The 55,660-nt window shown below is 65.9% G+C and carries 53 protein-coding genes (1 of these 53 cut by a window edge); 32 read left to right on the top strand and 21 right to left on the bottom strand.

Annotated features, from left to right (window positions below):
- Both mprF and BAC01S_RS12135 read left to right on the top strand, forming a co-directional pair.
- Positions 1-465: the 3' end of a bifunctional lysylphosphatidylglycerol flippase/synthetase MprF gene (gene mprF, locus BAC01S_RS12140; RefSeq protein ID WP_027795004.1), read on the top strand. Its footprint begins 2,145 nt before the window's first position; the window shows 465 of its 2,610 coding nt (coding positions 2,146-2,610); its start codon lies off the left edge, out of view; its stop codon occupies positions 463-465.
- Positions 462-1,841, top strand: a complete 1,380-nt coding sequence (locus BAC01S_RS12135; RefSeq protein ID WP_027795003.1) for a virulence factor family protein — start codon at positions 462-464, stop codon at positions 1,839-1,841. Before mprF ends, BAC01S_RS12135 begins: the two co-directional genes overlap by 4 nt.
- 120 nt (positions 1,842-1,961) lie before the next feature.
- Here BAC01S_RS12135 and ahpF read toward each other — a convergent pair whose 3' ends face one another.
- Positions 1,962-3,563, bottom strand: a complete 1,602-nt coding sequence (ahpF, locus tag BAC01S_RS12130) for an alkyl hydroperoxide reductase subunit F (protein WP_027795002.1) — start codon at positions 3,561-3,563, stop codon at positions 1,962-1,964.
- On the opposite strand from ahpF, the gene BAC01S_RS35795 reads away from it, so the two are divergent.
- Positions 3,562-3,696, top strand: a complete 135-nt coding sequence (locus BAC01S_RS35795; protein ID WP_281175897.1) for a hypothetical protein — start codon at positions 3,562-3,564, stop codon at positions 3,694-3,696. The two genes, ahpF and BAC01S_RS35795, sit on opposite strands and share 2 nt — an antisense overlap.
- Positions 3,697-3,704: 8 nt before the next feature.
- Here BAC01S_RS35795 and ahpC read toward each other — a convergent pair whose 3' ends face one another.
- Positions 3,705-4,268 (bottom strand): alkyl hydroperoxide reductase subunit C, encoded by a 564-nt coding sequence (gene ahpC / locus BAC01S_RS12125; RefSeq protein WP_027795001.1) that lies wholly within the window; start codon positions 4,266-4,268, stop codon positions 3,705-3,707.
- A gap of 318 nt (positions 4,269-4,586) precedes the next feature.
- Entirely contained in the window at positions 4,587-5,495 is a 909-nt protein-coding gene (locus BAC01S_RS12120) for a LysR family transcriptional regulator (protein ID WP_027795000.1), read from the bottom strand.
- A 111-nt stretch (positions 5,496-5,606) separates the two neighbouring features.
- On the opposite strand from BAC01S_RS12120, the gene BAC01S_RS12115 reads away from it, so the two are divergent.
- From BAC01S_RS12115 to BAC01S_RS31130, 5 genes are all read left to right on the top strand, one after another.
- Positions 5,607-6,332 (top strand): pirin family protein, encoded by a 726-nt coding sequence (locus BAC01S_RS12115; protein ID WP_027794999.1) that lies wholly within the window; start codon positions 5,607-5,609, stop codon positions 6,330-6,332.
- Between the two features lie 118 nt (positions 6,333-6,450).
- Positions 6,451-6,864, top strand: a complete 414-nt coding sequence (locus BAC01S_RS12110) for a DoxX family protein (RefSeq protein WP_027794998.1) — start codon at positions 6,451-6,453, stop codon at positions 6,862-6,864.
- Positions 6,865-7,062: 198 nt separating this feature from the next.
- Positions 7,063-8,724, top strand: a complete 1,662-nt coding sequence (locus tag BAC01S_RS12100; RefSeq protein WP_043202032.1) for a SulP family inorganic anion transporter — start codon at positions 7,063-7,065, stop codon at positions 8,722-8,724.
- A gap of 130 nt (positions 8,725-8,854) precedes the next feature.
- Entirely contained in the window at positions 8,855-10,213 is a 1,359-nt protein-coding gene (locus tag BAC01S_RS12095) for an aspartate aminotransferase family protein (RefSeq protein WP_027794996.1), read from the top strand.
- A gap of 13 nt (positions 10,214-10,226) precedes the next feature.
- On the top strand, positions 10,227-10,940 hold the full coding sequence (locus BAC01S_RS31130) for a GntR family transcriptional regulator (RefSeq protein WP_084168560.1): 714 nt from the start codon (positions 10,227-10,229) through the stop codon (positions 10,938-10,940).
- 16 nt (positions 10,941-10,956) lie between these two features.
- On the opposite strand, the gene BAC01S_RS12085 is transcribed toward BAC01S_RS31130, so the two are convergent.
- Positions 10,957-11,346: a hypothetical protein gene (locus tag BAC01S_RS12085; protein ID WP_027794995.1), complete on the bottom strand. Its 390-nt coding sequence runs from the start codon at positions 11,344-11,346 to the stop codon at positions 10,957-10,959.
- 100 nt (positions 11,347-11,446) lie between these two features.
- On the opposite strand from BAC01S_RS12085, the gene BAC01S_RS12080 reads away from it, so the two are divergent.
- The 3 genes from BAC01S_RS12080 to BAC01S_RS33810 all read left to right on the top strand — a co-directional run bounded on the left by BAC01S_RS12080 (position 11,447) and on the right by BAC01S_RS33810 (position 12,887).
- Positions 11,447-12,004: an FUSC family protein gene (locus BAC01S_RS12080; RefSeq protein WP_052408745.1), complete on the top strand. Its 558-nt coding sequence runs from the start codon at positions 11,447-11,449 to the stop codon at positions 12,002-12,004.
- A gap of 273 nt (positions 12,005-12,277) precedes the next feature.
- Positions 12,278-12,415 carry a hypothetical protein gene (locus tag BAC01S_RS34605; RefSeq protein WP_156954398.1) on the top strand — a complete coding sequence of 46 codons (138 nt, stop codon included), beginning with the start codon at positions 12,278-12,280 and terminating at the stop codon, positions 12,413-12,415.
- Between the two features lie 49 nt (positions 12,416-12,464).
- On the top strand, positions 12,465-12,887 hold the full coding sequence (locus BAC01S_RS33810; protein WP_084168559.1) for a rubredoxin: 423 nt from the start codon (positions 12,465-12,467) through the stop codon (positions 12,885-12,887).
- A gap of 15 nt (positions 12,888-12,902) precedes the next feature.
- On the opposite strand, the gene BAC01S_RS12065 is transcribed toward BAC01S_RS33810, so the two are convergent.
- Positions 12,903-13,754, bottom strand: coding sequence for a LuxR C-terminal-related transcriptional regulator (locus BAC01S_RS12065; RefSeq protein ID WP_027794992.1), 852 nt, complete (start codon positions 13,752-13,754; stop codon positions 12,903-12,905).
- 135 nt (positions 13,755-13,889) lie between these two features.
- On the opposite strand from BAC01S_RS12065, the gene BAC01S_RS12060 reads away from it, so the two are divergent.
- From BAC01S_RS12060 to BAC01S_RS35565, 3 genes are all read left to right on the top strand, one after another.
- Complete coding sequence (locus BAC01S_RS12060; protein WP_027794991.1) at positions 13,890-14,714, top strand: carbon-nitrogen hydrolase family protein; 825 nt, start codon at positions 13,890-13,892, stop codon at positions 14,712-14,714.
- Between the two features lie 185 nt (positions 14,715-14,899).
- The gene (locus tag BAC01S_RS12055) at positions 14,900-16,255 is read left to right on the top strand and encodes an APC family permease (RefSeq protein ID WP_027794990.1); all 1,356 of its coding nucleotides are present in this window, start codon (positions 14,900-14,902) and stop codon (positions 16,253-16,255) included.
- Positions 16,256-16,470: 215 nt separating this feature from the next.
- On the top strand, positions 16,471-17,553 hold the full coding sequence (locus BAC01S_RS35565) for a DUF2242 domain-containing protein (protein ID WP_245616578.1): 1,083 nt from the start codon (positions 16,471-16,473) through the stop codon (positions 17,551-17,553).
- Positions 17,554-17,626: 73 nt separating this feature from the next.
- Here the strand turns inward: BAC01S_RS35565 and BAC01S_RS12045 are convergent, their stop codons facing one another.
- Positions 17,627-18,253, bottom strand: a complete 627-nt coding sequence (locus tag BAC01S_RS12045) for a LysE family translocator (protein WP_027794989.1) — start codon at positions 18,251-18,253, stop codon at positions 17,627-17,629.
- Between the two features lie 342 nt (positions 18,254-18,595).
- Between BAC01S_RS12045 and BAC01S_RS12040 the strand changes: the two genes are divergently transcribed.
- Positions 18,596-19,078 carry an Lrp/AsnC family transcriptional regulator gene (locus BAC01S_RS12040; RefSeq protein WP_027794988.1) on the top strand — a complete coding sequence of 161 codons (483 nt, stop codon included), beginning with the start codon at positions 18,596-18,598 and terminating at the stop codon, positions 19,076-19,078.
- Between the two features lie 36 nt (positions 19,079-19,114).
- Here BAC01S_RS12040 and BAC01S_RS12035 read toward each other — a convergent pair whose 3' ends face one another.
- Entirely contained in the window at positions 19,115-19,837 is a 723-nt protein-coding gene (locus BAC01S_RS12035; RefSeq protein WP_027794987.1) for a TetR/AcrR family transcriptional regulator, read from the bottom strand.
- 421 nt (positions 19,838-20,258) lie between these two features.
- On the opposite strand from BAC01S_RS12035, the gene BAC01S_RS12030 reads away from it, so the two are divergent.
- From BAC01S_RS12030 to hydA, 5 genes are all read left to right on the top strand, one after another.
- Positions 20,259-21,548, top strand: a complete 1,290-nt coding sequence (locus BAC01S_RS12030; RefSeq protein ID WP_027794986.1) for a Zn-dependent hydrolase — start codon at positions 20,259-20,261, stop codon at positions 21,546-21,548.
- Between the two features lie 102 nt (positions 21,549-21,650).
- Positions 21,651-23,036: an NAD(P)-dependent oxidoreductase gene (locus BAC01S_RS12025; protein WP_027794985.1), complete on the top strand. Its 1,386-nt coding sequence runs from the start codon at positions 21,651-21,653 to the stop codon at positions 23,034-23,036.
- A gap of 58 nt (positions 23,037-23,094) precedes the next feature.
- Positions 23,095-24,372, top strand: a complete 1,278-nt coding sequence (gene preA, locus BAC01S_RS12020; RefSeq protein WP_027794984.1) for an NAD-dependent dihydropyrimidine dehydrogenase subunit PreA — start codon at positions 23,095-23,097, stop codon at positions 24,370-24,372.
- A gap of 37 nt (positions 24,373-24,409) precedes the next feature.
- Entirely contained in the window at positions 24,410-25,915 is a 1,506-nt protein-coding gene (locus BAC01S_RS12015; RefSeq protein WP_027794983.1) for an NCS1 family nucleobase:cation symporter-1, read from the top strand.
- Positions 25,916-25,963: 48 nt separating this feature from the next.
- Complete coding sequence (hydA, locus tag BAC01S_RS12010) at positions 25,964-27,418, top strand: dihydropyrimidinase (protein WP_027794982.1); 1,455 nt, start codon at positions 25,964-25,966, stop codon at positions 27,416-27,418.
- 4 nt (positions 27,419-27,422) lie between these two features.
- Here the strand turns inward: hydA and BAC01S_RS12005 are convergent, their stop codons facing one another.
- From BAC01S_RS12005 to BAC01S_RS11980, 6 genes are all read right to left on the bottom strand, one after another.
- Entirely contained in the window at positions 27,423-28,085 is a 663-nt protein-coding gene (locus BAC01S_RS12005) for an OmpA/MotB family protein (protein ID WP_027794981.1), read from the bottom strand.
- A gap of 15 nt (positions 28,086-28,100) precedes the next feature.
- Complete coding sequence (locus tag BAC01S_RS12000; protein ID WP_027794980.1) at positions 28,101-28,874, bottom strand: flagellar motor protein; 774 nt, start codon at positions 28,872-28,874, stop codon at positions 28,101-28,103.
- A 37-nt stretch (positions 28,875-28,911) separates the two neighbouring features.
- Positions 28,912-30,129: a Crp/Fnr family transcriptional regulator gene (locus BAC01S_RS11995; RefSeq protein ID WP_027794979.1), complete on the bottom strand. Its 1,218-nt coding sequence runs from the start codon at positions 30,127-30,129 to the stop codon at positions 28,912-28,914.
- A 255-nt stretch (positions 30,130-30,384) separates the two neighbouring features.
- Entirely contained in the window at positions 30,385-30,615 is a 231-nt protein-coding gene (locus BAC01S_RS11990) for a DUF2783 domain-containing protein (protein WP_027794978.1), read from the bottom strand.
- Between the two features lie 57 nt (positions 30,616-30,672).
- The gene (locus BAC01S_RS11985) at positions 30,673-32,394 is read right to left on the bottom strand and encodes an FAD-dependent oxidoreductase (RefSeq protein ID WP_174442446.1); all 1,722 of its coding nucleotides are present in this window, start codon (positions 32,392-32,394) and stop codon (positions 30,673-30,675) included.
- A 29-nt stretch (positions 32,395-32,423) separates the two neighbouring features.
- The gene (locus BAC01S_RS11980) at positions 32,424-33,383 is read right to left on the bottom strand and encodes an MBL fold metallo-hydrolase (protein ID WP_027794976.1); all 960 of its coding nucleotides are present in this window, start codon (positions 33,381-33,383) and stop codon (positions 32,424-32,426) included.
- A 299-nt stretch (positions 33,384-33,682) separates the two neighbouring features.
- Here BAC01S_RS11980 and BAC01S_RS31115 point away from each other — a divergent pair, with 299 nt between their 5' ends.
- From BAC01S_RS31115 to BAC01S_RS11965, 3 genes are read left to right on the top strand one after another with little or no spacing between them, the layout of a single operon-like run.
- A complete protein-coding gene (locus BAC01S_RS31115) occupies positions 33,683-34,570 on the top strand; it encodes an IclR family transcriptional regulator (protein WP_156954397.1) in 888 nt (295 codons plus the stop codon).
- The gene (locus tag BAC01S_RS31110; RefSeq protein ID WP_043202029.1) at positions 34,558-35,388 is read left to right on the top strand and encodes an IclR family transcriptional regulator; all 831 of its coding nucleotides are present in this window, start codon (positions 34,558-34,560) and stop codon (positions 35,386-35,388) included. Before BAC01S_RS31115 ends, BAC01S_RS31110 begins: the two co-directional genes overlap by 13 nt.
- Before the next feature lie 51 nt (positions 35,389-35,439).
- Positions 35,440-36,900, top strand: coding sequence for a cytochrome P450 (locus BAC01S_RS11965; protein WP_027794975.1), 1,461 nt, complete (start codon positions 35,440-35,442; stop codon positions 36,898-36,900).
- Positions 36,901-36,918: 18 nt separating this feature from the next.
- On the opposite strand, the gene BAC01S_RS11960 is transcribed toward BAC01S_RS11965, so the two are convergent.
- The 3 genes from BAC01S_RS11960 to BAC01S_RS11950 form a co-directional block, all read right to left on the bottom strand.
- Entirely contained in the window at positions 36,919-37,794 is an 876-nt protein-coding gene (locus BAC01S_RS11960; protein WP_027794974.1) for a MurR/RpiR family transcriptional regulator, read from the bottom strand.
- A gap of 60 nt (positions 37,795-37,854) precedes the next feature.
- Positions 37,855-38,916, bottom strand: coding sequence for an ABC transporter ATP-binding protein (locus BAC01S_RS11955; protein ID WP_027794973.1), 1,062 nt, complete (start codon positions 38,914-38,916; stop codon positions 37,855-37,857).
- Positions 38,917-38,995: 79 nt separating this feature from the next.
- Positions 38,996-39,769 carry an SDR family oxidoreductase gene (locus BAC01S_RS11950; protein WP_027794972.1) on the bottom strand — a complete coding sequence of 258 codons (774 nt, stop codon included), beginning with the start codon at positions 39,767-39,769 and terminating at the stop codon, positions 38,996-38,998.
- A 347-nt stretch (positions 39,770-40,116) separates the two neighbouring features.
- On the opposite strand from BAC01S_RS11950, the gene BAC01S_RS11940 reads away from it, so the two are divergent.
- The 3 genes from BAC01S_RS11940 (at position 40,117) to BAC01S_RS11930 (ending at position 43,277) form a co-directional block, all read left to right on the top strand.
- On the top strand, positions 40,117-41,349 hold the full coding sequence (locus BAC01S_RS11940) for an ABC transporter substrate-binding protein (protein WP_027794970.1): 1,233 nt from the start codon (positions 40,117-40,119) through the stop codon (positions 41,347-41,349).
- Between the two features lie 177 nt (positions 41,350-41,526).
- Complete coding sequence (locus BAC01S_RS11935) at positions 41,527-42,435, top strand: carbohydrate ABC transporter permease (protein ID WP_027794969.1); 909 nt, start codon at positions 41,527-41,529, stop codon at positions 42,433-42,435.
- A complete protein-coding gene (locus BAC01S_RS11930) occupies positions 42,432-43,277 on the top strand; it encodes a carbohydrate ABC transporter permease (protein ID WP_027794968.1) in 846 nt (281 codons plus the stop codon). The genes BAC01S_RS11935 and BAC01S_RS11930 overlap by 4 nt, the downstream gene beginning before the upstream one ends.
- A 14-nt stretch (positions 43,278-43,291) precedes the next feature.
- On the opposite strand, the gene BAC01S_RS11925 is transcribed toward BAC01S_RS11930, so the two are convergent.
- Together BAC01S_RS11925 and BAC01S_RS11920 are read right to left on the bottom strand one after the other, a co-directional pair.
- A complete protein-coding gene (locus BAC01S_RS11925) occupies positions 43,292-44,251 on the bottom strand; it encodes an AEC family transporter (RefSeq protein ID WP_027794967.1) in 960 nt (319 codons plus the stop codon).
- Positions 44,252-44,323: 72 nt separating this feature from the next.
- On the bottom strand, positions 44,324-45,811 hold the full coding sequence (locus BAC01S_RS11920) for a DHA2 family efflux MFS transporter permease subunit (protein ID WP_407667925.1): 1,488 nt from the start codon (positions 45,809-45,811) through the stop codon (positions 44,324-44,326).
- 182 nt (positions 45,812-45,993) lie between these two features.
- Here BAC01S_RS11920 and BAC01S_RS11915 point away from each other — a divergent pair, with 182 nt between their 5' ends.
- Positions 45,994-46,437, top strand: coding sequence for a MarR family winged helix-turn-helix transcriptional regulator (locus BAC01S_RS11915; protein WP_027794965.1), 444 nt, complete (start codon positions 45,994-45,996; stop codon positions 46,435-46,437).
- Positions 46,438-46,458: 21 nt separating this feature from the next.
- On the opposite strand, the gene speB is transcribed toward BAC01S_RS11915, so the two are convergent.
- The 3 genes from speB to BAC01S_RS11900 form a co-directional block, all read right to left on the bottom strand.
- Positions 46,459-47,421 (bottom strand): agmatinase, encoded by a 963-nt coding sequence (speB, locus tag BAC01S_RS11910; protein ID WP_027794964.1) that lies wholly within the window; start codon positions 47,419-47,421, stop codon positions 46,459-46,461.
- A gap of 2 nt (positions 47,422-47,423) precedes the next feature.
- Positions 47,424-48,914 carry an aldehyde dehydrogenase gene (locus tag BAC01S_RS11905; protein ID WP_027794963.1) on the bottom strand — a complete coding sequence of 497 codons (1,491 nt, stop codon included), beginning with the start codon at positions 48,912-48,914 and terminating at the stop codon, positions 47,424-47,426.
- 96 nt (positions 48,915-49,010) lie between these two features.
- The gene (locus BAC01S_RS11900; RefSeq protein ID WP_027794962.1) at positions 49,011-49,562 is read right to left on the bottom strand and encodes a cupin domain-containing protein; all 552 of its coding nucleotides are present in this window, start codon (positions 49,560-49,562) and stop codon (positions 49,011-49,013) included.
- A gap of 421 nt (positions 49,563-49,983) precedes the next feature.
- Here BAC01S_RS11900 and BAC01S_RS35560 point away from each other — a divergent pair, with 421 nt between their 5' ends.
- From BAC01S_RS35560 to BAC01S_RS11880, 5 genes are all read left to right on the top strand, one after another.
- Positions 49,984-50,208 (top strand): hypothetical protein, encoded by a 225-nt coding sequence (locus BAC01S_RS35560; protein ID WP_084168570.1) that lies wholly within the window; start codon positions 49,984-49,986, stop codon positions 50,206-50,208.
- 311 nt (positions 50,209-50,519) lie between these two features.
- On the top strand, positions 50,520-51,329 hold the full coding sequence (locus BAC01S_RS31105) for a gamma-glutamyl-gamma-aminobutyrate hydrolase family protein (protein ID WP_043202028.1): 810 nt from the start codon (positions 50,520-50,522) through the stop codon (positions 51,327-51,329).
- 30 nt (positions 51,330-51,359) lie between these two features.
- On the top strand, positions 51,360-52,694 hold the full coding sequence (locus BAC01S_RS11890) for a glutamine synthetase family protein (RefSeq protein WP_027794961.1): 1,335 nt from the start codon (positions 51,360-51,362) through the stop codon (positions 52,692-52,694).
- A gap of 18 nt (positions 52,695-52,712) precedes the next feature.
- Positions 52,713-54,146 carry an aspartate aminotransferase family protein gene (locus BAC01S_RS11885; protein ID WP_027794960.1) on the top strand — a complete coding sequence of 478 codons (1,434 nt, stop codon included), beginning with the start codon at positions 52,713-52,715 and terminating at the stop codon, positions 54,144-54,146.
- Between the two features lie 77 nt (positions 54,147-54,223).
- The gene (locus BAC01S_RS11880; RefSeq protein WP_027794959.1) at positions 54,224-55,345 is read left to right on the top strand and encodes a polyamine ABC transporter substrate-binding protein; all 1,122 of its coding nucleotides are present in this window, start codon (positions 54,224-54,226) and stop codon (positions 55,343-55,345) included.
- Positions 55,346-55,660: the final 315 nt, after the last annotated feature.

Raw genomic sequence — 55,660 nt, 5'->3', positions numbered from 1 at the left:
TTCTCGGTCGCCGCGTTCGACGACGACTATCTGGCCGCGCAATCGGTGCTGCTGGTGCGCCAGCACGGCCAGCCCGTGGCGTTCGTCACGTTCATGACCACCGACCTCGCCACCGAAGCGACGGTGGGCGTGATGCGCCACCTGCCGGGCGCATCGCCGTATGCGATGGAGTATCTGTTCACGCAGCTCGCGCTGCAGTTGAAGGCCGCCGGCTATCACGCCCTCTCGCTCGGCATGGCGCCGCTTGCGGGCATGGGGCCAACGCCGCTCGCCTCGCCATGGCACCGCCTCGCCGGGCTGATCTGGCGTTTCGGCGGCAAGTTCTACAACTTCCGGGGGCTGCGCGGCTTCAAGAACAAATTCGCGCCGCACTGGGAACCGCGCTATCTGGCCGCTTCGGGCTCGATCAGCGTGTTCATCACCCTCGCCGATCTTTCCCTGCTGGCTGGAGGCTGGCGCTCATGACGAAACGCTTATTCGAACTGCCGCGCCTTGCCGCGGCGGCCACGGCTTTGTGCGCGACGCTCGCGTGCGGCGCAGCGCATGCCACGCTCAATGCGGCTCCCGCGGCCGTGACCCACGTGCAGGGCGGCCGCTACGGCGAAGTCGCGGTGACACGGCCTGTCGGTCCCATGCGCGGCTTCGCCGTGCTGTTTTCGGCGGGCGATCACTGGACCTCGAGCGACCAGACGCGCGCCGACGCGCTCGCGCAGCACGGCGCAATGGTGGTCGGCGTGGACACGGCGCACTACGCGCAGAATCTCGCGGCCATCAAGACAGAAATCTGCCACAAGCTCTACAGCGACGCGGAAGTGCTGAGTCACCAGCTCGAACGCCAGCAGGCGTCGGCCCAATTTTTTGCGCCCATCGCCATCGGCAGCGGCGAAGGCGCGCTGGTTGCGCAACGCATGCTCTCGCAGGCGCCGGCCAATACGATGGCGGGCGCCGTCTCGCTCGATCCCGCCGCGCAGCTCGACGCGCGCTTCGCCCCCTGCCCGGCCGATCCGACGCTTTCGCGCGGCAAGGGCTTGCCCGGCTTCTTCGAGCAAGGCGTGACGTCGGCGGCTGCGCGCACGATTCAGGTTGCGCACGCAACGAACGATGCGACAGCGCCGCGCACGTTCGCCGCGAATCTTCCCGACGCGGACAAGCTCGTCGCACTCGCCGCGCCGCATCTGCGCGTACAGGCCGAAAACGAAGAAGACGTCTCCGACCTGCCGCTCGTGGAACTGCCTGCCGCCCATACGACCGACATGCTCGCTATCGTGATCTCCGGCGACGGCGGCTGGCGCGATCTCGACAAGACGATCGCCGAAACGCTGCAGAAGGACGGCATCGACGTGATCGGCTGGGACGCGCTGCGCTATTTCTGGAGCGAGAAGTCGCCCGAGGAGACGAGCCACGACCTGGCGCGCGTGATCCGGACATACGAGGCGCGCTGGCATGCGAAGCATGTTGCGCTCGTGGGCTACTCGTTCGGCGCCGACGTCATGCCGTTCGCGTATAACCGGCTGCCCGACGCGCTGCGCGCGAAGGTTTCGTATATGTCGCTGCTCGGCTTCGCGCCGGACGCCGACTTCCAGATTCGCGTGACGGGCTGGCTCGGCATGCCCGCCAGCGACAAGGCGCTCGCCGTGCGGCCGGAACTCGCGAAGGTGCCGCCGGCCATCGTGCAGTGCGTCTACGGCGCCGACGAAAAAGACACGCTATGCCCGGCGCTCGCGAATACCGGCATCGACCTCGTGAAGACGGACGGCAGCCACCACTTCGACGGCAACTACGGCGCGCTCGCCGCGAAGATTATTGAAGGGTGGGAGAAGGAGATTGCTGCGCGGGGGTGAGGGGATGGCTGGATACCGCCCGCCCCGCGACCCGCCAACGATCCATCCACCAAGTCCAGACCAAAAAAAAGACGCCGGCAAAGCCGGCGCGTCAAAGAGAGACTATTTTCCCGCCGAGGCTCAAGCCTCCACGGCTGCAACCTTCGCATCCTCTTCCTGGTCCGCCGACGAGCGGATCAGGTATTCGAACGCACCGAGCGAAGCCTTCGCGCCTTCGCCCACGGCGATCACGATCTGCTTGAACGGCACCGTGGTCACGTCGCCGGCGGCGAACACACCCGGCACCGACGTCTGACCCTTCGCGTCCACTTCGATCTCGCCGTGCTTCGAGAGCGCCACCGTGCCCTTGAGGAATTCGGTGTTCGGCACGAGGCCGATCTGCACGAACACGCCTTCGAGTTCGAGATGACGCTTCTCGCCGCTCGTGCGTTCGAGATACGCAAGGCCCGTGACCTTCTGGCCGTCGCCCGAAATTTCCGTGGTCTGCGCGTTCACGTGCACCGCGACGTTCGGCAGGCTGCGCAGCTTGCGCTGCAGGACTTCGTCCGCACGCAGTTGCGCGCCGAATTCGAGCAGCGTCACATGGCTCACGATACCCGCGAGATCGATGGCCGCTTCCACACCCGAGTTGCCGCCGCCGATCACCGCCACGCGCTTGCCCTTGAAGAGCGGGCCGTCGCAGTGCGGGCAGTACGCCACGCCCCTGTTGCGGTATTCCTGCTCGCCCGGCACGTCCACGTTGCGCCAGCGCGCGCCCGTGGCAAGCACCACGCTCTTCGCGCGCAGCGTCGCGCCGCTCGCGGTGCGGATCTCGATCGACTTGTCGCCCGGCACGAGCGCTTCGGCGCGCTGCAGGTTCATGATGTCGACGTCGTAGGCGCGCACGTGCTGCTCCAGCGCCGCCGCGAACTTCGGCCCTTCCGTTTCCTTCACCGAAACGAAGTTCTCGATCGCCATCGTGTCGAGCACCTGGCCGCCGAAGCGTTCGGCGAGCACGCCGGTGCGAATGCCCTTGCGCGCCGCATAGATCGCAGCCGCCGCGCCGGCGGGGCCGCCGCCGACGATAAGCATGTCGAACATATCCTTCTGGCTCAGCTTTTCGGCGGCACGCGCCGAAGCGCCGGTGTCGAGCTTCGCGAGAATCTCCTCGACGCCCATGCGGCCCTGGCCGAACACTTCGCCGTTCAGGTAGATCGTCGGCACGGCCATGATCTGGCGTTTCTCGACTTCGTCCTGGAACAGCGCGCCGTCGATCGTGACGATCTTCACGTTCGGGTTCAGCGCGGCCATCGCGTTGATCGACTGCACGACTTCCGGGCAGTTCTGGCACGTGAGCGACATATAGACTTCGAACGAGAACACGCCGTCGAGCGCCTTCACCTGTTCGATCGTTTCGTTTTCGAGCTTGACCGGGTGGCCGCCCACCTGCAGCAGCGCGAGAACGAGCGACGTGAATTCGTGGCCCATCGGAATGCCCGCGAACGTGACCTTGATGTCCGAGTTCGCGCGCTTCAGTTCGAACGAAGGGGTACGCGCGTCGCCAATTGCGGCGCCACGGCGTTCTTCGTAGCGGATGCGATCCGAGAGCGAGGCGATGTCCTGCAGCAGTTGCTGCAGTTCCTGCGACTTTTCGCCGTCGTCCAGGTACGCAACGATCTCGATCGACTGCGTGACTTTTTCCAGGTAGCTTTTCAGTTGGGTCTTGAGATTGGCGTCGAGCATGGCGTGGTTTCCGGCTAAAAAAGAAGCGGAGCAAGGCGTGACTATCCATCCGGGCCGCCGCCGCAAGGGCGCGGCCCGGAATGACAGCCTTGATTTTTATGGCTGCGTCATGCGGCCTGACGGCCGCATTTGAAACGACGCTTAGATCTTGCCGACGAGGTCGAGCGACGGCTTCAGCGTTTCAGCGCCCGGCGTCCACTTGGCGGGGCAAACTTCGCCCGGGTGAGCAGCAACGTACTGAGCGGCTTGCACCTTGCGCAGCAGTTCCTTCGCGTCGCGGCCGATGCCGTTGTCGTGGATTTCGCACAGCTTGATTTCGCCTTGCGGGTTGATCACGAACGTGCCGCGCAGCGCGAGGCCTTCTTCTTCGATCATCACATCGAAGTTGCGCGTGATTGCGCCGGTCGGGTCGCCGACGAGCGGGTACTGGATCTTGGCGATCGTTTCCGACGTGTCGTGCCAGGCCTTGTGCGTGAAGTGCGTGTCGGTCGAGACGCCGTAGACTTCGACGCCGAGCTTCTGGAATTCTGCGTACTGGTCAGCCAGGTCGCCCAGCTCCGTCGGGCACACGAACGTGAAGTCAGCCGGGTAGAACACGACAACCGACCACTTGCCGAGGAAGTTCTCTTCCGAAACCGGAACGAACTTGCCGTTGTGGTAAGCGGTGGCCTTGAACGGCTTGACTTGCGTGTTGATGAGAGACATGCGTTGTTTCCTCGCTGGGTTGGAAAAGGTATGGACGAAATTTACGGGAATCGCGTCCGTTTGAAAAATTGGTTGCTTTGATCGCGGGTATTGTCTGTTCCTATCGGCCTCCATCGAGACCGCCCAAGGCCCTTCCCGCGCCGCTTTCACCCGATCGAGCGGATCCGGCGCAACCACCGGGGGCGTCGAGCATACAACGAAACTGCGACATTGCGCCTCAGCCCCACGCCGCATTGCGGTCGTCACGCATTGCGGGTCAATTAAACAGATGCGGACGCAACGGCCATTTGGCAAGCGTTGACGCACCCGGACGCCACCTCAAAGTGCTCCGCCGCGCGCGGTTGCCGCGCGGGCCGCCAGCCGCGTTCGCAGAAATTGCGTAAAAGCCCGGATCGTCACAGAACTTTCGCGATGTTGTGGATAAACCGCATGCAGCGCGCCCGGCGGCGGCATGAACGGCGCGAGCACTTCGACCAGAAGCCCCGCATCCACCGATCCCGCCACGATGAAATCGGGCAGATAAGCGATGCCGAGCCCTGCGATGGCCGCATCGCGGATCACCTCGCCGTTGTTCGCCCGCAGCGGGCCATGCACTTCGAACGGTGCGCGCGCGCCGTCCACGATGAAGCTCCACGCCGCCCGGCCTTCCTGCCCGTAGGGCAGGCATGCGTGGTGCGCGAGGTCGGCCGGCGTGGCCGGCTCGCGATGACGCCGCCGGTAGCCGGGGCTGCAGCACGCGATCATGCGCACGTCGATGAGCTTTTGCGCAACGAGCGTCGAGTCCTGCAACTGCCCGATGCGCAAGGCCATGTCGAAGCCCTCGCCCACCACGTCCACGGTGCGGTCGCTCAGGTCCATGTCGAAGCGCACGTCCGGATGCTCGCGCAGAAACTCGGCAACGAGCGGCGAAAGGTGCGCCATGCCGAACGACATCGGCGCGCTCACCCGCAACAGTCCGCGCGGCTCGGTGCGGCGCGCGGACATGGCCGTTTCCGCTTCGCCGACCTCCGCGAGAATGCGCTTCGCCCGCTCGTAGAAATCCTGCCCGAGATCCGTGACAGCCAGATTGCGCGTGTTGCGCACGAGAAGCCGCACGGAAAGGCTCGCCTCCAGCGCGGCCACGCGGCGGCTCACGAACTGCTTCGAAAGCCGCAGGCGGTTGGCCGCCGCCGTGAAATTGCCCGCCTCCACGGTTGCCACGAAGATCCGCATGTCGTCGAGTTGCATTGCTATTGTCCACTTAAAAGTGACAGTCATTCCATTTTTCAGGTGATTATAATCAAACGGATTGACCTAAACTGACGTTCATCCAATCGGACAACATCAATGGAGGTCGAAATGATTGAACTGCGCAATGCCGACCAACGCGGCCGCGGCGAACATGGTTGGCTCAGCTCGCGCCATACGTTTTCGTTTGCGAATTACTACGATCCGCAGCAGATCGGCTTCTCCGACCTGCTCGTGATCAACGACGACCGCGTTGCCCCGGCGCGCGGCTTCGGCAAGCACCCGCATCGCGACATGGAAATCTTCTCGTACGTGCTGGAAGGCGCTCTCGAGCACAAGGACTCGATGGGCACGGGCTCGGTAATCGTTCCCGGCGACGTGCAGTTGATGAGCGCCGGCACGGGCGTCGCGCACAGCGAGTTCAACCACTCGGCCAGCGACCCGGTGCACTTCCTGCAGATCTGGATTGCGCCGAACGTGAAGGGCGCACAGCCGCGTTATCAGCAGAAGAACATCGTCGATACGGAAAAGCGCGGCAAGCTGCGCCTCATCCTCTCGCCGGACGGCGCCGACGACTCGCTGCTGCTGCGCCAGGACGCCCGCGTCTACGCCGGCCGCTTCAACGGCGCGGAAACGGCGAAGCTCGAACTCGACGCCGACCGCTACGCCTATGTGCATGTCGCGCGCGGCGGCGTGAGCGTGAACGGCGTGGCGCTGGGCGAAGGCGACGGCGCGCGCATCCGCAACGAACGCGAGCTGACGTTCGGCGATGGGCAGGATGCCGAAGTGCTGGTCTTCGACCTGCGCAACAATGAAGTCTCCGAACTCTGGTCCTGATGTTGATCGTCACACACCAGATCGCGTAGGCTTGGAGGGGGCCCGGCGGGCCCCTCTCCCGGCAGACGCTGCAACCCACAGAAACGATTCGAACTGCAACCTACTTCGGAGATTCAACATGCGATACAACCTGTTCGGCCAGAGCAACGACCTCGTCCTGCTCGTCTCGCGCCTCTTCCTCGCCACGCTGTTCGTGCTGTTCGGCTGGGCCAAGATCACGGGCTTTTCGGGCACCGTCGGCTATATGGAGCACGTGGGCGCGCCCGCGCCAATGCTCTCGGCGATCATCGCCGTCGTCATGGAGCTGGTCGTAGGTGTCCTGATCTTTGTCGGCTTCTATACGCGTCCCCTCGCGGTGCTGCTCGCGATCTACACCATTGCCGCCGGGTTCGTCGGCCATCACTTCTGGACCGAGACCGGCATGGAGCAGATGGAGAACATGATCAACTTCTACAAGAACGTCAGCATTGCGGGCGGCCTGCTGGCGCTCGCCGTGACCGGCCCGGGACGGTTCTCGATCGACAGGAAGTAAGCGCCGCGCGAGCCATACGGCTCGCAGTGCGCGAAGGCGCGATGCCGTTCGTCCGGCATCGCGCCTTCTTTTTTACGTTGCGCCGCATCATGCGGCCGGCCGCTGCCGCATAGCGTCTTCCGGCATCTGCGCTACCATCCTGGACACCCTCGTCGACACCCTCGGGCACACGACCAACAACAAGGATGAGAGGCAGACATGTCCACCACCCCACAGGGCGCCATGCCCTTCCTGCAGCGCTATCTCAAGGATCTCCTCGCCGGCTGCGCCATCGCCGGGCTGCTGCTGCCGGAGGCCGTCGCCTACGCGAACATCGGCAACGTGCCGGCGCAGGCGGGGATCGTCGCGCTGCTCGCGGGGCTCGTCATCTACGGCCTGATCGGCAATAGCCGCTTTGCCGTGGTTTCGTCCACGTCTTCATCGGCCGCCGTGCTCGCCGCCGTCACGCTCGCCGAGTCCGGCGGCGACGCCGCCTCGCGGCTCCTGATCGGGGCAGGCATCGTCATTCTGACCGGCGCGTTCTTTCTCGCCGCCAGCCTCGCACGGCTCGGCAACATGTCCGACTTCATCGCTAAGTCGGTGCTGCGCGGCTTCACGTTCGGCCTCGCCATCACCATCGTCCTCAAGCAAGTCGGTCTCGCGCTGCATGTGAGCCCCGCGCACTCCGACGCGCCGCGCTATTTCCTGGGTTTCCTGAAGGCATCGCCGCAATGGAATCTCTACGGCGGCGCGCTTGCCCTCGTCGCGCTCGCCATCCTCTATGCGCTGCGCCGCTGGCCTCGCGTGCCCGCCACGCTCGTCGTCATCGTGCTCGCGGTCGCGCTGGGCTATGCCGTCGATCTGCCGCACTACGGCATCGCGCAGGTGGGCCGCATCGACTTCGACCGCATCGGCTTCGGCTTGCCCGATCTCGTGCGCAACCAATGGCTGCGCTCCGGCGAACTGGCCGTCGCCATGATGCTGATCGTCTATGCCGAATCATATGGCTCGATTCGCGGCTTCGCGCTCCAGCACGACGACCCGTTCGTGCCCAATCGCGACCTCGCCGCGCTCGGCGCGAGCAATCTCGTCTCCGGCCTGTTCGGCGGCATGCCGGTGGGAGCGGGCTACTCGGCCACCTCGGCCAACGAGGCAGCCGGCGCACAGACGCGCGTGGCCGCGTGGTGCGCCGCTGCCGTCATCGCGTTGATGGTCGCGCTGCTGCTGCCGCAGATCGCGCTCATTCCCGAACCCGTGCTCGCGGCCATCGTGATCCATGCAGTGAGCCACACCATCGACCCGCGCGTGTTCGTGCCGTATGTCAAATGGCGCCGCGACATCTATCTCGCGTTCGGCGCGTGCCTCGCGGTGCTCATTCTCGGCGTGCTGGACGGGCTGCTGCTTTCCATCGTCGTGAGCCTGCTCTGGACCCTGCGCAACTTCTCGGAGCCCAAGGTCAGCGTACTCGGGCGCCTGGGCGACACGCACGACTTCGTCGACACGAGCATCCACCGCGACGCGCAGCCGGTGCCCGGCATCCTGATCGTGCGCCCCGAAGCGCCGCTCTTCTTCGCCAACGTGGAGCGCGTGCTGACCAGCCTGCGCATGCTGGGCGCGGCGGGAGGCGGGGAACTGCGCACCACGATCATGAGCCTCGAGGAATCCGCCGATATCGACGGCTCGACGATCGAAGGCCTGCATACCTACGCCGCCGAACTCGCGCGCGACGGCCGCCGGCTGGTGCTCGCGCGCCTCAAGCCGAAGGTGTTGCGCGTGCTGACGCGCGCGGCGGACGAAACGTTGCCGCTCGAAGCCCTGAACGAACTGAGCGTGGACGTTTGCGTGCGCTCGCTGCAAGAAACAAGGGCAACGGGAAGCTGATCCACCATCTCGCGCCCCGTTTTCCTGAAATTTGATCAAATTTATATCTTCGTGTCTCCCGTGCGATGATTTGATCAAATCTCGCGGTTCGCCTCCAGGAAGGCGAACCGCTACATACAGGAGACGCTCCATGCCCGACCGTCAAGGCGTGAACTGGGACCGCGCGCAGCGCGTCCTCGCACGCGAACGCGAAACGTTCATCGCCGCCCGTCCGAAGTCGCAAGCGCTTTCCGCACGCGCCGCGCAGCACCTGCTGTTCGGCGTGCCGCTGCACTGGATGAACGACTGGTCCACGCCCTTCTCGCTCTACGTCGAAGCCGCGCGCGGCGCCACCTTTACCGACGCGGACGACCACCGTTACGCCGACTTCTGCCTCGGCGACACGGGCGCGATGTTCGGCCATGCGCCCGAAGCCGTCTCCCGCGCGCTTGCCGGGCAGGCGCAGCGCGGCTTCACGACGATGCTGCCGGGCGAGGACGCCGTCGTGGTAGCCGAGGCGCTGGCCGAGCGTTTCGGCCTGCCGTACTGGCAGTTCGCGATGACCGCCAGCGACGCGAACCGCTTCGCGCTGCGCTGGGCGCGCGCCGCCACGGGCCGCAAGCAGATCGTGGTGTTCAACGGCTGCTATCACGGCACGGTGGACGACGTGTTCGTCGATCTCGTCGACGGCGTGCCGACGCAGCGCGCGAGCCTGCTCGGCCAGGTGCACGATCTGCTGCCTTATACGCGCGTGGTGGAGTTCAACGACCTCGTTGCGTTAGCGCATGCGCTGGCCGACGGCGAGGTCGCCTGCGTGCTGGCCGAGCCCGCGATGACGAATGTCGGCATGGTGCTGCCCGAGCCCGGCTTCTGGCGCGAAGCCCAGGCGCTGATGCGCCGCCACGGCACGCTGCTCGCCATCGACGAGACGCATACGATCTCCAGCGGCCCGCGCGGCTACGCGCGCGAGCACGGCATCGAGCCCGATCTCTTCGTGCTCGGCAAGCCCGTGGGCGGCGGCGTGCCGTGCGCCGTGTACGGCTTTTCCGCTGAGTTCGCGGCGCGCGCGCAGCAGGCGAAGTTCGATGCCCCGCCGGGCCATTCCGGCATCGGCACGACGCTCACGGCAAACATGCTTTCGATGAGCGCCATGCGCGCAACGCTCATGGAAGTGATGACGGACGTCGCCTACGAACACATGTTCGCCCTCGCGCAGCGGCTTGCGGACGGCCTGAACGATACGATCGCGCGCCACGGGCTGCCGTGGTGCGTGACGCGCGTGGGCGCGCGCACCGAGTTCCAGTTCTGCAAGACGCCGCCGCGCAACGGCACCGGGGCGCGCGCCGCGATGGACGACGAACTCGAGCACATCGTGCATCTGTACCTGCTGAACCGCGGCGTGCTGATCACGCCGTTCCACAACATGATGCTCGTGTGCCCCGACACGACGGCAGCCGACGTCGACCGGCTGCTCGAAGCGTTCGATGCGTGTTTAGCAGAGCTGACGTAGGCGGAACCCGGCGATGAAAACCCGCGCGCATCAGTCGCTGCAGGATGAAACCTACGCCACGCTGCGCCGCTGGCTCAGTCTTGGCCGCTTTGTGCCTGGCGAGCGCTTGCGCATTCACGCGCTAGCGGAGCAGCTAGGTGTGGGCGAGATGCCGGTGCGCGCGGCGCTCGTGCGGCTCGCCGCCGAATCGGCGCTCGTGAATCTGCCCAATCGCGGCGTGCTCGTGCCGCAACTCACGCGCGCCCAGTTCGACGACGTGCTGAACGTGCGCGTGATGCTGGAGGGCGAGGCGGCGCGCCTCGCCACGCCGCGCCTTACGTCCGAAGAGATCGGGCAACTGGACGCGCTTTACTCGCAGATGGCCGAGGCGCTCGCGCGGGGCGTGCCGACACGCTATCTGGACGCCAACGAAGCGTTCCATCTCGTGCTGTACCGTGCGAGCGGATCGCCGCTGCTGGTCGAACTGATCGAGACCGTGTGGCTGCAGGTGGGGCCGATCTCGAACCTGCTGTTCGACGATGCGGCATTTTCAGCAACGCTCAACGACGCTCACGACGGTTTGATGCGGCGGTTGAAGCGCCGCGACGCCGAAGGCGTGCGGCGCGCGATCGAGCGCGATTTGCGGCATGCGGCGCGGAAGCTGCGGGGGCACTGTCTGCCCGATGTTGCCCAGGAAGCCTCTGGCGAGGCGCAACCAGCCGGCACCGTTAGCGCAGCTCCACGCTGAACCGGATGCTTCTCTATCAAATCGGCTTTTCGACGGGGGGCTGGCCGCCAGGCAGATTTGCCGTCTGACCATCCTTGTCGAATGCGCTGTAAGTCCATTCCAGTTTGAGCACCGAGGTCGCGGTCGAGCGAGGCAGACCAACTCCGTATTCGGTCAAATAGGTTCGACGCAGCCTGCTCTGGACGATGCCATCTTTTGTTGACTCGCAGTCCAGATCAATGGCTTTACCGGTCAACGCAGAGTTGAACTGCGAGGCCGGATAGTAGTGGCTCGCATGACAAGTCCACACGAGAGTCTGGAAGTTGACGATCTGAACCGTCGTGCCGAGCTTGAACGCCGTCGTGTAGGTCTCGTTCTCTTGCGGCGCTTTGAAAGCAAACTGATTGTTGTCGACGTCGTGCGTCACATTTAGTCAGAAGCCTGCGCGCAAGGCCGTCCACCAAGTCTTGCTATCCTTCCCCTCACCCCAACCCGCCCCGCGGCCCTACTTCCACCCGCCAAGCTAGATGCCCGATCCGCAAGACAACCTTTTCGCCTACCTGACATCGCTCCAGCAATCCGCCATAGGCGCGCTCAAGAGCCTGCCGCTCAAGAGCCGCGCGGCGCAGGGCCTGCTGATGGCGCTGCGCGCCGTGTGCGGCGCGGGACTCGCCTACAGCATCGGCCGCGCGCTGCACACCGAGCAGGCCTTCTGGGCCGCCATCACCGCCATCGCCGTCACGCAGCACGACTACGCGGACACGCTCAGCCAGTCGCGCGACCAGTTCATCGGCGCGCTGGCCGGCGGGGTCTGCGGCTTCGCGGCGGCCACGCTCGGCACGGAGAACATCTCGGTCTATCTCGCGGCGGTGGCCGTGGTGATCGTCGTGTGCTGGTGCCTGAAAGTCAGCACGGCCGCGCGGCTCGCCGGCATCACGACCACCGTCGTGCTGCTCGTGCCCACGCACGGCCCGGTCTGGACCGTCGCGCTGTTCCGCTGCGCCGAGGTCACGCTCGGCATGCTGTGCGCGCTGCCGGTGTGCTGGCTGTTCTCCTACGTCGAACGCAAATGGCTGCACGCCTAAGCGTGCCCACCATCCTCACCATCGGGAAATAATTCATCTCCCCCCGCGCACGAATCGGCCCCCCGTTTAGCGGCGATAATGGGGACGCCGTGCAAGGGGTCTCGTGCAACGGCTCGCCAAACGTCGCGCAGGGGCCCGCCTCGTGCGACCGCGCGGCGCAGCCGGCGCCAAAGCGCCCCCGCAGACGCGAATTCGTGCGACACTCTCGCGCCGCGCGTCGCTCCGGGCGCGCCCGAAACGCAAACACCCGCTCACTGCACGACCACTCGCAACATGAACACGACTTCCCGCAATCCTGCCCCCGCCAACCTGCCCGCCCCTTCGAACAAGTCGATCACGCTGCTCCAGATGCTGGCGCTGATCGCCGCAAGCGGGCTCGTGGTCTCGCTCGCGGCCCGCTACTTCCTTTGAAGCCGGCCGGGGCGCGGGCATCCGCTCTCCCGCTCTCTGTTAGATACGCATGTACAAGAAAGGCGTCGCCCTCGAAATCCAGTTCTCCCCCGAGCGCCTGAACGACGGCGCGGGCGATCCTTACTGGATCGACCTCACCGCCGGCGAAGCCGCCAGGCTCCTCGAAACGTTGCAAACGCAACTAGCCGCGCGCGAAGGCACCTCGGCGCCGCTCGTCGTGGTGCTCGATACGCCGCCGCGTACCGGCGCGCCCGTCGTCGCGCAAGCGCAAGCAAGCGCCGCAACGGCGGCGTGTTCCGGCGACGGTTTCAAGCAATGGGTCTGCGTGATCTGCGGCTGGGTGTACGACGAAGCGGCCGGCGCCCCCGACGACGGTCTCGCGCCCGGCACGCGCTGGGCCGACGTGCCCGACGAATGGCGCTGCCCGCTCTGCGACGTGGGCAAGGAAGACTTCGCGCTCGTCGAATTCTGAGCACGCCAAACAAGCTCAACCGGGGCGCCAGGCGCCCTCGCTCACACCCGTCTCGTAGAACAGCGCGAACAACTCGGACTGCGAACTGACGCCGAGCTTCGCGTAGGTGTGCTTCTTGTGCGCACGCACGGTTTCGAACGAGATCGCGAGGCGCTCGGCAATTGCGCGCGTGGAAAAGCCGCTCAGGCTCAAGCGCACCACTTCGATTTCACGCGCCGTGAGCGGCACGCGGCCGCTTTGCTGCGCCACGGCTTCGAAGCGGCGCGCGTCGTCGCGTTCGCGGCCCGGCGTCACGAGCGCGGCCGCTTCGTCCGGCACGGCTTCGGAGCCGCCCTGCCCGAAATGCTCGTAGGGCACGCGCTGGCGCATGAGCGCCACGACCCATGGCGCAAACAGCGCGAACTGCGCAATCTCGCGCTCGGTGTAGTGGTGCTTTGCGCCGATCGAGAAGATCAGCGTGCGCTGCGCGTCGAGCGGCAGGTTGAACTGCACTTCGTCGCCGATGATGTTGCTCTTGAAGTAGCGCTGATAGTAGTCCGTCATGCGGAAGTTGTCGGGCGCGACCTCCGCGAGCGTGACGAGGCCCGCGCGCGCCCTTTCGCACGCCGCGATCCAGAACGGGTCGAGCTGGTACATCCCCTCCAGATAGGCGCGAAACAGCAGATCCACGGTGCCGTCCGGCATCGGCGATTCGGCGCAGACGAGGGGCGCCCGCTCTCGCATGAAGACGAGCGAAACCCAGTTGTCGAAGGCCACGTAGCGCTCGATCACGCGCGTCATGCGCGTCCAGAAATCGGGGCTGTCGAGGGCGTCGATCAGGGTCGCGATGTGATGATGGAACGCGCGGTCCTGCCAGTCGTGTTCCATGGCTCCTCCGATCAGGGTACCCCGGTTGGGGAATTTCAGGACAAAAATAACGTGGTGATAATAGCCGCTCAAACGCCCGGGCGGCCAGCTTGCCGCTCGCAGGCCCGCAACAACAAGCCATACCGGAGACAGCCGATGCAACTCGAACTCGCCCAGATCCCGCTCCAGGACGGCGTTGTCGCACCCAACCTCGCCCGCGTCATCGAGACCATCGGCAAGCGCCGCGAAGGCACCGACCTCATCGTCTTTCCCGAAGCCACGCTCACGGGCTTCCCCGCGCGCGACAACGTGTGCGACGTGGCCGAGGCCATCGAAGGCCCGTCGCTCAGCGCTGTGCGCGACGCCGCGCGCGCCGCGAAAGTGGCGGTGGCCGTGGGCCTCGCCGAGCGCGAAGGCGACCGCTTCTACAACACGACGGTCCTCGTCGACGAACGCGGCGAGCTCGCGCTGCGCTACCGCAAGACGCATCTGTGGGCCACGGACGTCGGCGTGTTCACGCCGGGCGACCGTTTCGAGGTCTGCGAATTCAAGGGCATGACCGTTGGCCTGCTGATCTGCTACGACATCGAATTTCCCGAAGGCGCGCGCGCGCTCGGCCACCTCGGCGCCGAGATGCTGATCGTCACCAACGGCAACATGGATCCGTACGGCCCCGTGCATCGCCGCGCGATCGTCACGCGTGCGATGGAGAACCAGGTATTCGCGGCGCTCGTGAACCGCATCGGCGACGGCGACGACAACCTCACATTCCCCGGCGAATCGGCGCTCGTGAGCCCGTTCGGCGACGTGCTCGCGGAACTGAAGAACGAAGACGCCGTGCTCGCGGTGACGGCGGACCGCGCGCTGCTCACGCAAAGCCGCGAGCACTACAGCTATCTGCACGATGCGCGCATTGCGCTGAATCTCGCGGACGAGAACGACGCGCAAGGACGTCGCTCGCTGAAGATCCGCGCACGCTAACCACGCTACCCCGAATCGATCGGCGGCGCGCGACGCGCGCCGCCGATCCTCCCGCACGGCTTACCGTAGTCCGCCGCCCTCGCGCGTGCGGCCACGGCGTGCCGCGCACGCACGCAGGACCGCAGCACATCGGCGCAAGACATCAGCACATCAACATCAGCGCAGTCCATCAGGAGACAAAGCACATGAAGCCCTCAGCCCCGCCGACCGCCCCAGGCGCCCACGAACCTCATCTCAAGCGCGCGCTCGGCCTGCCCTCCGTGCTGCTGTTCGGCCTCGCCTACATGGCGCCGCTGATCGTCTACGGCACCTACGGCGTGCTCGCCGGCGCAGCCCAGGACACGGCCGCGCTCGCCTACCTGATCGCGCTCGTCGCGATCGTGTTCACGGCGCTCAGCTACGGCAAGCTCGCCCGCCTCTTCCCGGTGGCCGGCTCCGCCTACACGTACACGCGCAAGACGTTCAGCGCGCATCTGGGCTTCCTGATCGGCTGGGCCACGCTGCTCGACTACTTCTTCCTGCCGATGGTGATCTGGCTGATCGGCGCGGCTTATCTGGGCGCCGCGTTCCCGAGCATTCCCACCTGGATCTGGATCGTCGCGTTCATCGTGCTCACGAGCGGGCTCAACATTCTCGGCATCGAACTCGCGAACCGCTTCAACATCGTGCTGATGATCGTGCAGCTCGTCATCGTCGCGATGTTCGTCGTGCTGTGCTGCCACTACGTATCGGCGGCGGCCGGCCCCGGCGGCCTCGTCTCCGCGCAGCCGTTCTTCCAGGCGCACGTGCCGCTCTCGGCCACGATGGCGGGCGCCGCGATCGCCGCTTATTCGTACCTCGGCTTCGACGCGGTTTCTACGCTCACCGAAGAAACCATCGAACCCAAGAAGACCATTCCGCGTGCGATCGTGCTGATCGCGCTGGTGGGCGGGGCGATCTTCGTGATTGCCGCCTACACGCTGCAACTCGCGCATCCGGGCGCCGTCTTCAAGGACCCGGATTCGGCCGCGTTCGAAATCGCGCGCAAGGTCGGCGGTGACATCTTCGTCTCGATCTTCCTCGCGGGCCTGATCCTCGCGCAGTTCGCCTCGGGCATCTCGGCACAGGCCAGCGTGGGCCGTCTGCTCTACGCCATGGGCCGCGACGAAGTGCTGCCGAAGTCGATCTTCGGCTTCATCCACCCGCGTTTCCGCACCCCCGCCATCAACATCGCGATTGCCGGCGCGATCGGCCTGATCGCGCTGAAGCTCGACGTCGCCACGTCCACCTCGTTCATCAACTTCGGCGCGTTCCTCGCGTTCACGGCGGTGAACCTGTGCGTGATCCGCCAGTACTTCGCGGGCGGCGAGAAGACGCGCGCCTTCGGCCTGCTCGGCGGCCTCGTGTTCCCGCTCATCGGCGCCGTCACCGACATCTGGCTGCTCGTCAGCCTCGAAAAGACCGCGCTGATCCTCGGCGCCATCTGGTTCGTGGTCGGTCTCGCCTACCTCGGCTGGATGACGCGGGGCTTCCGCCGCGCGCCGCCGGAAATGGCGGTCTGAGCGGTCGCGCCCGATCGAAGCGCCGGACTTTGGCCGAACTGTGCCGGACTGCGAACGGGTTGCGCCCTTGGGCGCAGCCCGTTTTTGCTTTGTGGCCGCATGCGCTTACCACACGCGGCCTTCACCGAGCTTTCGGGGTACGAACGAGCCAATAACACTTCGGTCACGCCACCCGGAACCGAACTACAATGCATGCCGTCCGATGCATTGCCGCAATGTCCGCTCCGAATATGTCCCGTTTTCCGAACGTCGTCCCGACCCTGTTCAGCCCGCTGGTTGCCGCCTGTGCGGCGGCCGTCCTCACGCTCGGCGCGTGCTCGTCGTCGCAGCCGAAATTCCAGGAGGATCAACTGCTGAGCACGGCGCCCAACCAGTTCTCGCGCAGCTTCGCCTACTCGAGCACCGACGCCTGCGAAAGCGCGCGCCGCGCCCTGCTGAGCCAGGGCTACATGACAACGATGCCGCATAACGACACCGTCGACGCCAGCAAGGACTTCCAGCCCGCCGCCGATTCCCACATCGTCGTGGAGGTGCATGTGGTCTGCACACCCGGCGATTCGACGAACGCGAGCATGGTCTACGTGAACGCCGTGCAAAGCGGCTATGCGTTGAAGAAGAGCGACACCTCGGCGAGCGTGGGTCTGTCGATTCTCGGGTCGGTCTCGCTGCCGATCCGCTCGAACAGCGACTCGATGGTCAAGATTTCGAGCGAGACGATCCAGTCGGGTGCGTTCTACGACCGGTTCTTCGATATGGTCGGGCGCTATCTGGCCAGCGCGGTGCGCAGCGAGCCGGTGCCGGGCAACGACGGCATCAAGATCACGCCGCTCGCGCCCGTCGCCACGCCGGTAACGGCCACGGCTCCCGCGCCTGTGCCCGCGCCGGCGAACATCGGGGCCGCGCATCCGGCCGCGTCCCCCGCGGCGACGCCCACGCCGCCTGCCGCACAGGCGGCGCAGACCGGCGTCGTGCACACCGGCGCGGCGACTGGCGTGGCGCTCCCGGTGCCGGTTGCGCCGGCGCCGGCCTCGGGCGCCGCAGCGGTGCCGGCCGCGGCTCCCGCTGCGGCGGCAAGCTCGGCCGCGATGACGGGAGATACCGCTCCAGCCCAGGCCGCTGCCGAGCCGCCCCTCCTTGCCAGCGGAACCACCACGCTCGCTGCGGCAGGCGTTCCGGCGACAGCCGATGCCGCGCAAGAGACCCCCGCCAACACCACGCCGGCGGCGGCGACGCCCGCGAGCGCCACCAACGCGGCAGAATCGGCCGCCACGGCGCCCGCGGCGCCCGCGGCGCCCTGAGCGTACCCCAACCCTTCACGAGGAGCGAGCGCCCACTAACGGCCGCTCCTCGCCCCGCATGGGCCGTTTCGCGTCAGCGCAGTCCGGCCATCATCGCCCCCATCCCCACGAGCAGACTGCCCATCAGGCGGTTCGCGACGCGCATGCGCCTCGGCCGCTGCAGGACGTGGCGCAGCCGGTGCGAAAACAACGCCATCGACGCCACCCCGCCCGCGAACAGGAACGCGAAGGTCGCCGCCAGCAACAGGTACTGCCGATTGGCGCTCCAGCCGGCGTCCGCGCTCATGAATTGCGGGAAAAACGAGGGAAAGAACAGTAGGGTTTTCGGGTTCAAACCCGAGGTCGCGAAACCGCGCCAGAACAGCGCGCTGCGGCCCGCGCCGGTCGTTCCTGCGGGGGCGCCGGCGCCAGCCAGATCGCGGCCGCGCCATTGTTTGCACCCCAGCCAGACGAGATAGGCCGCACCGAGCCAGCGCAGCACGGTAAGCGAATGCTCACTGACGAGCAGCAGCGAATTGAGGCACAGCGCGGTGAACCCGAGTTGCAGCAGCACGGCGAGCGTTCCGCCCCAGACGCAGGGCAAGGCCTCGCGCCAGCCGGCGTGCAGGGCCTGGCTCATCGTGAGCACGTTGACGGGACCGGGCGTGTAGACGAGAACGAGCGCGGCGGCAAGAAAAGACAGGTACAGCTGGATCGACATCGTGTGTTCTTCTACGGGAAGCGCGGTGGTGCGATTGAAGCGGCGTGTGCATGCCTTCAGGCCCTTCGGGCGCTCCTCCTGACGCAGGGTTCGCGCGAAACGCCCGGCGGCCGGCGGGTTGGATCACCGTTTCGGCCTGACGGTCCGCCGCGGCTCGTGGCAGCGGCGGCGCACCCCGCGCCGGCGAGGTGACCAGGCGGGCCGTGCCAGGCATGAAGGCACGTCGGAAAATATACCGGCCAGAACGCTGTAAAGGCTTCCTGTTTTGAGGCCGATTAGCCAAATAGTCGAAATCTTGTTCCGCTAAAATGGTATTTTCCTGAACACGATTCTTTTCCGACGATGACCGCACGCGAACGCCCCGCCCGCACGCTCGACAGCCAGGACCACAAGATCCTGCGCGCGCTGCAGAAGAACGCGCGTCTTTCCAACGCCGAACTGGCCGAACAGGCCGGCATGTCGACCACGGCATGCTGGAACCGCACGCGGCAACTCGAAGCCGACGGCTATATCGACGGTTATGTCGCGCTCGTGAACCAGAAGAAGCTGGGCTACGCGGACATCGTGATCCTCGAAGTGACGCTGGACCGCCACGAGGACGACGCGCTCGCCCGCTTCGGCGAGGCGCTCGCGGCGCTGCCCGAGGTGCTGGAGGCCTATCTGGTCTCCGGCGAGTACGACTACTGGATCAAGGTCGCCGTGGACGGCACGGCCGGCTACGAGCGCTTCCTGCGCGAGAAGCTCTATCGCATTGCGGGCATCCGGCATAGCCGGTCGATGTTCGCGTTGCGCTGCATGAAAGACGTGCCTTCGATGCAGGTTTGAGCCGCGGCGCGGGCAGTCCTTGCCCCTCTTGCCCCTTTACGCCTGCGGCGAGCGCGCTCCGCTCGCGCGCAGGATCATGCGCACCACTTCCTCGGTGCTTGCCTCGAATCCCGCCGCCGAGAGCGCGCGCTTGCCCGCGAGCGCCCGTATCTGCGCTTCGAAGTCGGCGTAATGCTGGGTCGTGGCCCAGATCATGAAGAGCAGCGTTTTCGGGTCCACGGGGGCAAGCAAGCCTTCCTCCACCCACCGCTCGATGAGCGTCACGCGCGTCTCCATCCACGGCTTCACGCGTTCGAGCAAGATGTCCTGCATGTGCGCCGCGCCGCTGATGATCTCGTTCGCCCACACCTTCGAACCCAGCGGCCGGCGCCGCGAGAGCGCCATCTTCGCGCGCACGTAGCCGCCTATCGCCTGCACCGGGTCGTCGCTCGCGTCGAAGGTGTCGGCGGCCGCGTTCCATTCCTCGAACACGTCGTCGAGCACGCGCCAGTAGAGCGCGAGCTTGGTGGGAAAGTAGTAGTGCAGATTCGCCTTCGGCAGGCCCGCGCGCTCGGCGATCAGCGCCGTGCTCGCGCCTTCGAAGCCGCGTTCGGCGAACACGGCTTCCGCGCACGCCAGCAGATGCGATTCGTTAGAAGCCCGTATCGCTGCCTTGCGCCGGGGCGCCGGCTTGTGCGCCGCATCAGCGGCTTCGCGACCCGCTCGCGGGGCGCGCATCGTGAGGTTCGCGGCTGGCGTGGTCGTGTCGTCGTCGCGCATGGCATTCGTTCCGGTCAAGGAAAACAAGGCATCGCGACCCGTCGGTCGCGGCGTGCCGGTTTCATTGTAGTCACAGTGCCCGCTTCGCTGCGCGCAATCGCATCGCGCGCGGCCTGCTCGCGGTGGGCTTGCCCTGGGCTTGCCGCGCGTTTGCCAATCCCGCAGTGCAGCATCGATGGCACGCTTTTCGCTGGCAATACCGTATTGAAATCGTGCGGTTTATCGCCTACAACCTGTCCAATCGGACAGGATTCGCGAGTGCGGGATGCGCGGGTTCGAACGACGCTTGCGCGCATGCACCGCCGCTGCGCAACTTGCCCCAGATAATGACAGAGATGCACGCTTTCTGAACACGAATGCGTCTTGCGAGCGGAAGTCCGCAAGACCTCGACACCCCGATCTGCTCGAAAGGAGGACCGGCATGAACGCAGTAAGCGAAGCCGCGCTGACCACCGCGATTCACGTGAATGGCCAGCGCCTGTGGGACAGCCTGATGGAGATGGCGAAGATCGGCGCGACGGCCAAAGGCGGCGTGTGCCGCCTCGCGCTCACGGATCTCGACAAACAGGGCCGCGACCTCATCGTGCAGTGGGCCAAAGAAGCGGGCTGCACGGTGAGCGTGGACCAGATGGGCAACGTCTTCATGCGGCGCGCGGGCCGCAACAACGACCTGCCGCCCGTGATGACGGGCTCACACGCCGACTCGCAGCCCACGGGCGGCCGCTTCGACGGCATCTATGGCGTGCTGGGCGGCCTGGAAGTGATCCGCTCGCTGAACGATCACGGCATCGAGACCGAGCATCCGGTCGAAACCGTGATCTGGACCAACGAAGAAGGCTCGCGCTTCGCGCCGGCGATGGTTGCCTCGGGCGTGTTCGCGGGCGTGTTCACGCTCGACTACGGGCTCTCGCGCAAGGACGTGGAGGGCAAGACCATCGGCGAAGAGCTGAAGCGCATTGGCTACGCGGGCGAGCTGCCGTGCGGCGGCCGCAAGATTCACGCGGCGTTCGAACTGCACATCGAGCAAGGGCCGATACTCGAGGCGGAAAAAAAGACCATTGGCGTGGTCACCGACGCGCAGGGCCAGCGCTGGTATGAAGTTGTCCTGACGGGTCAGGAAGCGCATGCCGGCCCCACGCCCATGCCGCGCCGCAAAGACGCCCTGCTGGGTGCTTCCCGCGTCGTGCAGCTCGTCAACGAGATCGGCCTGCGCCACGCGCCGCTCGCGTGCGCGACGGTCGGCATGATGCAGGTGCACCCGAACTCGCGCAACGTGATTCCCGGACGCGTGTTCTTCACCGTCGATTTCCGCCATCCGCTGGACGAGGTGCTCGCGCAGATGGACGCCGAACTGCGCGAGGGCATCGCGAAGATCGCCGAACAAGGCAAGCTGGAAGCGCAGGTCGAGCAGATTTTCTATTACGCGCCGGTGCCGTTCGACAAGGCCTGCGTGAAGTCCGTGCGCGCCGCCGCCGAGCGCTTCGGCTATTCGAGTCGCGACATCGTTTCGGGCGCGGGCCACGACGCCTGCTATCTGGCCACCGTTGCGCCCACTTCGATGGTGTTCGTGCCGTGCATCGACGGCATCAGCCACAACGAGATCGAGGACGCGACGCCCGAATGGATCGAGGCCGGCGCGAACGTGCTGCTGCACGCAATGCTCGAACGCGCGAGCGAGCCCGGCCAGGCGCTGAACCTGAACGCTAGATAAAAGCGGCCGTAGCGCCGCGCCGCACTCCCCGTTTCCCCACGTACCGGCTCGCGCCCCGCGCGAGCCGGCGGACCCGTGTTTTGCCTCGAAAGGAGCACCCGGATGTCCCAGCCCACGAAAAACGTCACGGCCGATGTCGCCGCAGGCCGCCTCAGTGCCGAACAGCTTGGCTGCAATTTCGCCGACGTCGCACCGCCGCTTTCGGTCGACGCGGCCGTCGTCGCCGCCGACCGCTGCCATTACTGCTACGACGCGCCCTGCGTCGCCGCCTGCCCCACCGGCATCGACATTCCCGGCTTCATCCGCAAGATCGGCAACGGCAATCTCAAAGGCGCCGCGCGCGACATACTCAGCGCGAATCCGCTAGGCGGGATGTGCGCACGCGTGTGCCCCACGGAGATTCTCTGCGAAGGCGCCTGCGTGAGAAATCATCAGGATGGCGAACCGGTGAGTATCGGTGCGCTGCAGCGTCACGCCACCGACTTCCAGATGGTGCGCGAAGCCGCAGGCGCGCCGCCGCTCTTCAAGCGCACGAGCGAGACGGGACGGCGCGTGGCCGTGGTCGGCGCGGGTCCGGCCGGCCTCGCCTGCGCGCATACGCTCGCGCTGGCTGGCCATGACGTGACCGTGTTCGACGCCCGGGAAAAACCGGGCGGACTCAACGAATATGGCATAGCCGCGTACAAGACTGTGGACGACTACGCGCAGCGCGAGGTGCAATGGCTGCTCTCCGTCGGCGGCATTTCATTGCGGCAGGCGCAGCAACTGGGACGCAACATCACGTTTGCGCAACTGCGCGAGCACTACGACGCCGTGTTCCTCGGCATCGGCCTCGGCGGCACGCAGGCCCTCGGGATCGAAGGCGAGGCGCTGCCGGGCGTGCTCGATGCCGTCGATTTCATCGCGCGCCTGCGGGCCACGCGCGACCTTGCCTGGCTGCCGGTCGGGCGCCGGGTGGTCGTGATCGGCGGCGGCAACACCGCGATCGACGCCGCCGTGCAGAGCCGCAAGCTCGGCGCGGAACAGGTGACGCTCGCCTACCGGCGCGGCACCGCGCAGATGAGCGCGACGTGGGCCGAGCAGGAATTCGCGCGCTCGCAGGGCGTGATGCTGATGGAGTGGGCGAAACCGTTGCGCATTATTGGCAGTGCTGATGTCGAGGCCGTGGAGTTCGAGCGCACTTTGCTCGCGGCGAACGGCGCGTTGAAGGGCACCGGTGAGATCGTGCGCGTGGAAGCCGACATGGTGCTGAAGGCCATCGGCCAGAAACTGCTGCCCGAAGGGCTCGACGCCTTGCGGTTGACGACGGACGGCACGCGCATCGCGGTCGACGCAGACGGCGCCACCTCGCTCCCCGGCGTGTGGGCCGGCGGCGACTGCGCGGGCCACGGCGCCACCGACCTCACGGTGCAGGCCGTGCAGGACGGCAAGCTCGCCGCGCGCGCGATCGACCGCTATCTCGCGGAACAGGCCGCGAAGGCCGCCTGAATCCGGTCGCCGCACATAGCGAACGATCAACACGAACGATCAAGAAAGGAGTCCCAACATGGCCGATCTGCGCTGCACGATTGCCGGCATCCATTCGCCGAACCCGTTCTGGCTCGCCTCCGCGCCGCCCACCGACAAGGCTTACAACGTCAACCGCGCCTTCGAGGCGGGCTGGGGCGGCGTGGTCTGGAAGACGCTCGGGCTCGACCCGCACGTGGTCAACGTGAGCTCGCGCTACGGCGCCACCACCTGGCGCGGCCAGCGCATGGCGGGCCTGAACAACATCGAACTGATCACCGACCGGCCGCTCGACGTGAACCTGCGCGAAATCCGCGAAGTGAAACGCGCGTGGCCCGACCGCGCACTGATCGTCTCGCTGATGGTGCCGTGCACCGAGCAGGACTGGAAATGGATCCTGCCGCAGGTGGAAGACACGGGCGCGGACGCCGTGGAGCTCAACTTCGGCTGCCCGCACGGCATGAGCGAGCGCGGCATGGGTGCGGCCGTGGGCCAGGTGCCCGAATACATCGAGATGGTCACGCGCTGGGTGAAGGAAGGCACGCGTCTGCCCTGCCTCGTGAAGCTCACGCCGAACGTGACAGACATTCGCCACGGCGCCCGCGCGGCGCTCAAGGGCGGCGCGGACGGCGTCTCGCTCATCAATACGATCAACTCGATCGTGGGCGTGGATCTGGACGTGATGGCCCCGCTGCCCACCGTGGACGGCAAAGGCACGCACGGCGGCTATTGCGGCCCGGCCGCGAAGCCTATCGCGCTGCACATGGTGGCCGAGATCGCGCGCGACCCGCAAACGCAGGGGCTGCCCATCTCGGGCATCGGCGGCATTTCCGAATGGCGCGACGCCGCCGAGTTCATCGTGCTGGGCTCGGGCAGCGTGCAGGTCTGCACCGCGGCGATGCATTACGGATTCCGTATCGTCGAGGACATGATCGACGGCCTCTCGAACTGGATGGACGACAAGGGCTATGCGAACCTCGACGCGATTCGCGGGCGCGCCGTGCCCAACGTCACCGACTGGCAATACCTGAACCTCGATTACGACATCAAGGCGCGCATCGATCAGGACCGCTGCATTCAGTGCGGCCTGTGCCATATTGCCTGCGAGGACACCTCGCACCAGGCCATCACCGCGACGAAAAACGGCCAGCGCCATTTCGAAGTGGTCGATGCGAACTGCGTCGGGTGCAATTTATGCATGCATGTGTGCCCGGTCGATCAGTGCATCACGATGGAGCGCGTCGACGCGGGCCGCTACTCGAACTGGACCACGCATCCGAACAACCCGGGGCGCGTGGCCGATCCCAAGGCGGCCTGATTTCCCACAACACGACAAGCCACGGAGAACCCGCATCATGAGCCAGCCAGCCGTACCCGGCGACGCGAGCGCGCGCCGCAGCGAAAGCGAGCTATACAACGACGACCTCGCGCCCACCGGCACCGCGCAGCGAACATGGCGCTGGTACCACTTCGCGGCGCTCTGGGTGGGCATGGTGATGAACATTGCCTCGTACATGCTCGCGGCAGGCCTCACGGAGCAGGGCATGTCGCCGTGGCAGGCCGTGCTCACGGTGCTGCTGGGCAACACCATCGTGCTCGTGCCGATGCTGCTGATCGGCCACGCGGGCGCGAAGTACGGCATTCCATATGCGGTGCTCGTGCGCTCCTCGTTCGGCACCCAGGGCGCGAAGCTGCCCGCCATGCTGCGCGCGATCGTGGCCTGCGGCTGGTACGGCATCCAGACCTGGCTGGGCGGCAGCGCGATCTATACGCTCGCCAATATCCTTACGCACAACGGGCTCGTGGGCGACGCGCTGCCGTTCCTCGGCATCTCGATCGGCCAGGCCTCGTGCTTTCTGCTGTTCTGGGCGCTGCAGATCTACTTCATCGTGCACGGCACCGACTCGATCCGCTGGCTCGAAAGCTGGTCCGCGCCGATCAAGGTGGTGATGTGCATCGCGCTCGTCTGGTGGGCCTGTTCGAAGGCGGGCGGCGCGGGATCGATGCTCTCGCAACCTTCGCAGTTCGCGCCGGGCGGCAAGAAGGCGGGGCTCTTCTGGGTCACGTTCTGGCCGAGCCTCACGGCGATGGTGGGCTTCTGGGCCACGCTCGCGCTCAACATTCCCGACTTCACGCGCTTCGCAAAGACGCAAAAGGACCAGTTCGTGGGCCAGGCAATAGGCCTGCCGGTGCCGATGGCGTTGCTTTCGGTGATCTCGGTGGTAGTGACCTCCGCCACCGTGGTCATCTACGGCAAGGCCATCTGGGATCCTATCGACCTCACGAGCCGCATGGAAGGCATCGGCGTGGGCATCGCGCTCGTGATCCTCACGCTCGATACGATGTGCTGCAATCTCGCGGCCAACCTCGTCGGCCCGGCCTACGATTTTTCGAGCCTCTGGCCCAAGGGCATCTCGTACAAGGCAGGCGGCCTGATCACGGCGACCATCGCCATCGTGATGATGCCGTGGAAGATTCTCGCCACCACGCAGGGTTATATCTTCACGTGGCTCGTGGGCTATTCCGCGCTGCTCGGCCCCGTGGCCGGGATTCTCATGGTCGACTACTTCCTGATTCGCGGCACCCGGCTCGATACCGAACAGCTCTTCGAAGAAAGCGGCGAATACGCGTATGCGAGCGGCTGGAACCCCGCCGCCGTCATCGCGCTCCTCGCGGGCGTGCTGCCGAACCTTCCGGGTTTTCTGAACGTGGCGTTTCCGGCGGCGTTTCCGGCCGTACCGGACGCGTTCAAGGGGCTCTACACCTATGCGTGGTTCGTCGGCCTCGCCATCGCGGCGCTTGTGTACGGCGTGCTGATGAAACTCGGCAAGAGCCGCCGCCCCAGCATTGCAAGCGCATGAGCACGTAAGCGAATACGTTACGGCATCAACCGAAGGAGACATTGCATCATGGCGATCCTGATTCGAGGCGGCACCGTCGTCAACGCCGACAAATCCTGGCGCGCGGACGTCCTGTGCGAGGGCGGCACCATCCAGGCGGTCGGCGCCGCGCTGGAGGCGCCCGCGGGCGCAACCGTGATCGACGCGGGCGGCCAGTACGTGATGCCCGGCGGCATCGATCCGCACACGCACATGGAACTGCCGTTCATGGGCACGACCGCGAGCGACGACTTCTTCACGGGCACGGCGGCCGGCCTGGCGGGCGGCACGACGTCGATCATCGACTTCGTGATTCCGAATCCGAAGCAGCCGCTCATGGAGGCGTTCCGCGAATGGCGCGGCTGGGCAGAAAAGGCCGCGGCCGACTATGGCTTTCACGTGGCCGTGACGTGGTGGGACGAAAGCGTGCATCGCGACATGGGCCTGCTCGTGCACGAGCATGGCGTTTCGAGCTTCAAGCACTTCATGGCGTACAAGAACGCCATCATGGCCGACGACGAAATTCTCGTGAACAGCTTCGCGCGTTCGCTCGAACTGGGCGCGCTGCCCACCGTCCACGCCGAGAACGGCGAACTCGTCTTCCAGCTGCAACGACAGTTGCTCGCGCGCGGCTTCACAGGGCCGGAGGCGCATCCTTTGTCGCGTCCGCCCGAGGTGGAGGGCGAGGCGGCGAACCGTGCGATCCGCATCGCGCAGGTATTGGGCGTGCCCGTGTATATCGTGCACGTTTCGGCAAAGGACGCGCTCGAAGCCATCGCTCGCGCACGCGGCGAGGGCCAGCGCGTATTCGGCGAAGTGCTGGCCGGGCATCTCGTGATCGACGAATCCGTCTATCGCGATCCCGACTGGACGCGCGCCGCCGCGCACGTCATGAGCCCGCCGTTTCGCACGAAGGAGCATCGCGACGCCCTCTGGCGCGGCCTGCAGGGCGGCCTGCTGCATACCACGGCCACCGACCATTGCGTGTTCTGCGCCTCGCAGAAGGCCATGGGCCGCGACGATTTCACGAGGATTCCGAACGGTTGCGGCGGCGTGGAGGATCGCATGGCCGTGCTGTGGGATCAGGGCGTCAACACGGGGCGCCTCACGCCCAGCGAGTTCGTGCGCGTTACCTCCACGAACGCGGCACAGATCTTCAATCTATACCCGCGCAAGGGCGTGATCGACGCCGGCGCCGATGCCGACGTCGTGGTGTGGGATCCGCAGGCCACGCGCACGATTTCAGTGAAGACTCACCACCAGAACGTCGACTTCAACGTGTTCGAAGGCATGACGGTGCGCGGCGTGCCCACGCATACGGTCGCGCAGGGCGAACTGGTGTGGGCCGAAGGCGATCTGCGCGCGCGGCGCGGCGCGGGCCGCTATCTCAAGCGGCCCGCGAATCCGGGCTATGTGGAGGCCTCGCGGCTCGCGAAGAGCCTGAAGGAAACACAACCCATGCATCGCGAGGGGGACAAGAGCTAGTTCGTCAGTACTCCACGAAGATCGTCACGCGGCGATTCTGCGCGCGGCTCGCGGGATCGTCGGCGGCGACGAGCGGAAAGTTGTCGGCGCGGCCAATGGCGGCAAGCCGCCGGGGCGCGACGCCGCGCTCCACCAGATAGCGCACCACCGCGCCGGCCCGTGCCGACGAGAGTTCCCAGTTCGATGCGTATTTCGCGTTCGAGATCGGCGTGCTGTCCGTATGGCCTTCGACCAGCACGTTGCCCGAAGGCACTTCGCGCAGCACGTCCGCCACCTTGTCCAGCACGCCGAACGCAACGGGCAAGAGGCGCGCGTCGCCCGCGTCGAACAGGATCTTCGCGTTGATGCCAATCTCCACGCCGTGCGCGGCGCGCATGATCGTGATCTCGCCGCGTTCGCGCAGCGGCTCGAGCGACGAAAGCAGCGTTTGCCCGGCCGCCGGCGGCGCGGCAACCGCCGCCGGTTGAGACGCCGCCGCCAGCGACTGGTAGCGGATCTCCATTTCCTTGTTCTTCGCGAGCTCCATGACGTAGAGCGCGAGAAACAGCACCATCATCGTCGTGATGAGGTCGGCGTAAGAGATGAGCCAGCGCGAAGACTGCGCATCGTGGCCCTCTTCTTCCTGGGCATCCTGCGCCATGAACGGAAGATGGCTTTCGGTTGGCATCGGCATGCGTCCAGATCAGTGCGCGAGTTCGGGCGAGCGCGAAGCGTGGTCCCGCACGTCGCCCGCGAGGCGCGTCGCGATCGTGGCGGGCGTTTCCTTGCGCGAGATGGCGAGCAGACCATCCAGGTAGAGCTTGCGCAAACGCAGTTCGCTTTCGATATGCACGCGCAGCTTGCCGAACACCGGCAGGAACACGAGATTCGCGAACGCGAGCCCATACAGCGTCGCCACGAAGGCGACAGCAATGCCCTCCCCGAGCTTCGAAGGCTCGACGAGGTGGCCCGTCACCTGGATGAGGCCGAGCACCGAGCCGAGAATGCCGAAAGTGGGCGCATAGCCGCCCGCCTGCTGCCAGAGCCGCGCCGCCGCCATGCGAGCGCGCCCGTAGGCTTCCAGTTCGCGATTGAGCGCGTCTTCGAGCACGGCCGTCGTCACGCCGTTCGCCAGCAGTTCCAGCCCGCGCCGCGCGAACGGATGCACGTGGTCCAGATTCATCGATTCGAAGGCCAGCATGCCGTTGAGCTTGGCTTCGTCGCCCCATTCGAGCACAGCGGCAAGGCTCGCCTGATCGACCTGCGGCGCCTTGACGAAGGCCATGCGCAGATGCCTTAGCGCGTCGACGAACTTCGCCCACGTGTTCTGGATCATGACCGCGCCCAGCGTGCCGCCCAGCACGATCACGAGCGCTTCGGGCTGAACGAGAGCCGTCACGTGCCCGCCTTCGAGGGCATAGCCCACCACCACGGCCGCCCCGCCCAGCAGGACTCCGAATAAAGTCAGCAAATCCATGTTTTCTCCGCTACCGGAATGTCGTTGCCGGCTTCATTCAGACTGCGGGCACCTGCTTGAGGGCGCGTACCGACTCGATCAGGCGTTGCTCGATTTCCGCCACTTCCGCCGGGTCGATCTTGATCTCGCGCCGCATGAGCCACGACACCTCGTTCTTGCGCACCTCGCCCATCACGGAGACGAGACGCGACGAAAGCGACGCGTCGTTCACGCAGGCCAGCAGCTTCGCGAGGTCGTAGGTGTCCATGCCGCTTACGGCCTCGAACAGCGTGCGCTCGTCCACGAACACGAGGTCGTCGAGCGAGTTGAGCGCGCCGGCGCCGCGAACCGTGCGCTTCGTGAAGTACGCCACGCCCTTCTCTTCGACGTAGTTGAGCACCTTCGACTTGCGGAACGCGAACACTTCGTCGGCGATCTCGCCGTGCGAGAGTTTGTTGAGGATGATCTTGCGCTCCACGCCGATCAACGCCTCGAGGTCGGCCAGCTCGATCAGTTCGAGTTCGCTGTTGATGGAGACGTCCAGATCGCGGTCGGCCACCTGGGCCGCGCGATCGACGATCCGCGCCGGATCGAAGCTGACGACCTGGCGGCCGAGCGGCCCTTCGGCGACGGCGGACTCCACCGGAGCCGAGCCGGTATAGCCGGCGCCCTGCGCCGCCTCGATCGCGATCAGGTTGAGCTTCTCCATGCGCTTGAGCATGGCCATCACGTGCGGACGCGAATGCCCCGCCACGGCGCGGCACTTCTGGACCACGTCGGCCAGCGAGACGGAGACTTCGCCCGCGGCACCCTGCCGGCCCCAGGCGCCGCGCTCCTCGCGCGTTTCGGCGCCGGCCATCAGCGCGAGCACGTGAGCATAAGACAATACGCCGGGAAGAAAGTCGGCGTGCGTATAGGTCGCGAGCAGATCGTCCTTGGCCTTCACGCGCCGGATCAGGGTGCGCGAAATATGCCGCAGCAGCGGCGAAACGCGCTCCAGCTCCTCTTCCACAATGCCGACCGGCACGACCGTCAACTGGCAGAACGTCAGCGCTTTCGCCGTGTTGCTGCGCGGCTCCGCGCCGAGCAAGGCGGTCTCGCCAAAAAATTCGCCCCGCCCGAGTGTCGCCACCACGACCTTCTTCTCGTCACAGCGTGTCGAGATTTCGATTTTTCCGTCGGCGATCACATAGATGACGCGTTCCCCCGAATAGCCTTCGGAGTAGATGATCTCGCCCGGCGACGCCGTGCGCGACCATGTCTGATTGCGATTCAAAGCCTTTCCCCCGGTGTGGCATATGTGCAGCACGCCGCCGACCCGTTGCGGTGCGGCTATTCGTGATTGCTATATGACGCGTTAACGGCGTTGCCCCCGTGCTCTTTAATCATTACGCATGGGTGGCGATACGGTAAGCACCGCGAAAGTCACGCGAAAGCGCGAGGAGGAAAGGTAGGACGAAAAGGAGGCTGCATGACCCGCCCTCGCTGGCCGTGCGTATCAATCACACATCAAGCGCGGATCAAGCATGGATCAAGCAGCCAGCTTGCCGTCCGCGCCATTCGACGAAGGGGCGACCACGCCGCCGCGCGCATAGCGGATCGCTTCCATGAGCGCCTCGTGCTCGCCCACGTGATTGGCCAGCAGGAGAATGAGCTGCGCGTTGGCGGATTGGCTCTGCGCTTCGTCCAGATCGCGATGCATGTCGATCAGCGCTTCGTAGAAGTCGTCGGGACGCGTGAAGTTCGGTTGGGTGTTGAGCATGCTTGTCTCCTGCCTGTTGTCGTTGCACTGGCCGCCCGCTCGCGCGGCGGCCGGCCGTCATGCCGTGCCTTGCACGCACAGCGCCCGCTTGAGGGCGTGCGCAAGACGATCCGTGTCGACACGCCGCCAGCGCGCGCATACGTGCTGGTCTGGACGAATCAGATAGAACGCCCCCGCCTCGGCATCGTAGCGTTGTGCCGCGAGCCCCTCGCCGTCACGCAGGATCGTTGCGGAGCCTGGCAGTCCCGAAGGCACGGCGCCCTCGCCTTGCACCACCGCCACGATTTTTGCGGGAACAGGCCCATTCGCGAGCGATTCGAGCGACGCAATCGTTTGCGCATCCAGAACCGCGCCCGCCGCACAAAAAACGAGTCCCGTGAAGCAGTCGCCGAGTTGCGCGAGCAGCCAGGCTTCGCGGCCTTGCACGTCTATGACCGGCGCATCGGCGCAGGATGCGCCCGGCACCATGCGTCCGACGAATGCGTCTTCGTCGGCCGTGTTGAGCGACGACTCGCTCAGCACCGCGGGCACCGAAAGCCGCCCGCTGTTCACGAGCTGGCGTGCGAACGCATGTTCGCGCGCGAGTGTCAGCACGGCGTCGCGGAACACGCGGCTCACCGCACTCTTCGGCGTGATGAAGTCGGTCGAGCGCGTGGAGTTGCGGATGTTCTCGTCGGCCGCGTACTCGCGTTCGCTGGCATAGGTGTCGAGCAGCGCATCGGGCGCGCGGGCTTCCAGCACCGCCGCAAGCTTCCATGCCAGATTCTCCGCGTCCTGGAAGCCGCTGTTCGCGCCGCGCGCGCCGAACGGCGAAACGAGGTGGGCCGAGTCTCCCGCGAACAGCACGTTGCCGTGCCGGAAACGGTCCATGCGCAAACACGAAAACGTATAGATGCTCACCCACTCCAGCTCGAACTTCACGTCCGGCCCCAGCAGCGCGCGCACGCGCGGAATCACGCGCTCGGGCGTCTTCTCCAGCACGGGATCGGCGTCCCAGCCGAGCTGGAAGTCGATGCGCCAGACGTTGTCGGGCTGACGATGCAGCAGCACCGACTGGTTCGGGTGAAACGGCGGATCGAACCAGAACCAGCGTTCGGTCGGGAAATCGGCCTCCATCTTCACGTCGGCGATCAGGAAGCGATCCTTGAACGTGCGGCCGTGGCTATCGAGGCCCAGCAACTTGCGCAGCGGGCTGCGCGAGCCGTCCGAAGCCACCACGTAGCGCGCCAGCAGCTCGTAGGGGCCGTCGGGCGTCTCGACGGTCAGCGCCGCATGCGCGCCCTCCGTGCCCGGCGTGCCGCGCTGCGCGAGCCCCGTCACCTTGCTCTTCCAGCGGATCTCGAGATTCGGCAGCTCGCGGGCGCGCTCCAGCAGAAAGCCTTCCACGTAGTACTGCTGAAGATTGACGAAAGCCGGACGATGATGCCCGCTCTCGGGCAGCAGGTTGAAGGTGTAGACCAGCTCGTCCTTGCGGAACACCTTGCCCACGTTCCAGCTCACGCCCTTTTCGACCATGCGCTCGCCGCAGCCGAGCCGGTCGAAGATGTCGAGCGAGCGCTTCGAGAAGCAGATGGCGCGCGAGCCGGTGGAGAGCGTGCAGTCGTCGTCCACCAGCACGACGGACACGCCCTGCTGCGCGAGGTCGATGGCGGTTGCGAGCCCCACGGGCCCGGCGCCCACCACCGCTACGGGATGCAGGCGCTTATCGGCGCCCTCGGCACCCGCACCCTGTTCGTCGCAGCGCTCGTACTCGAACGTCAGCGCCTGATAATCGATCATCGTTATATCTCCTGCCATGTGGCCGTGCCTCAATCCTGCAGCGCGTCCCACATCTCCTTGTCGCGCTGCGCGGTCCAGATGCGCGGATGCGTGATGCCGCTCGCCTCGTCATAGGCGCGCGAAACGTCGAAGGGCAGGCAGTGCTCGTAGATGAAGACATGGCCGAACTTCGGGTCCATCGCCTCGCGCGTGAGCGCCATGGACTGCTTGAGGTCGAGCTTGCGTTCCACGGCCTTGCGGCCCTGGGCGAGCAGCGTCGTCACGAAGTCCTTCGTATAGTCGAGGCCCTTGTCCACTTCCGCCGGCGTGAGGAGCGCGGGGCCGCGGCCCGGCACGAGCTTTTCGGGCTTGAGCGCGCGCAGCGCTTCGAGCGTGGCGGGCCAGTCGGCCAGCTGCGCGTCGCCGCAATAGCACGCCGCGTCGTATTCCACGAGGTCGCCCGAGAACAGCACCTTCTGCGAGGGCAGCCACACCACCGTATCGCCCTTCGTATGGCCCGAGCCCAGGTGCGCGATTTTCACTTCGAGCTTGCCGAGGAACAGCGTGATTTCCTTCTCGAACACGAGCGTGGGCCACGTGAGGCCCGGCACGGTTTCCACGCCGGCGAAGAGGCGCGGGAAGCGCTCGATTTCCGACTTCATGTCGGCCTCGCCGCGCTCGACGATCATCTCGTACGTGCCGCGGCTCGCGACGATCTGCTGCGCGCCCTCCTTGAAGTACGCCGAAGCGCCCAGCACGCGCACCGCGTGGTAGTGCGAGAGCACGACGTATTTGATGGGCTTGTCGGTGACGCTGCGGATCTTCGCGATGAGGTCCTGCGCCATGGCCGGCGTCGCGGTGGTGTCGACGATCAGCACGCCGTCGTCGCCGATGATGACGCCCGAATTCGGATCGCCTTCCGTGGTGTACGCGTACGCGTTTTCGGAAAGCTGCGTGAACGTGACCTTTTTCTCTTCGAGGTCGGCCTGGGATGCGAACGCCTTTGCCATCGTGAGTCTCCGTATCGTGGGACGTGAGGGGACGCGGGGCGAGGGCGCGGGGCCGATCGTGCCGGGACGCGGAAGTGGCAAATGCCACTGGCAGCGTGCCGGCCGGTGTGTGTCTCGCCCCGTGTTGGATTGAATGAACGGTTGTTCTGCCGGGGTGAGGCCATATTAGGCCCTCCTGTTTTTGTTTGTCAATAGCGAATACACTCGCTATTGTTTAATGAGACGGCGAAACTAGCGTGGCGGGCCGTCCGCGCAGGTTGTTCAGTTACCATGTGCCCTTTTTGAATCCGAGAACCGCTGTGAACCGACGTCGCAACGAGCGCGCGAGCCTGACCGAGCCCCCCGGCGACACTGGCGCTCGGGCCGCCGCGCGCACCCAGCGCGGCATCCAGAGCGTGGAGGTGGCCGGCCGCCTGCTGCGCGCGCTCGCCGACGCGCGCGCGCCGCTCGCGCCCGGCGACCTCGCGGCGAGCGGCGAGTTGCCGTCGAGCCAGGCGCACGCGTATCTCGTGAGCCTCACGCGCCTTGGGCTCATCAAGCGCGACTCGCTCTCCGGCCGCTACGAGCCGGGGCCGCTCGCGCTGCGCCTCGGCCTGCTGCATCTCGGTCAGCAGCGCGCGCTGCGCGAGGCGGTGCCGCAGGCCTCGGCGCTGGCGCAAACGCTCGGCTGCAGCGTCGCGCTGTGCATCGCCGGGCCGCAGGGACCGACGATCGTGCGCTACGAGCATGCCAGCCTGCCGCTGCACGTGAACCTGCACGTGGGCACTGTGATGTCGCTGCCGGCCACGTCCACGGGCCGCGTGTTCTGCGCGTTCCTCGCGCCCGATGCCCTGCGGGCGATGTGGGCCGGCCAGAGCGCGCAGCCGGTGTGGCGCGGCACGGCCAACGCCACCGCCGCACCGGCCACGGCCCATCCGGATGCGCCGGACGCCGCCCTCACCGCCATGTTCGAGGCCATCCGCGCGCGCGGCTTCGACTACGGCGTCGACGCGCCCAGCCCCGGTGTGAGCAGCGTCTGCGTGCCCGTGCGCGGCCGCAATGGAGAGCTGGCGCTCACGCTTACGGCTATCGGCGCAAGCGGCGCGCTCGACGTCCGTGCTAACGGTGCAGTCGTGCGCGCGCTGCGCGAAGCCGCCGGCGAGATCGGCGCGGCCGCTTTTCCATCGACACAGCCATGCCCCGAGTAAGCCAGCAAGCCGCGCAGGAAGCGCCCGCGGACAAGCCGCAACGCGGCATCCAGTCGCTCGACGTGACGGGCGAGCTGCTCGCGGCGCTCGTCGCGGCGGGCACGCCGCTCGCGCTGCGCGACCTCGCGGCCGCAGCGGGCATGGTCCCCGCCAAGGCGTTTCCGCATCTGGTGAGCCTGCAGAAGATCGGCCTTCTTGCCCGCGACGCGGCGGGCCGTTACGAAGCGGGCCCGCTTGGCCTCGAACTCGGTCTCATCGGCCTCGCGCGCCTCTCGCCCGTGCGCGAAGCCGACGCCGAGCTCGTGGGCCTCGCCGCCGCCACCGGCATGAGCGTCGCGCTGGCCGTGCCGGGGCCGCTCGGCCCGACGGTCGTGCGGCTCGAAGAATCGGCGTGGCCGCTGCACGTGAGCCTGCGGCCCGGCACGGTCATGTCGATCGTGCACACGGCGATCGGCCGCGTGCTGGCTGCCTGGCTCGACGACGAAGTGCGCGCCGAACTGCTCGCGCAGGACGCGCTGCGGCTTGCCGGTGCGCGCGAGGGCGACGGTGAAACGCCAGCGTACCGCGAGCGGCTCGCGGCGATCCGCGCCACGGGCATCGACACGGCGCTCGACAAGCCCGTGCCCGGCATCAGCACCGTGGCCGCGCCGGTCTTCGATCACACGGGCAACGTGTGCCTCGTGCTCGCGCTGATGGGCCCCTCGGGCATCATGGAAACGGCCAGCGAATGCCCGCCCGCGCAGGAGCTGCTGGCCGCCGCGCAACGGCTCTCGCGGCGTTTCGGGTATATGGAGGGCGCGGCCGCCACGCCGCTATAATCGCCCTCGATTCGTGTGACCCGACACGGCCCAAGCCCGAGGACCCCATCCATGAGCACGGCATCCGCCGGACCCCGCACGACGCCGCGGACCATCGCCGACCTGCCCTGTCCGCGCGGCCTGCCGCTCATCGGCAACCTGCTGCAGCTCGCGCCGCCGCGGCTGCACCGGATCCTCGAAGACTGGGCCGAAGAACTGGGTGCGCCGTATCGCTTCGAAGTCGCGGGCGTGCCCATCACGATCTGGACCGATACCGAACTGATCCAGGGCATCATGCGCGAGCGGCCGCACCGCTATCGCCGCTATCAGCCCATCGAAGCGGTGTTCAGCGAAATGGGCTTCAACGGCCTCTTCTCCGCCGAAGGCGCCACCTGGGAACCGCAGCGGCGCCTCGTAATGCAGGCGCTCTCGGTCCCGAACGTCAAAGCCTTCTACCCGACGCTCGCCGACATCGCCGCCCGTCTGCGCGCACGCTGGCTGCGCGCGTCGCAACGCGGCGAGACCGTGGAAATGGTGGAGGACCTGAAGCGCTATACCGTCGACGTCACGAGCGCGCTGGCCTTCGGCGACGACCCGCGCACGCTCGAACGCGATCAGGGCGTGATCCAGGAGCATCTGGCGCAGATCCTGCCGGGCGTGATGTCGCGCACCAACGCGCTGTTCCCCTGGTGGCGCTATGTGAAGCTGCCGCGCGACCGCAGGCTCGAAGCGTCGCTGGCCGAGGTGCACCGCTACGTGCGCGCCACGATGGCGCGCGCGCGCGAGCGCATGCGCGACGATCCCCCGGAAACGCCGCGCAACCTGCTCGAAGCGATGCTCGTGCAGCAGCAGGAGCCCGGCTCGACGATCACCGACGCGCACATCGCGGCGAACGTGATCACGCTGCTGCTGGCCGGCGAGGACACCACGGCCCACTCGATCGCGTGGACCATGCCCTATCTCGCCGCCGATCCGGCGCTGCAGGCAACCCTTGGCGACGAAGCCCGCCGCGTGCTGGGCGAAGCCCCCGTGTGCCCCGATTACGCGACGCTGAAAGACCTCGACCTCTTCGAGGCCGTCTGCATCGAAGCGACACGCCTGCGCCCCGTGGCCTCGATCCATTCGTTCGAGCCGCTGGAGGACGTGGTGGTGGGCGGCGTGGCGCTGCCGAAGGGCACACGCATGTTCTTCCTATCGCGCCCCGCCATGCTCGACGAAAAAAATTTCGCCGACCCGCAACGCTACGATCCCTATCGCTGGCTGCGCCGCCAGGAGCATCAGGAGTACGAGGGGCAAGAAGGCGAGCCGCGCGGCGCGCACGACGTGCGCGCCTATCTGCAGTTCGGCGCGGGACCGCGCGTATGCCCCGGGCGGCATCTCGCGACCGTGGAGATGCGCCTCGCGCTTTCGATGTTGATGAAGGAATTCCAGGTAGAACTGATGATCGACCCTGAGAAAATCACCGAGGTCCAGCAGTTCACGATGGTGCCGGACACCATGCCGGTGCGGCTCGTACCGCGCGCGGCAGCCTGAGCCGCCTCAGTTACCCCGTCAGGTATCGTCGCTCGCCACTTCGGGCGTTTCGCCGTCGCTGCGTGCCTGCGCGTCGCGCATCTTCTCCAGCGTCTTCGGCTTGAGTCCGAGCGCCACGCCTATCGCGAGCGCGTCGATCACCGCCAGATGCGCGAGGCGCGCGACGCCCGGCGCCTGCGGCTCGGTGGCCGGCGGCACGCGCAGCAGCAGCGGAATGTCCACGATCCAGGCCAGCCGCGAGCCCGCATTCGTAAGCGCGATGGTGGTCGCGCCGCGCTCCTTCGCGATCTGGATGCTCTCGTTCACCTCCACGCTGCGGCCCGACTGCGAGATCGCGAACGCCACGTCGCCGGGCTCAAGCAGACCCGCGTAGAGCCGTTGCAGATGCGCGTCCGTGAACGCGCTCGCGGCAATGTCGAGCTGCAGCAGGCGCAGCGCGGCATCCTGCGCCACGAGCCCCGAACCCGCGCCCACGCCGAAAAAATAGACGCGCCGCGCACTGCCCAAGGCCGCCATTGCCGCTTCGAACACCGCGGGGTCGAGCGAAGCGCGCGCGAGCGTCATGCCCTGCACGACCGATTCGGTCACCTTGTCGAGCAGCGTGCCAACGGCGTCGCCGCTTGCCACCTCGGCCGACGCCGCCGCATACGGCAGGCCGCCCGCCGCGCTCTGCGCGAGCCGCATCTTGAAGTCGCGCAGGCCGTGCGCGCCCACCGCGCGGCAAAAACGCGTAACCGAGGGCTCCGAAACCTCGGCCCGCTGCGCGAGTTCGGTAATGCTCGCGCGCATCGCAAAGTCGATGTCGGCAAGCACCATCTCGGCGACTTTGCGCTCCGCGGGTCGCAGCGACTCGGCCACGTTGCGGATGTGATGAATCAGGTTGGAGACCGGCAAGCTCAATATCCCATGGATTGACCGATGCGCCCGACGCTCAGTGTCGTATTCAGTTCAGTCTCAGTCGAGCCGCTTGCCGCTTTCGGTATCGAACAGATGCAGGTGCGCGAGAGGCAAACCGAGTGTCATGCGCCGCCCCGGCTCGACCTGCGGCCGGGCGCGCGTGGTGACGCACCAGGTGGAACCGCCTATTTTCCCGTACAGGTGGGTCTCGGCGCCAGTCGGCTCGATCACCTCGACGTTGAACGGCACGTCGCCGCCCGCCTCGATATGCTCGGGGCGAATGCCGAGCGTGACGTTCGCGCCCGCTTCCGCCTTGCCCTCGGGTATCGCAATGCGCACGCCGTCGTCCAGCACGAGCGCCGTGCCGCGTGCGTCGCTCATCACCTTGCCCGTCGCGAAGTTCATCGAAGGCGAGCCGAGGAAGCCCGCCACGAACAGGTTCGCGGGCTTGTCGTAGAGATCGAGCGGCCGGCCGATCTGCTCGATGCGGCCCGAGTTCATCACGACGATCCGGTCGGCCATCGTCATCGCCTCGATCTGGTCGTGCGTCACGTACACCACCGTATTGCGCAGCCGCTGGTGCAGCGCCTTGATTTCGGTGCGCATCTGCACGCGCAGCTTGGCGTCGAGATTCGAAAGCGGTTCGTCGAAGAGGAAAAGCGAGGGCTCGCGCACCACCGCACGCCCCATCGCCACGCGCTGGCGCTGGCCGCCCGAGAGCGCGCGCGGCAGGCGCTCCAGGTAGTTCGAGAGGTTGAGCATCTTCGCCGCCGCCTCGATGCGCGGCTTGAAGCCTTCTTCGCGCTCCTTGCGAATGCGCGGGCCGAACGCGATATTGTCGTACACCGAAAGATGCGGATAGAGCGCGTAGCTCTGGAACACCATCGACACGTTGCGCTGCTGCGGCGGCAGATGGTTCGCGCGCGCGCCGCCGATGGTGAGCTCCCCCCCGCTGATGTCTTCGAGACCGGCGATCATGCGCATGAGCGTGGTCTTGCCGCAGCCCGACGGGCCGACCAGCACGACGAACTCGCCGTCCTCGATGTCGAGGTCGACGCCGTGCACGACCTGGGTGTCGCCGTAGCGCTTGTAGATGCCGTTCAGTTGTACTGCTGCCATGCTGTCCTCGTTCGCTGGTTGCGCTCTCGTGCGCGTATTGGCGTTTGTTTGTGCGTGTGTGCCGGTTCGGAATCCGGCTTCAGAGCGGATCGAGCGTCAGCTCGTTGGCCATCATCCGGTTGCCGGCCATGAGACCCGCGTCCACGGGCAGCGCGACGCCCGTGATCACGCGCGCCTGCGGCGAGGCGAGAAACTGCACGGCGTCGGCAATATCCTCCGGCTCGGCCACGTCGCCTAGCGGATACCATTTCTTCAGTTCTTCGAAGATCTGCGGATGCTGGTCGACGCGCTTTTGCCACGCGGGCGTCTTGACCGTGCCCGGGCAAACGAGGTTCGCGCGGATCCCGTACTGGCCCAGCTCGATCGCAAGGGCTTTCGTGTAGCTCACGAGCCCGGCCTTCGCCGCGCTGTAGGCCGGATGCCCGAGCGCGCTGAGCCCGTTCACCGAGCCGATCATCACGATCGCCCCGCGCCGCCGCTCGATCATGGACTGGCGCACCGCCTCGATCGTGTAGTACGTGCCGTTCAGGTTCAGGTCGACATCGCGCCGCCACTTCGCGGCGTCGGTATGCGCGAGCGTCGTGCCGAGCGCGCCGCCCGCGTTCGCCACGACCACGTCCACCGAACCGCGCGCGGCCACGCCCGCCGCAATGGCGCCTGTCACGGAACCGTCATCGCTCACGTCGGCCACGAGCGGCTCCAGCCGGCTCGCGCCGAATTCGGTTACGAGCGCCGCGACGCCCGCCTCGTTGCGATCGAGCGCGAGCACCGTATCGCCCGCGTCGAGAAAGCGTTTGCACAGCGCGCGGCCTATGCCGCCGCTCGCGCCCGTCACCAGCACCACCCGGCTCATCGTCGGCTCTCCGAAAGAATCCACCCACCAGGTCCGCCAGCCATGCCGTCGAACCTGTAAATTTCCAACAGACTCGCCGCGTGAAACGCAGCGACATTCGGGTTACATTCGGGTTAACACGCACGGCGCAAACTATTGCAGCGCATGAATTTTCCCGGTTTTACAGCATGTTAGGCAAGATGCGAAGGGAAAAACAATATCGCGTTTCCCAGGTGACAACGCTTTTTTCATCCTGTAGGATTTTTTCAAACAACGCAACCCGGTAGCCGTGCAGCGACCACTGCAACAACTGCGGCGGCGGCAGCAAGAACCTGAACCAGCCAGGAACAACCACAAGGAGAGACAGCATGTCGTTTCAGCAACGTGCAACCACCACGCTCGGCAAGCTCGCCGCCGCGCTCGCATTCGCGGGCCTGGCAGTCGCGGCGCATGCCGATACGGTCCGCGTGACCGTCGCGCACTACAGCGACGCCACCGCTCCGTACTTCGAAAAAATGGCCAAGGAGTTCGAGGCCGCCAACCCCGGCACCACGATCAAGATCGAAGACGTGAACTGGGACTCGCTGCAACAGAAGCTGCAAACGGACATCTCCGGCGGCGCCAACGCCGACCTCGCGATCATCGGCACGCGCTGGCTGCTCGACTTCGTGAAGGACGACATTGCCGAGCCGCTCGACGGCTACATGGACCCGAGCTTCAAGGCCCGCTTCATCGGCCCGTTCCTCGCCCCGGGTGAAATCAACGGCAAGATCTACGGCCTGCCGATCGCCGCTTCGGCTCGCGCGCTGTACTACAACAAGGACATGCTCGCATCGGTTGGCTATCCGAACGGTCCGAAGACCTGGAACGACGTGATCGACGCCTCGAAGAAACTGAAGGCCAAGGGCATTGCCGGCTTCGGTCTGCAAGGCAAGGAAATCGAAACCGACGTGTACTTCTACTACGCGCTGTGGACCAACGGCGGCGAAGTGGTGGGCAAGGACGGCAAGGCGGCGTTCAACTCGCCGGCGGGCATCAAGGCGGCCACGCTGTACAAGACGATGATCGACGAAGGCCTCACGGAGCCGGGCGTGACGGGCTACAGCCGCGAGGACGTGCAGAACCTCTTCAAGCAGGGCCGCGTGGCGATGATGATCTCGGCGCCGTTCCTCGCGAAGCAGCTGAAGAAGGAAGCCCCGAACATCAAGTACGGCATCGACCCGATCCCGGTGGGCACGACGCCGGCCACCTACGCGGTGACCGACTCGATCATGATGTTCAAGAACTCGAAGGTGAAGAAGGAAGCCTGGAAGTTCCTCGACTTCCTGTTCACGAAAGAGCCGCGCGTGGAGTTCACGAGCACGGAAGGCTTCCTGCCGACCACGAAGGCTGAAGCGACCGACCCGGCCTTCCAGGATCCGGACACGAAGGCCTTCGTCGCGCTGCTGCCGCACGCGAAGTTCGCGCCGACCGTGACGGGCTGGGAAGACACCGCCAAGGCCGTGACGAACGGCATGCAGTCGATCTACCTCGGCAAGGCCAAGCCTGCCGATGCGCTGAACCAGGCTGCCGACGAAGCGAACAAGTCGCTCGGCAAGTAAGCCCTGCCTGAAAGCGGCTCGGGGCGCGCAGCATGACGCGCGCCCCGAGCCGCCGGGTGCCTGGCCGTAACGACAGGCAACGACATGACTTCCGGTCCCATGAAACACCCGGGCCAAGCGCAGCCCGCCGGTCAGGCGGCCGGCGGCGCTCCCGGCCAAACCCGCGAACCCAACCGCATGAGCCGCTCCAACCGTGCCGTCGTCGCGCCCCGCGCGCCTTGGCTTCTGATCGTGCCGAGTCTGGTGCTCGCGCTCTTCATCATCAGTTATCCGATCTTCAACATCGTGTTCTATTCGCTGCACGATGTTTCGCGCTTCGGGCAGATCCGCGACTTCAGCGGCCTGCAGAACTTCTATAACGTGCTGAGCGACCCCGTGTTCCTCTCCGCGCTGAAGAACACCATCGTCTGGACCTTCTTCGTGGTGGCCGGCACGGTGCTGATCTCGGTGCCGGTCGCGCTCGTGCTCAATCAGGACTTCTACGGGCGCGGCGTCGCGCGCACGATCATCATGCTGCCGTGGTCCGTCTCGCTCACGATGACGGCCGTGGTGTGGCGCTGGGCCTTCAACGACGACTACGGCATGGTCAACGTGACGCTGCAGCGCCTTGGCGTCACCTCGGGACCGATCCACTGGCTCGCGACGCCCGAATACGCCTTCCCCGTGGAGATCGCGGTGGGCATCCTCGTGTCGATTCCGTTCACCACCACGATCCTGCTGGGCGGGCTCTCTTCGGTGCCGGGCGACATCTACGAGGCCGCGCGCATCGACGGCGCCAGCGCCTGGCAGCAGTTCCGCCAGCTCACGCTGCCGCTCCTCAAGCCGTTCATCAACATGACGATTCTGCTGAACGTGATCTACGTGTTCAACTCGTTTCCGATCATCTGGGTCATGACGCAAGGCGGCCCCGACGACAGCACCCACATTCTCGTCACTTACCTCTACGAACTGGGCTTCAGACTGGGACGCCCCGGCGAAGCGGCGGCGGTTTCGCTCGTCATGCTCGTGATCCTGTTCGCGTTCTCGGTGGCCTATCTGCGGCTGCAGGCAAAGCGTGGAGGCAGCGCGGAAGGAGACCTCGCATGAACAGCAAACTCAAACGCTCGCTCCTCTGCTGGCTCGCGCTCTCGCCGCTCGTGATCGCGGTGCTGTTTCCGTTCGCCGTGATGTTCTTCACGTCGGTCAAGCCCGCCTCCGAAGTGTTCGTCTATCCGGCGCGATGGCTGCCCATGCACTGGCGCTGGCAGAACTACGTCGACATGTGGGAAGCCGCGAATTTCGGTGTCGCGCTGCGCAACAGCATCGAAGTGAGCGTGTGCTCGACCGCGCTCGCGCTCGCCGTAAGCCTGCCTGCCGCCTATGCGCTCGCGCGCTTTCCGTTCCGCGGCCGCGGCCTCTACCGCCAGTTCCTGCTCGTCACGCAGATGCTCTCGCCCATCCTGCTCGTCGTGGGTCTGTTCCGGCTTGCTGCGATGATTCCCTGGGGCGACGGCAATCTCGTCGATTCGAAGATCGGCGTGATCGTCTCCTATGCGGCGTTCAATATCGCCTTTGCCGTGTGGATGCTCTCGTCGTATTTCCAGACCGTGCCGCGCGATCTCGAAGAGTCGGCATGGCTCGAAGGCTGCAGCCGCACGGGCGCCGTGTTCCGCGTGTTCCTGCCGCTCGCGGTGCCCGCGGTGGTGGTGACGGCGATCTTCACGTTCATCAGCGCGTGGAACGAGTTCGCGGTGGTCTATACGCTGATCCGCTCGCCCGAGAACAAGACGCTCACGGTGCAGGTCACCGACATGGTGGCCGGCAAGTACACCGTCGAGTGGGAACTCGTGATGGCCGCCACGCTCGCCGCAACGCTGCCGGTTTCGGTGGTGTTCGCCTGGCTGCAGCGGTATATGGTGAAGGGGCTCGCGCTGGGCGCGGTCAAGTAAGGCGGATTACGCTCTCAGCCTCCGTGCCGCAGATGCAGCAACAGCAGCGTGAGCGTCACGAGCGAGCCCACCGTGGAATGCAGGATGGTGCGCGACGTGACGCGCGCCTCGCGACGGTAGTACTCGGCCAGCATGAAGGGCCCCGTGCCCGTGGGCAGCGCCGCGAGCAGCACGGCCATTTGCACGAGCGGCGCCGGCAGCGCGAACACGCGCCCGGCGAGCCACCAGGTCAGCGCCGGCTGCGCCACGAGCTTCGAAAGCGTGAGCCACCATGAGGATTCGCCTTTCTCCATCGTCTTGCTCGCGGTTGCCTCATTGCCTCGTTCCGCCAGAAAAAGCCCCAGGCTCACGAGCGCGCACGGGCTCGCCGCGCCGCCCAACAGCTTGAGAAAGGTCTCCGCGCTCCCGGGCAGCGTAACGTGTGCGCCCGCAACGATCGCGCCCAGCGCGGGCGCCACCAGCAGCGGATTGCGCAGCAGCGAGCGCACGACCTTGATCGCCAGGTGGTGCGGGCGCCGCTCGCTTTGCAGGCCCGTTTCGATCAGCACGATCGCGATCGCAAACAGCACGCAGACCACGAGAATCGTCGCGATGGTGGTAGGCGTGAGGCTCGACGGGCCGAACGCGATCAGGCACAGCGGAAAACCCACGTAGCCCGTGTTCGGATAGGCGGCGGCGAGGCCGTCGATGCTCGCGTCCGCGAGCGGGCGGCGCAGGACGAGCCGCACGCCCACCACGGCCGCGAATACGATGAGCGACGCACCGCCGAACGCCGCAACGAAGGCGGGCTGAAAGAGCTCGTGCCAGCTTGCGTGCGCGAGGATGTGAAAGAGCAGCGCCGGCAGCGCGAGCCACACGACGAAGCGGTTCAGTTCAGAGGCGGCAGCCGGCCCGAGCACGCCGAAGCGGCGACACGCAAAGCCCGCGAAGATCAGCCCGAATACGGGCAGCAGAATGGATACGGCGGAAAGCATGAGACCCGGTGTGGCAGGCGCGCATGAGCGGCGCGCGTTGAGAGACAAAGATGGATACGTGGTGGCGGACGGCTAATCCATCGCGGCATGGCCCGCGTCGGCACCCGCGCTGCCGCCCGAAGGCCGGATCAGCACGAGCAGCGGAATCACCAGCAGCGTCGCGACGAACATCATCTTGAAGTCGTTCAAATAGGCGATCATCTGCGCCTGCTGCGTGATCGACTGGTTGAGCACCGCGAGATCGTAACGCGAACCGGACGAAAACATCGCCTGGAAGGCAGGATTGAACGGCGTGACGTTCGCGGCGAGATCCGAGTGCGCGACCTGGGTGCCGCGCGTAACGAAGGTCTGCACGATCGAGATCCCGATACTGCTGCCGATGTTGCGCATCAGGCTGTAGGTGGCCGTGCCGTCCGCGCGCAATTGCGGCGTGAGCGTGGAGAACGTGAGCGCCGAAAGCGGCACGAACACGAAGCCGAGCCCGAAGCCCTGAACCACGCCCGGCCACACGATGTCCGAGGCCGAAAGCACGATCGTGTACTGCATCATCTGCCAGAGCGCATACGCGGACACCACGAAGCCGAACAGCAGCAGCGCGCGCGCATCCACGTACTTGAGCATGCGCCCGGCGATCAGCATGGCGACCATGGTGCCCGCGCCGCTGGGCGCGGTAACGAGGCCCGTGGTGGCCACGGGATAGCCCATCAAGCCCTGCAGCATGGGCGGCAATAGCGCACGCGTGGCGTACAGCACCGCGCCGATCACGAAGATGAAGAACGTGCCGGTGGCGAAGTTGCGGTCCTTGAGCAACTGGTAGCGAAAGAACGTGCCCGGTCCCGAGCTGGCCGTATGCACAACGAAGAACGCGAAGCTGAGCACGGAGACAAGCGTCTCGATGCGGATCTCCATCGAGCCGAACCAGTCGAGCTGCTCGCCGCGGTCGAGCAGCGCCTGCAGCGCGCCAATCGCCAGCGCGAGGGTGGCGAAGCCGAACATGTCGAAGCGCGCCTCGCGCGCCGGCTCGCGCGTGGGCATGAAGGTCGAAACGCCGAAGAACGCGAACGCGCCGATCGGCACGTTGATGAAGAACACCCAACGCCAGTTGTAGCTATCCGTAAGCCAGCCGCCGAGCGTGGGGCCCAGCACCGGGCCCACCATCACGCCCATGCCCCACACGGCCATGGCCTGCCCCTGGCGGTCGCGCGGGTTGATGTCGAGAAGAATCGACTGCGAGAGCGGCACGAGCGAAGCGCCGAACACGCCCTGCAGGAGCCGCGAGGCAACGATCTCGCTGAGCGTCTCCGAAAGCCCGCAGAGCGCGGACGCCAGGGTGAAGCCGGCGATCGCCACGCCCAGCAGTTTTTTCACGCCCATCCGGTCGGCCAGCCAGCCCGTGAGCGGCGTGGCGATGGCCGCGGCGACGATATACGAAGTGAGCACCCACGTGATCTCGTCCTGCGAGGCGGCCATCGAGCCCTGCATGTGCGGCAGCGCGACGTTGGCGATCGTGCTGTCGAGCGTCTGCATCAGCGTGGCGAGCATGATCGAGAGCGTGATCATGCCCCGGTTGAGCGGCGCGGCCTGGCCGCCCGGCGCGACTGCGGTCATCGTGTGAGAGACGGAGCGTGTGGGAGATAATAAGCATGCTTATTATACGGATCGAGACCCGCGATGCAATCAGGAGATCGACTCAATCCACGCCCAACGCAACCTGGCCGCCCCCGCCTCCGTATAATCCCGCCATGGCTACCGACCTCGAACAGCGCTTCGGCTTCCTGATTGCCGAAGTGGGCCGGCTCTACGGCAAACGCTACGACGACCTTGCGAAGTCGTCGCTCGACCTCACGCGCGCGCAGTGCCGGATCATCGCGTACCTCGCGCATTACGGCGACATGAACCAGGTGAGCCTCGCGCAGCGCCTGGAGGTGGCGCCGATCTCGGCGGGGCGGATGCTGGAAAGACTGGAGGAAAGCGGCTGGGTGGTGCGCACGGCGAACCCGAACGACCGCCGCGAACTGCAGGTGGGCCTCACGCCGAAAGCCGAAAGCGTGCTTGCGGCCGCGCGCCGCGTGGGGGACGAGGTGCAGGCGGAAGCCCTCGCGGGCTTCACGCCTGAAGAAGCCGAGCAGTTCAGCCAGATGCTGCAGCGCGTGCGCGGCAACCTGGGACCGCTCGTGGAGCGCTAGAACGCCGACCGATACGCGGCCTTACTTGCCCGCCATCTTGCGCTGGCGCCACAGGCACAGCAGATCGCACGCAATGTGCGCCGCCGCGATCGCGGTGATCTCGCTCTGGTCGTAGGCCGGCGCCACTTCCACCACGTCCGCGCCGATCAGGTTCACGGCTTCGAGCCCCCGCACGATCGCGAGCGCCTGCGCCGACGAAAGCCCGCCGGGCACCGGCGTGCCGGTGCCCGGCGCGAAGGCCGGATCGAGGCAGTCGATGTCGAAGGTCAGATAGGCCGGGCGCTCGCCCACGATCTCGAGAATGCGCCGGCGCACGGCCGCCGGGCCGTGCTCGTGCACCCACGCCGCGTCGAGGATATTGATGCCGAGAAAGTCCTCGTTCCAGGTCCGAATGCCCACCTGCACCGAGGTCTTCGGATCGATCAGCCCCTCCTTCACGGCCTTGTAGAACATCGTGCCGTGATTGAGGCTGTCGGGCGAGTCGTCGGCCCAGGTGTCGCAATGCGCGTCGAAATGGATCAGCGAAAGCGGCTTGCCATATTTCTCCGCATGAGCGACCAACAGCGGATAAGTGATGAAGTGATCGCCGCCGAACGTGAGCATCTTCGCGTTCGAGCGCAGGATCGTGCGCGCGTGCTCGACGACGGCGGGCTTGATCGAAAGCGGATTGTGCGCGTCGAACCAGCAGTCGCCGTAGTCGGTCACGGCAAGCGTGTCGAACGGGTTGAAGCCCCACGGGTACGGGTACAGTTCGGCGAGCTGCACGCTGGCCGCGCGCACGGCGGAGGGGCCCAGGCGCGCGCCGGAGCGGAACGTGGTGGCGAGATCGAGCGGCACGCCCGACACGACTACGTCCACGCCTTCGAGTTCGCGCGTGTAGTTGCGCCGCATGAACGACAGCACGCCGCCGTAGGTGTTTTCGATGGAGGAGCCGTAGAGCGACCGGCGACGGATCGCGCCGTCGCCATGAAGGGTATCGGTCATGTTCAGCGCAGCCGCACGAGCGTGGATTTCAGTTCGGTGTACTTCTCGAGCGCGTGCAAGGACTTGTCGCGGCCGTTGCCCGATTCCTTGAAGCCGCCGAACGGGAAGTTCATGTCGCCCCCTTCGTCGTAGCAGTTCACCCATACGGTACCCGCGCGCAGGCGGCGCGAGATCTCGTGCGCGTTGGTAAGGTTCGCCGTCCAGACGGCAGCCGCGAGGCCATAGTCGCTATCGTTGGCAATGCGAACCGCTTCGTCGATCGTGCTGAACGTGATGACCGAGAGCACCGGCCCGAAGATCTCTTCGCGCGCGATCTTCGCATCGTGATGCGTGTCGAACACGGTCGGCTCGATGTAGTAGCCGCCGCTTGCCTCGTTCACGCGCTCGCCGCCCAGCAGCAGCTTCGCCTCCTTGCGGCCCGCCTCGATATAGGAAAGCACGCGCTCGAGCTGGATCTTGTCGACGATCGCGCCCATCGAGACCTTCGGGTCGAGCGGATTGCCAGGCACGTAGTTGCGCGCGGCTTCCACGAGCTTCGCGAGGAATGCGTCCTTGATGTCGCGATGCACGAGCAGACGCGAGCCGGCCGTACACATCTCGCCCATGTTGTAGAAGATCGCGCCGGCCGCCGCGTTGGCGGCGCGGTCGAGGTCCGGGCAGTCCGCCAGCACGATGTTCGGCGACTTGCCGCCCAGTTCGAGCCACGTGCGCTTGAGGTTCGACTGACCCGCGTACTGCATGATCTGCTTGCCCACACCGGTCGAACCCGTAAACGCGATGCAGTCCACGTCGCGATGCAGCGCGAGCAGCTTGCCGGGCTCGCCGCCGCCAGGCAGCACGTTGAACACGCCCGCCGGAATACCGGCTTCGTGCGCGAGCTGGGCGACGCGAATGGCCGTGAGCGGCGACTTTTCCGAAGGCTTGAGCACGACGCTATTGCCGGCCGCGAGCGCCGGGCCGAATTTCCACGAAGCCATCAGGATCGGGAAATTCCACGGCACCACGGCCGCCACCACGCCGATCGGCTCGCGCGTGACGAGGCCCACGAGATGATGGTCGGCCGGCACCACTTCGCCGCCCACCTTGTCGATCGCCTCGGCAAACCATTCCACGCAGTACGCCGCGCCCGGCACGTCTACCGTGGTCGTGTCGCCGATGGGCTTGCCCGCGTCGAGCGTCTCCAGCAGCGAGAGCTCGTCCAGGTGCTCGTGCATAAGCGCGGCCCAGCGCAGCAGGATGGCCTTGCGCGCGCGCGGGTTCAGGCCCGCCCACACCTGCGCTTCGAACGCGCGGCGCGCGGCGGCCACGGCCGCATCCACGTCGGCGGCGCCGCAGTCGGCAACGCTCACGAGCACGCGGCCGTCAATCGGGCTCACGCAGTCGAACGTGCGTCCCGAGTACGCGTCGCGGTACGCGCCGTCGATGAATGCGCGGCCTTCGATCGAGAGCGTTGCAGCCTTGTCCTGCCAGTAAGCGAGAGTTTTCTTTTCCATCAGGATGCCTCAATGTTTTTGCGGTTGGGTACGACGGGCCGGGCGCACCGCGTTGTCATGGCGACTCGCGGCGGCTCGCGGCCAGGGTGGGCGCGATCAGAAAGTGGGCGGCGAGTTCGCCGACACCACTTCGCAAACCTGATCTTCGCTCGGATTGCGGAAACGGTGCGGAAGGCGGCTTTCGAAGTAATAGCTGTCGCCGGGGTCGAGCAGCCAGGTCGTGCCGTCCACGGTCAGCTCGATCTGTCCTGACACGACGATGCCGCCCTCGTGGCCCGCGTGCGTAAGCATTTCGGGGCCCGTATCGGCGAGCGGCTGATACACCTCGCGCAAAATCCCCATATTGCGGTCTTTCACGTTCGCGCCCACCAGATAGAACTCGATGGACGCGTTGCCGAGATTCGGCATCTCGTCGCGCCGCGAGACCACGCTGCCGCCTTCGCTCAGGTCGAACGTGAAGAACTCCGCAAGACTCATGGGTATGCATTCGAGCAGTTTCTTCAGCGACCCGACCGAGGGGCTGACCCGGCTTTGCTCGATCAGCGAGATCGCGCCGTTGGTAACGCCCGCGCGCTTGGCAAGCTCGCGCTGGGACAGACCATATCGCTTGCGGACGTAGCGCAGCCGCGTAGCGACTTCGGTGGAGATCGATGCAGACTCGGACACGTTTCAGGAACCGTAGACGAAAGGGCGCGCACGCAGACCCGGCGCGGACGTGTTGAATATTCTAATCAGTTGGCTTTTTTTTCTGTTGGTACAAACCCCTGTAAGCCATTAGAAATATACAGAATGGCGCGCACAGGTTCCGTGCATCAGCCTTTTTGTTGGGGAACTCGGGAAAGTGCTGACATAAAAAGCGTAAAAAATAATTGACGCCCATTTTGGCTCGTATATGCTGAACCACAGGTCGGAAGTCATGAAAGTTCCCGCCGCCAGAACGCAGTGCAGCAAAGCGTTTAGCGATGCAGAGGACATCTGGCACCGGCCGCGTTCCGGTCGATTCGGTATTACCGTTTACGCTTTATTGACCGGAACGCCCATGTTCAACGTCACCCAGTCGAGTGCAATTGTGAGAGTCCGTGGCCCTCTGGTCAGATGGGATCGAAGTCATGCGAGGTGTCTTCGCAGTGACTCGGCCGCCATCGCCGATGGCAGTAGCGGCAGGCTTGCTTCTCGCCTGCTTCTGTCCATCTTCACGATACTGTCCCGCCGGTCGGTACGGCGTCATAACGCCGTCTCCGCACGCGCCTTCATCGCCGTCCACACGGACGAAGTCGCGTCGCTGCTGCCCTAGCGCCTCTCCTTCCTGCGCCGTTCGTTTTCGTCGATCGCATGCGTGGCCACGCGCCGCCGCTCGCGAGCGAGGTGGCCGTGCGCGTCCGAACCGGGCTGCGCTTCCGGTCTGGCCACATCGCACTACGAAACGAACCGCCTACATGATCTGTACGCGCAGCGCGATGCGTTAGCTACGCTCCCGCTGCAAACCAGGTTGCGGCCTTGCCTCGTGCAGGGTTGCAAGGTCATGTCACGCCCGCGGCATCTCTGCCCTATCCGTTATACCGGTTATTGGCGTATTGCCCGGGTCAAGGAAGTCAAACTTTAGCTATGCGAATGAAACCCCTGATCGGCGTCACCGCCGACCGAACCATGGTGGGATCCCACGCGTCGCACACGACGGGCGAGAAGTACATCGCCGCAGCGGTGGACGGCGCCGGCGCACTCGCGCTGGTGCTGCCCGCGCTCGGCGAGCGCCAGGCCACGGCCGACGTGCTCGACGCCGTCGACGGGCTGCTCTTCACGGGCAGCTACTCGAACGTCGAGCCGCACCGCTACGGCGGCACGCCGAGCGAGCCGGGCACGCTGCACGATCCGCACCGCGACGCAACCACGCTGCCGCTGATGCGCGCCGCGATCGAGGCGGGTGTGCCGGTGCTTGCGATCTGCCGCGGCTTCCAGGAAATGAACGTGGTGTATGGCGGCACGCTGCACCAGCAAGTGCATAACGTGGAAGGGCTCAACGATCACCGCGAGAACAAGGCCGATCCGCTCGACCAGCAATATGGTCCGGCGCACGCCATCGCGCTTGCTGAAGGCGGCATGCTGCAGCGCTTCCTGCAAGGCGCCCACGAGGCGCGCGTCAACTCGTTGCACGGGCAAGGCATCGACACGCTCGGTGCGGGGCTCATTGCCGAAGCGTATGCGCCCGATGGCCTGATCGAAGCCGTGAGCGTGGCGAACACACCCGCCTTTGCATTGGGCGTGCAGTGGCATCCCGAGTGGAAGCATGCTGAAGACGCCCTTTCCACCGCTATTTTCCGTGCCTTCGGCGAGGCTTGCCGTGCACGCATGCTGGCCCGAATACCGGGCGGGGCCGACCGGCAGCACGCCGCGGCGCCTCGCGCCGCCCACGCCTGAGCCGGCCCGCACCAGACAGAGAGAACGAACATGCATGAAATCGAAGAATTCCTGAAGAAGCACCACATCACCGAAATCGAAGCGATCATCCCCGACATGGCGGGCATCGCACGCGGCAAGATCATTCCGCGCAGCCGGTTCGAATCGGGCGAATCCATGCGGCTGCCCCAGGCAGTCATGATCCAGACCGTGACCGGCGATTATCCGGAAGACGGCAGCCTCACGGGCGTCACCGACCCCGACATGGTCTGCGTGCCCGACCCCTCGACCATCCGCATCATTCCGTGGGCCGTCGATCCCACGGCCCAGGTGATTCACGACTGCGTCCACTTCGACGGCACGCCGGTCGAAATCTCGCCGCGCCGCGTGCTGCGCCGCGTGCTGGAACTCTACGAAGCGAAGGGCTGGAAGCCCATCATTGCGCCGGAACTGGAGTTCTACCTCGTCGACATGAACAAGGACCCGGACATTCCCCTCGCGCCGCCCATCGGCCGCACGGGGCGTCCGGAAACGGGCCGCCAGGCGTACTCGATCGAAGCGGTCAACGAATTCGACCCGCTCTTCGAAGACATTTACGAGTACTGCGACATTCAGGACCTCGAAGTGGATACGCTGATTCACGAGGTCGGCGCCGCGCAGATGGAAATCAACTTCATGCACGGCGAACCGCTGGGCCTCGCCGACCGCGTGTTCCTGTTCAAGCGCACGGTGCGCGAAGCCGCGCTGCGCCACCACATGTACGCCACGTTCATGTCGAAGCCGATGGAGAATGAACCAGGCTCGGCCATGCACATACACCAGAGCCTCGTCTCCGCCGAAAGCGGCCAGAATCTCTTCACGGGCGCGGACGGCAAGGCCACCGACATGTTCTATGCGTACATCGCCGGCCTGCAGAAGTACACGCCCGCGCTGATGCCGATCTTCGCGCCGTACATCAACTCGTACCGCCGCCTCTCGCGCTTCATGGCCGCGCCGATCAACGTCGCATGGGGCTACGACAACCGGACGGTGGGCTTCCGCGTGCCGTACTCGTCGCCGGCCGCGCGCCGCGTCGAGAACCGCATCCCGGGCGTGGACACGAACCCGTATCTCGCGATCGCCGCCACGCTGGCCGCGGGCTACCTCGGCATGACGCAGCACCTCAAGCCCACCGAGCCGCTGCTCAGCGACGGTTACGAGCTGCCGTACCAGTTGCCGCGCAACCTCGAAGAAGGCCTCTCGCTGATGAGCGCGTGCGAGCCGCTGAAGGACATCCTCGGCGAGAAGTTCGTGCGTGCGTATCTGGCGCTGAAGGAAACCGAATACGAAGCGTATTTCCGCGTGATCAGTTCGTGGGAACGCAAGCATTTGCTGCTGCACGTGTAACCAGCAAGGAGACAAGCAATGAGCTACCGAATCGACGCCCCCGCCGGCCTGGTGCAACCCGCGCCGACGACGCTGCGCGCTCAGGCCCAACGCTCGACGGCCGAATACCGCGCGCTCGACGCCGCGCACCATATTCATCCGTTCTCGGACATGGGCTCGCTCAACCAGGCGGGCAGCCGCGTGATCGTGAAAGCCAAAGGCGTGTACCTTTGGGACTCCGAAGGCAACCAGATCATCGACGGCATGGCCGGCCTCTGGTGCGTGAACGTGGGCTACGCCCGCAAGGAGCTTGCGGATGCGGCCTACAAGCAGCTCCAGGAGCTGCCGTACTACAACACGTTCTTCAAGACCACGCACCCGCCCGTGATCGAACTTTCGGCGCTGCTGGCCGAAGTCGCGCCGGACCCGTTCAACCACTTCTTCTACTGCAACAGCGGCTCCGAGGGCAACGACACGGTGCTGCGCATCGTGCACCAGTACTGGCTCACGCAGGGCAAGGCTTCGAAGAAGGTCGTCATCTCGCGCAAGAACGGCTATCACGGTTCGACCATTGCGGGCGGGACGCTGGGCGGCATGGGCTACATGCACGAGCAGATGCCCTCGAAGGTGGAGAACATCGTCCACATCGACCAGCCGTACTTCTTCGGCGAGGCCGAAGGCAACATGACGCCCGAGGAATTCGGCCTCGCGCGTGCGCAGCAGCTCGAAGCGAAGATTCTCGAAGTGGGCGCGGAAAACGTCGCCGCCTTCATTGGCGAGCCGTTCCAGGGCGCGGGCGGCGTGATCTTCCCGCCCTCGACCTACTGGCCGGAAATCCAGCGCATTTGCCGCAAGTACGACGTCCTGCTGTGCGCCGATGAAGTGATCGGCGGTTTCGGCCGCACAGGCGAATGGTTCGCACACCAACACTTCGGCTTCGAGCCGGACCTCATCACGATGGCCAAGGGCCTCACGAGCGGCTACGTGCCGATGGGCGCGGTAGGCCTGCATGACCGCGTGGCCAAGGCGATCATCGAGAACGGCGACTTCAACCACGGTCTCACGTACTCGGGCCATCCGGTGGCGGCTGCCGTCGCCGTGGCGAACCTCAAGATCCTGCACGACGAGAAAGTCATCGAACGCGTGAAGACGGACACCGGTCCGTACTTCCAGCAGCGCCTGCGCGAAACCTTCGGCAACCATCCGATCGTCGGCGACATCTCGGGCGTGGGCCTCGTGGCCGGCATTCAGCTCGCCGAAGATCCGAAGGCGCGCAAGCGCTTCGCGAACGGCGGCGACGTGGGCACGATCTGCCGCGACTTCTGCTTCAACGGCAATCTCATCATGCGCGCGACGGGCGACCGGATGCTGCTTTCGCCGCCGCTCGTGATCACGCGTGCCGAGATCGACGAAATCGTGTCGAAGGCGAAAAAGGCCATCGACGCAACCGCGCAACAACTGGGTTTCTTGTAACACCACTTGTCCGGTCCGGCGGCGCGTTACGGGGTAAGGACGCTGCCGGTCCACCTTCACCTTCAGGGGAAAACAACATGAGTGTTTGTCATCTTCGTCATGCGGTCGCGGCAGCTGCCCTGGCCCTGTGCGCAGGTCTTACTGCCACTTCGAGCCAGCAGGCCCAGGCGGCGGACGACGTTCTGAACGTCTATAACTGGTCCGACTACATTGCGAAGGACACGATCCCCGATTTCGAGAAGCAGACGGGCATCAAGGTCAAGTACGACAACTACGACAGCGACGACACGCTGCAGGCCAAGCTGCTGGCCGGCAGCTCGGGCTACGACATCGTCGTGCCGACGTCGAACTACATGGCCAAGCAGATCCAGGCCGGCGTGTACCAGAAGCTCGACAAGTCGAAGATCCCGAACCTCTCGAACCTCGATCCGGTGCTCATGCACATGATCGCGGACGCCGATCCGGGCAACCAGTACGGCGTGCCCTGGGCGTTCGGCACCGACGGCATTGGCTACAACGAGGAAGCGATCAAGAAGGCGCTGGGCGACAACGCCCCGGTGGATAGCTGGTCGCTCGTGTTCGATCCGCAATACCTCTCGAAGCTGAAGGGCTGCGGCGTCTCGTTCCTCGACCAGGCCGTGGACGTGTTCGCCGCCGTGCTGCAGTACATGCACAAGGACCCGAACAGCACGAACCCGGCCGACTACCAGGCTGCGTTCGAAGTCCTGAAGAAAGTCCGCCCGTACATCACGCAGTTCAACTCGTCGGGCTACATCAACGACCTCGTGAACAACGACATCTGCGTGGCCGTAGCATGGTCGGGCGACGTCGGCATCGCACACCGCCGCGCCGAGGAAGCGCACCGCTCGTACACGCTCAAGTTCACGAACCCGAAGGAAGGCGGTCTGCTGTGGTTCGACGTGATGGTCGTCCCGAAGGATGCGCCGCACCCCGAAGCCGCGATGAAGTGGATCAACTACATCGAAGATCCGAAGGTCAACGCGCAGATCACGAACGAAGTGTTCTACCCGACCGCCAACAAGGCGGCTCACCAGTTCGTGACGCCGGCCGTGGTTCAGGATTCGACCGTGTACCCGCCGGAAGACGTTCTGAAGAAGATGACGCTGATGAAGCCGATGCCGGCCGATATCCTGCGTCTGGAAAACCGTCTGTGGGCACAGCTCAAGACGGGTCACTGATCTGGCAGCAAACCCCTGAAGGAGAGTGAAGGAGACAGTGTGCCGGAGGGATCGCTCGACCCCTCCGCGCCATAAGCCGTAGTCCGAAGTCCGGTTGCGCGCGCCGCGCCCTTTTCCCCTGACGGCACGCGCAACCCCCAACGATCTCAGTTCGCAGTACTTATTTCGCGAGTCGCGTCATGCGCCCCGTGCGGGACCGTTCGCGCCTGCGATCAGACAGGAACCAAGGTTACATCATGAAATCGACGCCACAAGTCAACGCCAATCCGGCCGCGGGTGCATCGGGCACCAGGGCCACCACCAACGACGCGTTCG

The sequence above is a fragment of the Paraburkholderia acidipaludis NBRC 101816 genome (assembly GCF_000684975.1).
GTDB classification, from domain to species: domain Bacteria; phylum Pseudomonadota; class Gammaproteobacteria; order Burkholderiales; family Burkholderiaceae; genus Paraburkholderia; species Paraburkholderia acidipaludis.
Note: the sequence above shows the minus strand (reverse complement) of the source record. Positions and strands in the feature narration are given on the sequence as shown.

What these genes read in the sequence shown, in the direction of transcription:
- BAC01S_RS12135 (WP_027795003.1), top strand. Translation starts at nt 462, where the DNA reads ATGACGAAACGCTTATTCGAACTGCCGCGCCTTGCCGCGGCGGCCACG.
- BAC01S_RS35795 (WP_281175897.1), top strand. Translation starts at nt 3,562, where the DNA reads ATGGCGTGGTTTCCGGCTAAAAAAGAAGCGGAGCAAGGCGTGACTATC.
- ahpF (WP_027795002.1), bottom strand. Translation starts at nt 3,563, where the DNA reads ATGCTCGACGCCAATCTCAAGACCCAACTGAAAAGCTACCTGGAAAAA.
- ahpC (WP_027795001.1), bottom strand. Translation starts at nt 4,268, where the DNA reads ATGTCTCTCATCAACACGCAAGTCAAGCCGTTCAAGGCCACCGCTTAC.
- BAC01S_RS12120 (WP_027795000.1), bottom strand. Translation starts at nt 5,495, where the DNA reads ATGCAACTCGACGACATGCGGATCTTCGTGGCAACCGTGGAGGCGGGC.
- BAC01S_RS12115 (WP_027794999.1), top strand. Translation starts at nt 5,607, where the DNA reads ATGATTGAACTGCGCAATGCCGACCAACGCGGCCGCGGCGAACATGGT.
- BAC01S_RS12110 (WP_027794998.1), top strand. Translation starts at nt 6,451, where the DNA reads ATGCGATACAACCTGTTCGGCCAGAGCAACGACCTCGTCCTGCTCGTC.
- BAC01S_RS12100 (WP_043202032.1), top strand. Translation starts at nt 7,063, where the DNA reads ATGTCCACCACCCCACAGGGCGCCATGCCCTTCCTGCAGCGCTATCTC.
- BAC01S_RS12095 (WP_027794996.1), top strand. Translation starts at nt 8,855, where the DNA reads ATGCCCGACCGTCAAGGCGTGAACTGGGACCGCGCGCAGCGCGTCCTC.
- BAC01S_RS31130 (WP_084168560.1), top strand. Translation starts at nt 10,227, where the DNA reads ATGAAAACCCGCGCGCATCAGTCGCTGCAGGATGAAACCTACGCCACG.
- BAC01S_RS12080 (WP_052408745.1), top strand. Translation starts at nt 11,447, where the DNA reads ATGCCCGATCCGCAAGACAACCTTTTCGCCTACCTGACATCGCTCCAG.
- BAC01S_RS34605 (WP_156954398.1), top strand. Translation starts at nt 12,278, where the DNA reads ATGAACACGACTTCCCGCAATCCTGCCCCCGCCAACCTGCCCGCCCCT.
- BAC01S_RS33810 (WP_084168559.1), top strand. Translation starts at nt 12,465, where the DNA reads ATGTACAAGAAAGGCGTCGCCCTCGAAATCCAGTTCTCCCCCGAGCGC.
- BAC01S_RS12065 (WP_027794992.1), bottom strand. Translation starts at nt 13,754, where the DNA reads ATGGAACACGACTGGCAGGACCGCGCGTTCCATCATCACATCGCGACC.
- BAC01S_RS12060 (WP_027794991.1), top strand. Translation starts at nt 13,890, where the DNA reads ATGCAACTCGAACTCGCCCAGATCCCGCTCCAGGACGGCGTTGTCGCA.
- BAC01S_RS12055 (WP_027794990.1), top strand. Translation starts at nt 14,900, where the DNA reads ATGAAGCCCTCAGCCCCGCCGACCGCCCCAGGCGCCCACGAACCTCAT.
- BAC01S_RS35565 (WP_245616578.1), top strand. Translation starts at nt 16,471, where the DNA reads ATGTCCGCTCCGAATATGTCCCGTTTTCCGAACGTCGTCCCGACCCTG.
- BAC01S_RS12045 (WP_027794989.1), bottom strand. Translation starts at nt 18,253, where the DNA reads ATGTCGATCCAGCTGTACCTGTCTTTTCTTGCCGCCGCGCTCGTTCTC.
- BAC01S_RS12040 (WP_027794988.1), top strand. Translation starts at nt 18,596, where the DNA reads ATGACCGCACGCGAACGCCCCGCCCGCACGCTCGACAGCCAGGACCAC.
- BAC01S_RS12035 (WP_027794987.1), bottom strand. Translation starts at nt 19,837, where the DNA reads ATGCGCGACGACGACACGACCACGCCAGCCGCGAACCTCACGATGCGC.
- BAC01S_RS12030 (WP_027794986.1), top strand. Translation starts at nt 20,259, where the DNA reads ATGAACGCAGTAAGCGAAGCCGCGCTGACCACCGCGATTCACGTGAAT.
- BAC01S_RS12025 (WP_027794985.1), top strand. Translation starts at nt 21,651, where the DNA reads ATGTCCCAGCCCACGAAAAACGTCACGGCCGATGTCGCCGCAGGCCGC.
- preA (WP_027794984.1), top strand. Translation starts at nt 23,095, where the DNA reads ATGGCCGATCTGCGCTGCACGATTGCCGGCATCCATTCGCCGAACCCG.
- BAC01S_RS12015 (WP_027794983.1), top strand. Translation starts at nt 24,410, where the DNA reads ATGAGCCAGCCAGCCGTACCCGGCGACGCGAGCGCGCGCCGCAGCGAA.
- hydA (WP_027794982.1), top strand. Translation starts at nt 25,964, where the DNA reads ATGGCGATCCTGATTCGAGGCGGCACCGTCGTCAACGCCGACAAATCC.
- BAC01S_RS12005 (WP_027794981.1), bottom strand. Translation starts at nt 28,085, where the DNA reads ATGCCAACCGAAAGCCATCTTCCGTTCATGGCGCAGGATGCCCAGGAA.
- BAC01S_RS12000 (WP_027794980.1), bottom strand. Translation starts at nt 28,874, where the DNA reads ATGGATTTGCTGACTTTATTCGGAGTCCTGCTGGGCGGGGCGGCCGTG.
- BAC01S_RS11990 (WP_027794978.1), bottom strand. Translation starts at nt 30,615, where the DNA reads ATGCTCAACACCCAACCGAACTTCACGCGTCCCGACGACTTCTACGAA.
- BAC01S_RS11985 (WP_174442446.1), bottom strand. Translation starts at nt 32,394, where the DNA reads ATGATCGATTATCAGGCGCTGACGTTCGAGTACGAGCGCTGCGACGAA.
- BAC01S_RS11980 (WP_027794976.1), bottom strand. Translation starts at nt 33,383, where the DNA reads ATGGCAAAGGCGTTCGCATCCCAGGCCGACCTCGAAGAGAAAAAGGTC.
- BAC01S_RS31110 (WP_043202029.1), top strand. Translation starts at nt 34,558, where the DNA reads ATGCCCCGAGTAAGCCAGCAAGCCGCGCAGGAAGCGCCCGCGGACAAG.
- BAC01S_RS11965 (WP_027794975.1), top strand. Translation starts at nt 35,440, where the DNA reads ATGAGCACGGCATCCGCCGGACCCCGCACGACGCCGCGGACCATCGCC.
- BAC01S_RS11955 (WP_027794973.1), bottom strand. Translation starts at nt 38,916, where the DNA reads ATGGCAGCAGTACAACTGAACGGCATCTACAAGCGCTACGGCGACACC.
- BAC01S_RS11950 (WP_027794972.1), bottom strand. Translation starts at nt 39,769, where the DNA reads ATGAGCCGGGTGGTGCTGGTGACGGGCGCGAGCGGCGGCATAGGCCGC.
- BAC01S_RS11940 (WP_027794970.1), top strand. Translation starts at nt 40,117, where the DNA reads ATGTCGTTTCAGCAACGTGCAACCACCACGCTCGGCAAGCTCGCCGCC.
- BAC01S_RS11935 (WP_027794969.1), top strand. Translation starts at nt 41,527, where the DNA reads ATGAGCCGCTCCAACCGTGCCGTCGTCGCGCCCCGCGCGCCTTGGCTT.
- BAC01S_RS11930 (WP_027794968.1), top strand. Translation starts at nt 42,432, where the DNA reads ATGAACAGCAAACTCAAACGCTCGCTCCTCTGCTGGCTCGCGCTCTCG.
- BAC01S_RS11925 (WP_027794967.1), bottom strand. Translation starts at nt 44,251, where the DNA reads ATGCTTTCCGCCGTATCCATTCTGCTGCCCGTATTCGGGCTGATCTTC.
- BAC01S_RS11920 (WP_407667925.1), bottom strand. Translation starts at nt 45,811, where the DNA reads ATGATCACGCTCTCGATCATGCTCGCCACGCTGATGCAGACGCTCGAC.
- BAC01S_RS11915 (WP_027794965.1), top strand. Translation starts at nt 45,994, where the DNA reads ATGGCTACCGACCTCGAACAGCGCTTCGGCTTCCTGATTGCCGAAGTG.
- speB (WP_027794964.1), bottom strand. Translation starts at nt 47,421, where the DNA reads ATGACCGATACCCTTCATGGCGACGGCGCGATCCGTCGCCGGTCGCTC.
- BAC01S_RS11905 (WP_027794963.1), bottom strand. Translation starts at nt 48,914, where the DNA reads ATGGAAAAGAAAACTCTCGCTTACTGGCAGGACAAGGCTGCAACGCTC.
- BAC01S_RS31105 (WP_043202028.1), top strand. Translation starts at nt 50,520, where the DNA reads ATGCGAATGAAACCCCTGATCGGCGTCACCGCCGACCGAACCATGGTG.
- BAC01S_RS11890 (WP_027794961.1), top strand. Translation starts at nt 51,360, where the DNA reads ATGCATGAAATCGAAGAATTCCTGAAGAAGCACCACATCACCGAAATC.
- BAC01S_RS11885 (WP_027794960.1), top strand. Translation starts at nt 52,713, where the DNA reads ATGAGCTACCGAATCGACGCCCCCGCCGGCCTGGTGCAACCCGCGCCG.
- BAC01S_RS11880 (WP_027794959.1), top strand. Translation starts at nt 54,224, where the DNA reads ATGAGTGTTTGTCATCTTCGTCATGCGGTCGCGGCAGCTGCCCTGGCC.